Origin of the sequence: Morganella sp. B601, from assembly GCF_051172335.1 — a bacterium.
Classification (GTDB): Bacteria; Pseudomonadota; Gammaproteobacteria; order Enterobacterales; family Enterobacteriaceae; genus Morganella; species Morganella morganii.
Genome location: NZ_JBPIZE010000006.1, coordinates 173015 through 217219, shown reverse-complemented (window position 1 = coordinate 217219; position 44205 = coordinate 173015). Strand labels below are relative to the sequence as shown.

43 protein-coding genes and 1 rRNA gene are annotated in these 44205 nt (G+C 52.3%); 16 read left to right on the top strand and 28 right to left on the bottom strand.

Features of this window, described 5'->3' with window-relative positions:
• Both ACSBQN_RS16290 and gmhB read right to left on the bottom strand, forming a co-directional pair.
• Window positions 1-81, bottom strand: a 16S ribosomal RNA gene (locus ACSBQN_RS16290); the annotation flags it as partial.
• 390 nt (window positions 82-471) lie between these two features.
• Complete coding sequence (gene gmhB, locus ACSBQN_RS16285) at window positions 472-1053, bottom strand: D-glycero-beta-D-manno-heptose 1,7-bisphosphate 7-phosphatase (RefSeq protein WP_024474938.1); 582 nt, start codon at window positions 1051-1053, stop codon at window positions 472-474.
• A gap of 170 nt (window positions 1054-1223) precedes the next feature.
• Here gmhB and metN point away from each other — a divergent pair, with 170 nt between their 5' ends.
• The 6 genes from metN (at window position 1224) to proS (ending at window position 6901) form a co-directional block, all read left to right on the top strand.
• The gene (metN, locus tag ACSBQN_RS16280) at window positions 1224-2258 is read left to right on the top strand and encodes a methionine ABC transporter ATP-binding protein MetN (protein ID WP_004237248.1); all 1035 of its coding nucleotides are present in this window, start codon (window positions 1224-1226) and stop codon (window positions 2256-2258) included.
• Window positions 2251-2904 carry a methionine ABC transporter permease MetI gene (locus tag ACSBQN_RS16275; RefSeq protein ID WP_354632949.1) on the top strand — a complete coding sequence of 218 codons (654 nt, stop codon included), beginning with the start codon at window positions 2251-2253 and terminating at the stop codon, window positions 2902-2904. The genes metN and ACSBQN_RS16275 overlap by 8 nt, the downstream gene beginning before the upstream one ends.
• Window positions 2905-2963: 59 nt before the next feature.
• The gene (locus tag ACSBQN_RS16270; protein WP_434991738.1) at window positions 2964-3779 is read left to right on the top strand and encodes a MetQ/NlpA family lipoprotein; all 816 of its coding nucleotides are present in this window, start codon (window positions 2964-2966) and stop codon (window positions 3777-3779) included.
• A gap of 180 nt (window positions 3780-3959) precedes the next feature.
• Complete coding sequence (gene rcsF, locus ACSBQN_RS16265; RefSeq protein WP_024474940.1) at window positions 3960-4370, top strand: Rcs stress response system protein RcsF; 411 nt, start codon at window positions 3960-3962, stop codon at window positions 4368-4370.
• On the top strand, window positions 4363-5070 hold the full coding sequence (gene tsaA, locus ACSBQN_RS16260; protein WP_152697007.1) for a tRNA (N6-threonylcarbamoyladenosine(37)-N6)-methyltransferase TrmO: 708 nt from the start codon (window positions 4363-4365) through the stop codon (window positions 5068-5070). Before rcsF ends, tsaA begins: the two co-directional genes overlap by 8 nt.
• 109 nt (window positions 5071-5179) lie before the next feature.
• Entirely contained in the window at window positions 5180-6901 is a 1722-nt protein-coding gene (gene proS / locus ACSBQN_RS16255; RefSeq protein ID WP_004237243.1) for a proline--tRNA ligase, read from the top strand.
• Window positions 6902-6974: 73 nt separating this feature from the next.
• Here proS and nlpE read toward each other — a convergent pair whose 3' ends face one another.
• Complete coding sequence (gene nlpE, locus ACSBQN_RS16250) at window positions 6975-7634, bottom strand: envelope stress response activation lipoprotein NlpE (RefSeq protein WP_024474943.1); 660 nt, start codon at window positions 7632-7634, stop codon at window positions 6975-6977.
• Between the two features lie 267 nt (window positions 7635-7901).
• Here nlpE and rof point away from each other — a divergent pair, with 267 nt between their 5' ends.
• Window positions 7902-8168, top strand: a complete 267-nt coding sequence (gene rof / locus ACSBQN_RS16245) for a Rho-binding antiterminator (RefSeq protein ID WP_004237241.1) — start codon at window positions 7902-7904, stop codon at window positions 8166-8168.
• On the opposite strand, the gene tilS is transcribed toward rof, so the two are convergent.
• From tilS to rpsB, 18 genes are all read right to left on the bottom strand, one after another.
• Window positions 8146-9528 (bottom strand): tRNA lysidine(34) synthetase TilS, encoded by a 1383-nt coding sequence (gene tilS / locus ACSBQN_RS16240; RefSeq protein WP_318668594.1) that lies wholly within the window; start codon window positions 9526-9528, stop codon window positions 8146-8148. The genes rof and tilS overlap by 23 nt on opposite strands.
• A 9-nt stretch (window positions 9529-9537) precedes the next feature.
• Complete coding sequence (accA, locus tag ACSBQN_RS16235) at window positions 9538-10497, bottom strand: acetyl-CoA carboxylase carboxyl transferase subunit alpha (protein WP_004237239.1); 960 nt, start codon at window positions 10495-10497, stop codon at window positions 9538-9540.
• Between the two features lie 12 nt (window positions 10498-10509).
• Complete coding sequence (gene dnaE, locus ACSBQN_RS16230) at window positions 10510-13989, bottom strand: DNA polymerase III subunit alpha (RefSeq protein ID WP_024474945.1); 3480 nt, start codon at window positions 13987-13989, stop codon at window positions 10510-10512.
• A 10-nt stretch (window positions 13990-13999) separates the two neighbouring features.
• The gene (gene rnhB, locus ACSBQN_RS16225; protein ID WP_036409195.1) at window positions 14000-14596 is read right to left on the bottom strand and encodes a ribonuclease HII; all 597 of its coding nucleotides are present in this window, start codon (window positions 14594-14596) and stop codon (window positions 14000-14002) included.
• Window positions 14596-15750, bottom strand: coding sequence for a lipid-A-disaccharide synthase (gene lpxB / locus ACSBQN_RS16220; protein ID WP_205501024.1), 1155 nt, complete (start codon window positions 15748-15750; stop codon window positions 14596-14598). Before lpxB ends, rnhB begins: the two co-directional genes overlap by 1 nt.
• A gap of 14 nt (window positions 15751-15764) precedes the next feature.
• Complete coding sequence (gene lpxA / locus ACSBQN_RS16215; protein WP_004237235.1) at window positions 15765-16556, bottom strand: acyl-ACP--UDP-N-acetylglucosamine O-acyltransferase; 792 nt, start codon at window positions 16554-16556, stop codon at window positions 15765-15767.
• A gap of 3 nt (window positions 16557-16559) precedes the next feature.
• Complete coding sequence (gene fabZ, locus ACSBQN_RS16210; RefSeq protein WP_004237234.1) at window positions 16560-17012, bottom strand: 3-hydroxyacyl-ACP dehydratase FabZ; 453 nt, start codon at window positions 17010-17012, stop codon at window positions 16560-16562.
• Window positions 17013-17115: 103 nt separating this feature from the next.
• Complete coding sequence (gene lpxD, locus ACSBQN_RS16205; protein ID WP_015422461.1) at window positions 17116-18144, bottom strand: UDP-3-O-(3-hydroxymyristoyl)glucosamine N-acyltransferase; 1029 nt, start codon at window positions 18142-18144, stop codon at window positions 17116-17118.
• A 3-nt stretch (window positions 18145-18147) separates the two neighbouring features.
• Entirely contained in the window at window positions 18148-18648 is a 501-nt protein-coding gene (locus ACSBQN_RS16200) for an OmpH family outer membrane protein (protein ID WP_004242223.1), read from the bottom strand.
• 110 nt (window positions 18649-18758) lie between these two features.
• Window positions 18759-21155, bottom strand: a complete 2397-nt coding sequence (bamA, locus tag ACSBQN_RS16195) for an outer membrane protein assembly factor BamA (protein ID WP_024474950.1) — start codon at window positions 21153-21155, stop codon at window positions 18759-18761.
• A gap of 41 nt (window positions 21156-21196) precedes the next feature.
• Complete coding sequence (gene rseP, locus ACSBQN_RS16190) at window positions 21197-22552, bottom strand: sigma E protease regulator RseP (RefSeq protein ID WP_004237230.1); 1356 nt, start codon at window positions 22550-22552, stop codon at window positions 21197-21199.
• 26 nt (window positions 22553-22578) lie between these two features.
• Window positions 22579-23436 (bottom strand): phosphatidate cytidylyltransferase, encoded by an 858-nt coding sequence (gene cdsA / locus ACSBQN_RS16185; protein WP_024474952.1) that lies wholly within the window; start codon window positions 23434-23436, stop codon window positions 22579-22581.
• On the bottom strand, window positions 23429-24142 hold the full coding sequence (gene uppS / locus ACSBQN_RS16180) for a polyprenyl diphosphate synthase (RefSeq protein ID WP_052116668.1): 714 nt from the start codon (window positions 24140-24142) through the stop codon (window positions 23429-23431). The genes cdsA and uppS overlap by 8 nt, the downstream gene beginning before the upstream one ends.
• Before the next feature lie 265 nt (window positions 24143-24407).
• Window positions 24408-25604 (bottom strand): 1-deoxy-D-xylulose-5-phosphate reductoisomerase, encoded by a 1197-nt coding sequence (gene ispC, locus ACSBQN_RS16175; RefSeq protein WP_004237227.1) that lies wholly within the window; start codon window positions 25602-25604, stop codon window positions 24408-24410.
• 155 nt (window positions 25605-25759) lie between these two features.
• Window positions 25760-26317, bottom strand: coding sequence for a ribosome recycling factor (gene frr, locus ACSBQN_RS16170; RefSeq protein WP_004242216.1), 558 nt, complete (start codon window positions 26315-26317; stop codon window positions 25760-25762).
• Between the two features lie 118 nt (window positions 26318-26435).
• Window positions 26436-27164, bottom strand: a complete 729-nt coding sequence (gene pyrH / locus ACSBQN_RS16165; RefSeq protein WP_015422460.1) for a UMP kinase — start codon at window positions 27162-27164, stop codon at window positions 26436-26438.
• 120 nt (window positions 27165-27284) lie between these two features.
• Window positions 27285-28136: a translation elongation factor Ts gene (gene tsf / locus ACSBQN_RS16160; protein WP_004242215.1), complete on the bottom strand. Its 852-nt coding sequence runs from the start codon at window positions 28134-28136 to the stop codon at window positions 27285-27287.
• A gap of 140 nt (window positions 28137-28276) precedes the next feature.
• Window positions 28277-28996 (bottom strand): 30S ribosomal protein S2, encoded by a 720-nt coding sequence (gene rpsB, locus ACSBQN_RS16155; RefSeq protein ID WP_004242214.1) that lies wholly within the window; start codon window positions 28994-28996, stop codon window positions 28277-28279.
• 361 nt (window positions 28997-29357) lie between these two features.
• On the opposite strand from rpsB, the gene map reads away from it, so the two are divergent.
• The 5 genes from map to ACSBQN_RS16130 all read left to right on the top strand — a co-directional run bounded on the left by map (window position 29358) and on the right by ACSBQN_RS16130 (window position 35042).
• On the top strand, window positions 29358-30155 hold the full coding sequence (gene map / locus ACSBQN_RS16150; RefSeq protein WP_004237221.1) for a type I methionyl aminopeptidase: 798 nt from the start codon (window positions 29358-29360) through the stop codon (window positions 30153-30155).
• 76 nt (window positions 30156-30231) lie between these two features.
• Window positions 30232-30948: a hypothetical protein gene (locus tag ACSBQN_RS16145; RefSeq protein ID WP_024474955.1), complete on the top strand. Its 717-nt coding sequence runs from the start codon at window positions 30232-30234 to the stop codon at window positions 30946-30948.
• 84 nt (window positions 30949-31032) lie between these two features.
• Complete coding sequence (glnD, locus tag ACSBQN_RS16140) at window positions 31033-33687, top strand: bifunctional uridylyltransferase/uridylyl-removing protein GlnD (protein ID WP_024474956.1); 2655 nt, start codon at window positions 31033-31035, stop codon at window positions 33685-33687.
• A gap of 37 nt (window positions 33688-33724) precedes the next feature.
• On the top strand, window positions 33725-34549 hold the full coding sequence (dapD, locus tag ACSBQN_RS16135; RefSeq protein ID WP_004242209.1) for a 2,3,4,5-tetrahydropyridine-2,6-dicarboxylate N-succinyltransferase: 825 nt from the start codon (window positions 33725-33727) through the stop codon (window positions 34547-34549).
• Window positions 34550-34655: 106 nt separating this feature from the next.
• A complete protein-coding gene (locus ACSBQN_RS16130; protein ID WP_004237217.1) occupies window positions 34656-35042 on the top strand; it encodes a DUF3461 family protein in 387 nt (128 codons plus the stop codon).
• Window positions 35043-35097: 55 nt separating this feature from the next.
• Here ACSBQN_RS16130 and ACSBQN_RS16125 read toward each other — a convergent pair whose 3' ends face one another.
• From ACSBQN_RS16125 to syd, 4 genes are all read right to left on the bottom strand, one after another.
• Window positions 35098-35547, bottom strand: coding sequence for a flavodoxin (locus ACSBQN_RS16125; protein WP_036425441.1), 450 nt, complete (start codon window positions 35545-35547; stop codon window positions 35098-35100).
• A 41-nt stretch (window positions 35548-35588) separates the two neighbouring features.
• Entirely contained in the window at window positions 35589-36347 is a 759-nt protein-coding gene (gene truC, locus ACSBQN_RS16120) for a tRNA pseudouridine(65) synthase TruC (RefSeq protein ID WP_015422459.1), read from the bottom strand.
• The gene (locus ACSBQN_RS16115) at window positions 36344-36667 is read right to left on the bottom strand and encodes a YqcC family protein (RefSeq protein ID WP_004237214.1); all 324 of its coding nucleotides are present in this window, start codon (window positions 36665-36667) and stop codon (window positions 36344-36346) included. Before ACSBQN_RS16115 ends, truC begins: the two co-directional genes overlap by 4 nt.
• A gap of 413 nt (window positions 36668-37080) precedes the next feature.
• Window positions 37081-37632: a SecY-interacting protein gene (gene syd / locus ACSBQN_RS16110; RefSeq protein ID WP_024474958.1), complete on the bottom strand. Its 552-nt coding sequence runs from the start codon at window positions 37630-37632 to the stop codon at window positions 37081-37083.
• A gap of 108 nt (window positions 37633-37740) precedes the next feature.
• Between syd and queF the strand changes: the two genes are divergently transcribed.
• The 4 genes from queF (at window position 37741) to ACSBQN_RS16090 (ending at window position 41685) form a co-directional block, all read left to right on the top strand.
• Window positions 37741-38592 carry an NADPH-dependent 7-cyano-7-deazaguanine reductase QueF gene (gene queF / locus ACSBQN_RS16105; protein ID WP_004242203.1) on the top strand — a complete coding sequence of 284 codons (852 nt, stop codon included), beginning with the start codon at window positions 37741-37743 and terminating at the stop codon, window positions 38590-38592.
• A gap of 60 nt (window positions 38593-38652) precedes the next feature.
• Window positions 38653-40020: a nucleotide 5'-monophosphate nucleosidase PpnN gene (gene ppnN, locus ACSBQN_RS16100; protein WP_024474959.1), complete on the top strand. Its 1368-nt coding sequence runs from the start codon at window positions 38653-38655 to the stop codon at window positions 40018-40020.
• A gap of 56 nt (window positions 40021-40076) precedes the next feature.
• Window positions 40077-40844: a flap endonuclease Xni gene (xni, locus tag ACSBQN_RS16095; RefSeq protein ID WP_062773222.1), complete on the top strand. Its 768-nt coding sequence runs from the start codon at window positions 40077-40079 to the stop codon at window positions 40842-40844.
• 145 nt (window positions 40845-40989) lie between these two features.
• Complete coding sequence (locus ACSBQN_RS16090) at window positions 40990-41685, top strand: DUF3592 domain-containing protein (RefSeq protein ID WP_024474961.1); 696 nt, start codon at window positions 40990-40992, stop codon at window positions 41683-41685.
• A 40-nt stretch (window positions 41686-41725) separates the two neighbouring features.
• Here the strand turns inward: ACSBQN_RS16090 and rlmM are convergent, their stop codons facing one another.
• From rlmM to ACSBQN_RS16075, 3 genes are read right to left on the bottom strand one after another with little or no spacing between them, the layout of a single operon-like run.
• Window positions 41726-42823 carry a 23S rRNA (cytidine(2498)-2'-O)-methyltransferase RlmM gene (rlmM, locus tag ACSBQN_RS16085; protein ID WP_004237207.1) on the bottom strand — a complete coding sequence of 366 codons (1098 nt, stop codon included), beginning with the start codon at window positions 42821-42823 and terminating at the stop codon, window positions 41726-41728.
• Window positions 42816-43211 carry a DUF423 domain-containing protein gene (locus tag ACSBQN_RS16080; protein ID WP_015422457.1) on the bottom strand — a complete coding sequence of 132 codons (396 nt, stop codon included), beginning with the start codon at window positions 43209-43211 and terminating at the stop codon, window positions 42816-42818. The genes rlmM and ACSBQN_RS16080 overlap by 8 nt, the downstream gene beginning before the upstream one ends.
• 26 nt (window positions 43212-43237) lie before the next feature.
• Window positions 43238-44164, bottom strand: coding sequence for a transcriptional regulator GcvA (locus ACSBQN_RS16075; RefSeq protein ID WP_004242201.1), 927 nt, complete (start codon window positions 44162-44164; stop codon window positions 43238-43240).
• Window positions 44165-44205: the final 41 nt, after the last annotated feature.

Genomic DNA, 44205 nt, shown 5'->3' with positions numbered 1-44205 from the left:
TTCTCCCTGTTACCGCCCGACTTGCATGTGTTAGGCCTGCCGCCAGCGTTCAATCTGAGCCATGATCAAACTCTTCAATTAAAAGTGTCTGATGCTCAAAGAATTAAACTGTTTACTGCTGCTTATTACTAAGCTGCTGTATTGGTCACTCTTCAAGACTTCTCAAAAATATATTTTTTGTGATATGTCCTGCGAGTGCCCACACAGATTGTCTGATAAATTGTTAAAGAGCAGTTGCAACATTCGCTGCCGTTACCGGTCTTCTGCGTTGTTGCGAGGCTGCGTATATTACGTTTCCAGCCCCTTTGAGTCAAGCGTTGTTTTTCAACTTTCCGCTTTTTCTCTTTCTGCCGGAACCGCGTGTTATCGCGTTGTTCCGTGTCAGTGGTGGCGCATTATAGACACTCGCTGAGATCACGCAAGTGTTTATTTCAACTTTTTTTCTGTTTGCAGATAAAACACCCAATCGGGTTACTTTTTAGGTGATTTTGCGCTTTTTTGTACGGGTTTCAGCAGTGCAGGTAAATCAGCGATACTGTTAATCACAATATCTGCCGCCGCTTCGGCGTCTTCCGTTACCAGTTTACCGGTGCGTACCAATACGGTTGTACCCACTTCAGCAGCCCGTCCGGCCAGCATATCGTCGAGCTTATCCCCTACCATATAAGAGTTACTCATATCGATCTTCAGGAATTTCTGTGCATCCAGCAACATACCCGGCGCCGGTTTACGGCAGTTACATTCCTGACGAAACTCTTCGACAGTACCTTCAGGATGATGAGGACAATAATAGATGCCATCCAGGTCAACACCGCGATCCGCCAGAGACCAGTCCATCCATTCTGTCAGGCGCATAAACTGATCTTCGGTAAACATACCGCGGGCGATACCCGACTGATTTGTGACTATGATTAAAGCGTAGCCCATCTGCTTGATGGCCTGCATTGCTTCAATCGCGTTCTCTATAAACTGAAAATCATCAATCTCATGGAGATAGCCGGTATCTACGTTAATGGTGCCGTCTCTGTCCAGAAATACTGCGGGGATACCCATGGTTACACTCTTAGTCCGTTATCAATAATGTATTTAGTATCGCCTATTTGATACGGAATGAGAATGCAGCCTGATAACTAAATCCTGTTGACTTAGCCGTCCAGACATCTTAACATCCGAAAATCATCTGGTGAACAACCAGTTTCACGTAACAAGGTAATAATAATTACATGATAAAGCTGACGAATATAAATAAGGTTTTTCAGCAGGGTCATCGCGAAATACAGGCACTTTCTGATATTAACCTGCACGTCCCGCAAGGGCAGATTTACGGTGTGATTGGTGCTTCCGGCGCCGGGAAAAGTACGCTTATCCGCTGTGTGAATATGCTGGAACGGCCGACATCCGGACAGGTACTCGTCGGCGGCCGTGACCTCACTAAGATGAACGATAAAGAGTTAACCCGTGCCCGTCGCGGCATCGGAATGATTTTTCAGCACTTTAACCTGTTGTCTTCCCGTACTGTTTTCGGGAACATCGCTCTGCCGCTGGAACTGGATCGCGTACCGGCGGCAGAAATTGAAAAACGGGTTGTGAAGCTGCTTGACCTGGTCGGTCTGTCTGATAAACGGGATGTTTATCCGGCAAATCTGTCCGGTGGTCAGAAACAGCGTGTGGCTATCGCCCGTGCGCTGGCAAACGAACCGGAGGTATTACTGTGTGATGAGGCCACCAGCGCCCTGGATCCGGCAACGACCCGTTCGATTCTGGAACTGCTGAAAGACATCAACCGCCGGCTGGAGTTAACTATCCTGCTGATCACCCATGAAATGGATGTGGTGAAACGCATCTGTGACCAGGTTGCGGTTATCAGCGGCGGGCAACTGATTGAACAGAATACGGTAAGTGAAGTGTTCTCTCATCCTAAAACACCGGTGGCACAGGCCTTTATTGAGTCCACCCTGCATCTGGATGTGCCGGAAGATTATCTGGCACGTCTGAAACCGGAGCCGGCGGAAGGACTGGGGCCGCTGCTGAAGCTGGAGTTTGGTGGTCAGTCTGTCGATGCCCCGCTGATCTCGATTGCATCACGCAAGTTCAATATTGATATCAGCATCCTGAGTTCTCAGATGGATTATGCGGGTGGTGTGAAATTTGGTGTCATGCTGGCAGAACTGGACGGTAACAGCCCGCAGGATGTTGAAGCGGCGATTAGTTTTCTGAAAGAACACCACGTAAAAACAGAGGTTCTCGGTTATGTCTGAAGGAATGATTTTACTGTTAGTTAAAGGCATCTGGGAAACCCTGGTTATGACATTTGCATCCGGTTTCCTGGGATTTTTAATCGGTCTGCCGGTGGGGGTACTGCTGTATATCACCCGTTCAGGGCAGATTGCGGATAATAAAAGCCTGTACCGGACCCTGTCCGTGCTGGTCAATATCTTCCGCGCGATTCCGTTCATTATCTTACTGGTGTGGATGATTCCGTTTACCCGGTTAGTCGTCGGTACGTCTATCGGGTTACAGGCCGCCATTGTGCCGCTGACTGTCGGCGCTGCACCGTTTATTGCCCGTATGGTGGAAAACGCCCTGCTGGAGATCCCGTCAGGACTGATTGAAGCTTCAAGGGCAATGGGTGCCACACCATTACAGATTGTCAGCAAGATCCTGCTGCCGGAAGCATTACCGGGACTGATCAACGCCGCGACCATTACGCTGATCACCCTCGTGGGTTACTCCGCAATGGGTGGTGCTGTCGGTGCAGGCGGATTAGGTCAGATTGGTTATCAGTATGGTTATGTCGGATATAACGCAGTAGTTATGAATACGGTATTGGCATTGCTGGTTGTTTTGGTCTTTATTATTCAGGTATGTGGTGATCATCTGGTTAAGGCCGTTACCCACAAATAAGACTCTCTCCGCGCCGCACTGACTGCGAACGCGTATTAAACAGAACGAGGAAAGAAAAGATGGCTTTTAAATTAAAATCGCTTGTCGTTGCCGGTGCTTTGCTGGGTTCATTAGTGCTGGCGGGTTGCGGACAGAATGAAAAAGATCCGAAAAGTATCAAAGTCGGCGTGATCGTCGGTGCGGAACAGCAGGTGGCGGAAGTGGCGAAAAAAGTCGCCAAAGACAAATACGGTCTGAATGTGGAACTGGTCACGTTCAACGACTACGTCATGCCGAACGAAGCTCTCAGCCGTGGTGATATCGATCTGAACGCATTCCAGCACAAGCCGTATCTGGATCAGCAGATTAAAGACCGTAACTACAAATTAACTCCGGTGGGCAATACCTTTGTTTATCCGATTGCCGGTTATTCAAAGAAAATCAAATCACTGGATGAGTTACAGGACGGCGCACAGGTCGCTCTGCCGAATGACCCGACTAACCTTGGCCGTTCACTGCTGTTATTACAGAAGCAGGGATTAATCAAACTGAAAGAAGGCACCGGTCTGCTGCCAACAGTTCTTGATGTGGTTGAAAACCCGAAAGGTCTGAAACTGATCGAGCTGGAAGCCCCGCAGCTGCCGCGTTCACTGGATGATAATAAGATCGACCTGGCCGTGATCAACACCACTTACGCAAGCCAGATCAATTTAACCCCGGCTAAAGACGGCTTATTTGTCGAAGATAAAGATTCACCTTACGTCAACATTATTGTCTCCCGTGAAGATAATAAAGACAGCGAAGCGGTGAAAGAGTTTGTTCAGTCATATCAGTCAGATGAAGTCTTTAATGAAGCAGATAAAGTCTTCAACGGCGGTGCGGTGAAAGGCTGGTAAAAGACCGGGAGTTCAGAATAACTGCTAAGTTCTTTTATCTTTAATCAAAGAATATTACACTGAGGGTGAACAATTGTTCACCCTTTTTATTTTGTTATAATCATTAAATGTTCAGCATATAAATAATAATATTTCACCTGCCATTGCTTTCTGTTTTGTGCAGCCAGAGGATCTCTTTTCATGCGAGTGCTTATTATCAGCCTGCTTGCTCTTCTCATCGCGGGATGCTCTTTCCGTCAGAGCCATTCCGAGCAGGAACAAGCGCAATACGCCGATATGCGGCTGAAAAAACCGGCCGGTAAAAAAGCCAAATCAACATCCGCAGCATCACGCGTCAAACTCTATCTCCACCCGGAAGAACTGCTGGGTAAACCTTTCCGTGACCTTGGCGTGGTTTTGGGTCAGAATTGCCGTGAAGCGGCAAACCCTGCACAGTCCGGTATTCCGGCTGCCCGTAAACAGATGCTGTACCGGGCCGGAAAACTGAAAGCAGATGCCGTGTTACTCCACCAGTGTGCCGTGAACCCCGCGCAGGGTTGTAAGCAGTTGGCGGTATGCGAAGGTACTGCGATTAAGGTTGATGATGTCTGAGTTTTCATTTTCACCGGTGGGGTTTATCCGCTCACCATGGCAGGAAAAATTTGCGATTCCGCGCCAGCCGGGGCTGGTTGAGGATGGTATCGGGGAACTGCACTTTGTGGCTCCCTATAATCACGCCGACTGCGTGCGCGGACTGGAACAGTTCAGTCATGTGTGGGTCATCTTTGTTTTCCATGATATTCCGGCCGGCAGCTGGCGTCCGCTGGTACGCCCGCCGCGCCTTGGCGGCAATGCCAAAATGGGCGTGTTCGCCACCCGCTCCACCTTCCGCCCGAATCCGATCGGGATGTCGCTGGTTGAACTGAAAAAAGTCTGTTACGACGGCGATACGGCGTATCTCTCCCTCGGCAGCCTTGATCTGCTTAACGGTACACCGGTGCTGGATATCAAACCCTATCTGCCCTATGCTGAATCCGTCCCCGGAGCTCTGGCCGGTTTTGCACAGGAAGAGCCGCCGGCGGATATGCCGGTCGTGTTCAGCCCTGCGGCGCAGCAATTCATGACAGCTCAGGTCGCCCGATATCCTGATTTGGCGCGTTTTGTCACACAGGTACTGGCGCAGGATCCGCGTCCGGCGTATAAAAAACAACAGGCTGACGATAAAATTTATGCCGTGCACATGCTGGATTTAAATGTCCGCTGGCATATCCGCGACGGCGTGACCGAAGTCATCAGTCTGGAAAAACGCTAAACCCCTTTTGGGGCGCCGCAGTCACTGGTAAACTGTCAGGCTTAACTTCACTTCTGCGCAGAATATTTCTGCGATAAGACATGTTTGTCGTTCTAATGGAACCTAAATAATGCGTACTACCCAATATCTGCTCTCTACTCTGAAAGAGACCCCTGCTGACGCCGAAGTGGTCAGTCATCAGCTGATGCTGCGCGCCGGGATGATCCGTAAACTTGCTTCAGGTCTGTACAACTGGATGCCGACCGGTGTCCGCGTATTACGCAAAGTTGAAAAGATCGTACGTGAAGAGATGGAAAATGCCGGTTCACTGGAAATCTCCATGCCGGTGGTTCAGCCCGCAGATTTATGGCTGGAGAGCGGACGCTGGGAACAGTACGGTCCGGAGCTGCTCCGTATCACTGACCGCGGCGATCGCCAGTTTGTTCTGGGTCCGACGCACGAAGAAGTGGTCACGGACATCATCCGTAACGAAGTGACATCTTACAAACAGCTTCCGCTGAATGTGTTCCAGATCCAGACCAAATTCCGCGATGAAGTCCGTCCGCGTTTTGGTGTGATGCGCTCCCGTGAATTCATCATGAAAGATGCGTACTCTTTCCACCTGACCCAGGATTCACTGCAGGAAACGTACGATACGATGTATCAGGCGTACAGCAAAATCTTCAACCGTATCGGACTGGATTTCCGTGCAGTAATGGCAGATACCGGCTCTATCGGCGGAAGTGCATCCCACGAGTTCCAGGTTCTGGCACAGAGCGGCGAAGATGATGTGATTTTCTCCTCTGAGTCCGATTACGCGGCCAATATCGAACTGGCGGAAGCGGTCTGCAACATTACTGAGCGCCCTGCACCGCAGAAAGCAATGGAACTGGTTGATACACCAAACGCGAAAACTATCGCGGAGCTGGTTGAACAGTTTAATCTGCCGGTTGAGAAAACCGTCAAAACCCTGATTGTTCACGGCAGCAAAGAGAGCGGCCACAAACTGGTTGCGCTGCTGGTGCGCGGTGATCACGAACTCAACGAAGTGAAAGCGGAAAAACATCCGCTGGTTGCTTCTCCGCTGGAGTTCGCGACAGAAGAAGAGATCCGTGCAGCCGTGAATGCGGGCCCGGGTTCACTGGGGCCGGTCAATCTGCCGCTGCCGGTGGTCGCTGACCGTACTGTTGCCATGATGAGTGATTTCGGTGCCGGTGCGAATATCGACGGCAAACACTATTTCGGTATCAACTGGGAGCGTGATGCTGCCCTGCCGGAAGTGGCGGATATCCGTAATGTGGTCGCCGGTGACCCGAGCCCGGACGGCAAAGGTACCCTGATGATCAAGCGAGGGATTGAAGTCGGTCATATCTTCCAGCTCGGTAAAAAATACTCCGAAGCACTGAAAGCGACTGTTCAGAACGAAGCCGGTCACAACGAAGTGGTCTTTATGGGTTGCTACGGTATCGGAGTCACCCGTATTGTTGCGGCCGCGATTGAGCAGAACTTCGATGATCGCGGGATTATCTGGCCGGATGCGATTGCACCATTCCAGGTTGCTCTGCTGCCGATGAATATGCACAAATCTTACCGCGTGAAAGAAGTGGCGGAAAAACTCTACGCTGACCTGACCGCACAGGGCATTGAAGTGATCTTTGATGACCGTAAAGAGCGTCCGGGTGTCATGTTTGCGGATATGGAACTGATGGGTATCCCGCATACCATCGTTATCGGTGATCGCAACCTCGACAGCGGTGTGGTGGAATACAAATACCGCCGCAGCGAAGATAAATCCCTGATCGCGCTGGATGACGTTGTCAGTGTGCTGAAAGAGAAAATCATCACTGCCTGATTATCAGTGCTGTGAATACAAAAAGGCTGAACATCTGTTCAGCCTTTTTTATGCCTGCGGGAGCCGGAAGAATTTACTGACAGCCGCGGGATTTATCCAGTACGGATTTACCGGTCTGGATCAGCGCCTGATCAAACTGGCCGTCTTCCATGGACGGACGGATGGTGTAATATCCTTCCACTTCCAGATAAACAGGTTTGCCGCCTTCAACACCCAGCTTACCGTAACCCTGTTCTAAACCGATATTGCCCGGCACCGCGTAAACCACACCGGTCTGGCAATCTTTAAAGGTTGCCGCATCAGCCATATAACGGTATTCACCTTTCAGCTGTACAGGTTTCACCATTTTCAGGGTGTAATTCATGTCTGATTTAACCGGATTGCCGTCGATATCCAGCATCACCAGCGATTTATCCTGCGGGTCATAATAAGCACGCTGCCCGGCGGTATCGGTCAGGCGCAGTTTTTCGCCGTCTTTCGCCCAGGTCCCGGTTTCAAAGAAGGTCTGGTTGCCGTCGCGGGTTTCCAGATAGGTGCGCTGCATAACATAGGTGCCGTCACCTTCCAGTAAAACGGTCACATCCATGCCGGAGCAATCGGCACACGGAACCACGCCGTTATAGGCACGGTCAAGAACATGGACTTCCGGCGTTGGTGGCACAACCACTGTCGAACTACAGGCAGTAATGCTGAAAATGCCTGCCGCCAATAAGAGTTTTGTCAGATTTTTCATATTTCCCCCTGAACATCAGATGAGGTAATGTTAGCAAAATGATTGTCAGTTTTTGTATATTCACGCGCTTTCAGACAATTACGCATTTTTATTTTTAAATTGGCAATGATTTTCCTCAAAACAGTGATAAACAATATGTTTTGCCGATAATAAAATGTAATCAGTAATAGCCAATATGATAACTATGATATAGTCTGCTGGGAGCGATGAGGCTATTTGAATAACCATCCGCGGATGATACCGCAAGCGAAAGTATGGTGAGGGAATATGTCTGCAGAAAACGAATATCAACCAATTAATTGTGATGACTATGACAACCTCGAACTGGCCTGCCAGCATCATATGGTACTGGAAGTGACCTTACAGGGGGGCGATGTTCTGACAGGAAAAGCGACCGATTTGGTGCTCCGGAAGAAAGTGGAATACCTTGTTGTCACGATTGACAACGAACTGCGGGAGCTTCGTCTGGACTCTATTGTCAGCTTCAGTCATCCCGAACTGGGAACAGTGGTTATTGATCACTCACCGTCCTGAATAACTCTGCAACCCCGTCCGCGGGGTTGTTTTTTTCCTGCATAATCATCAGTTTTGCCTCATCCGCTTCGCCCTCTTTCGTGACAAATACCCCGACCGCTGCTATCAGCGTATCGTTATACCAGAGCAGCGGTGTGCGTTCGCGCAGCCAGGGCGCAACGCCGCATTCCTGCCACAGCTTTTTGGCTGACCGCCCGCGATCACGGCCGCAGATATGATAATGCCCCTGCAAACCAAAACGGACTGTCACCTGTTCATCCGGGCGCGGCGGACGCACCACAGAAATGCTGTCCTGCGGAGTGACCGTTTCCGCCACCCGCAAAATTCCTGCATCATCCGGCAGTTTCAATGCAAAATGCAGATCCCACGGCAGACAATAGTCTGATAACCCGGCGGTTTTTTCTGTCACAAAGAGTTTGTTCTGATAACGGCGGATGGTGACCGGTTTCAGACAATAGCCCGGCTCCGCATCCGGTTTCGCCAGTGCCACTTCCTGCCAGAGCAGTGCCAGCTGGTGCTGTGACGGCATCTGCACACCACAGTGTTTCAGCCAGCGGCGCAGTACAGCATTACGTTTTGCCGTCCCGGCGCTGAGCAGCGGGACAAATGACAACCCGTTATCCGTATCCGTTAACTGCATGAGTTCCGGCAGCAGCAGTTCATCCAGCAGAGCTTCCTGTTCACCGCAAAGCGCGGCACTGCGGGAAACCGCCTGAGCAAAGTGCGGCCAGCGGGCATTCAGTTGCGGTAATACCGCATGGCGCAGAAAATTGCGGTCATAACGGTGATCCTGATTACTGTCATCCTCGACCCAGGAAAGCTGATGGTATTGTGCATACTGTTCGAGCTGAGCACGGCTGAAGGAGAGTAGCGGACGGATCAGCGGATTGGCACCGAATGCCATCTGCTCCGGCATGGCGGAGAGGCCGGCAGGGCCGCTGCCGCGTTTTAAGGCGAGAAAGAAGGTTTCGCTCTGATCATCCAGATGCTGCGCGGTCACCAGCGCCTCATCCGGGGCTATCACTTCACGGAAAGCCTGGTAGCGGGCATCTCTGGCGGCAGCTTCGATCCCTTTTTTGCGGGGATCCACCTGCACGCGGCACACCTGAAACGGAACAGAGAGTGAATCGCAGAATATCCGGCAGTGATCTGCCCAGTCATCCGCCAGCGGGTTTAATCCGTGATGAATATAGACTGCCCGCAACCGCAGCGCCGGGCGCTCAGCGGTCTGCCACTGCCGCAGAGCATGCAGCAGGACAACGGAATCAAGCCCGCCGCTCAGTCCCGCCAGGATTGCCTGCTGAGAGGCAAACACACGGCGGAACACGGCAGACAATGATTCACAAAAGGCAGTATCCACAACCGGTTATCAGCAGTAGCCGTAGCTCATCAGACGCTCATAGCGGCGATTAGCCAGAGACTCGCTGTCCAGTTTATCCAGCTCTTCCAGATCAGACAGGATCTGTGCTTTCAGGGATGCGGCAACCGCTTCATAATCACGGTGCGCGCCGCCCAGCGGCTCAGGGATCACATTGTCGATCAGTTTCAGTTCTTTCAGACGCGGCGCGGTGATACCCATCGCTTCTGCGGCGATCGGCGCTTTATCCGCACTTTTCCACAGAATCGAGGCACAACCTTCCGGTGAAATCACAGAGTAAGTGCTGTATTGCAGCATATTCACTTTGTCGCCGACTGCAATTGCCAGTGCGCCGCCGGAACCGCCTTCACCGACCACGGTACAGACAGTCGGCACTTTCAGACGGGACATTTCACGCAGGTTACGGGCAATCGCCTCAGACTGGCCGCGCTCTTCCGCCCCCACGCCCGGATAAGCCCCCGGGGTGTCGATAAAGGTGATCACCGGCAGATTAAAGCGCTCTGCCAGTTCCATCAGACGCAGGGCTTTGCGATAACCTTCCGGTGCCGGCATGCCGAAGTTACGGCGGATTTTTTCTTTGGTTTCACGGCCTTTCTGATGGCCGATAATCATTACCGGACGACCGTCCAGACGGGCAATCCCGCCGACAATCGCTTTGTCATCCGCATATGCGCGGTCGCCTGCCAGTTCCTGAAAATCAGTAAAGATCAGTTTGACGTAATCCAGGGTATACGGACGACGCGGATGGCGTGCCAGCTGAGCAATCTGCCAGGCACCCAGGTCAGCGAAAATCTTACGTGTCAGTTCCAGACTCTTCGCCCGTAAGCGTTCAACTTCTTCATCAAGATTGATATCGAGTGATTCATCCTGGCGGCTGACCGCGGTCAGCGAATCAATTTTCGCCTCTAACTCGGCAATCGGCTGTTCAAAATCCAGAAAATTAAGACTCATAATGTTCCTATTTTAGTCAAATTCTAATTCTACCTGCTCATTACCCAGCAGAGTCCGCAGATCCGTCAGAAGGGTATCGGTCGGGGTGACCCGCCAGGTGGCACCGAAACGCATCCGCGCTCTGGCATCGTCCTTCTGGTAATAAAGGTGAACCGGTATTGTCCCGGAGCGGTGCGGTTCAAGCGCACCGCGCAGCCGGTGCAGCAGTTGTTCGTCAATTTGCCCGTCCGTGAGCGAGATAGCAAGCCCGCGCGCATATTTTTCGCGTGCTTCGCTGATATCCAGCAGCTCCCTGACCACCATTTTAAGCCCGCCGCTGAAATCATCAAAGCTGACCTGCCCGGAAGCAATCAGAATGCGATCCTGTTCGAGCAGATGCTGGTAACGTTCCAGTGCATCGGAAAATAGCATAATTTCCAGCCGGCCGGAACGATCATCGAGGGTACAGACACCAATCCGGTTTCCCCGTTTGGTGGTGATCACCTTGGAAGCCAGTACCAGACCGACTACCGTGGTCATCTGACCACGCGGTGTCGGGTTAACATCTTTCAGACGTAAACCATGAGTATAGCGTTCAATCTCTTTCAGATAACGGTTTATCGGATGTCCGGTAAGATACAGTCCGAGTGTTTCCCGTTCCCCTTCAAGGATAATTTCATCCTGCCATTTCGGAATATTGGCATAAGAGCGCTCTACCTGCTCTGGTGCTTCCGCCAGTACCCCGAACATATCCGCCTGACCGATTGCTTCCGCTTTGGCGTGCTGATCCGCGGCTTTCAGCGCATCCTCCAGTGAGGACATCAGCGCGGCGCGGTGCGGCCCCAGTCGGTCAAACGCGCCGGACATAATGAGTTTCTCCATTACGCGGCGGTTCAGTTTTTTGGTATCCGTGCGGGCACACAGATCAAAAATATCCTTGAAATACCCGTCCTTACGGGCTTCAAGGATCGCTTCGATCGGGCCTTCACCGACACCTTTAATCGCACCGATACCATAGACTATCTCACCTTCATCATTGACATGGAAGTGATACAGTCCGCTGTTGATATCCGGCGGCAGGACTTTCAGCCCCATCCGCCAGCATTCATCCACCAGCCCGACGACTTTTTCGGTGTTATCCATATCCGCCGTCATCACGGCAGCCATAAATTCCGCCGGATAGTGTGCTTTCAGCCACAGTGTCTGATAAGAAACCAGCGCGTAAGCAGCAGAGTGGGATTTGTTAAACCCGTAACCGGCGAATTTCTCCACCAGGTCAAAGATTTTCATGGACAGCTCGGCATCGATGCCGTTTTTCACCGCGCCCTCTTCAAATACCGAGCGCTGTTTTGCCATCTCTTCCGGCTTTTTCTTACCCATTGCACGACGCAGCATATCCGCGCCGCCCAGGGTATAGCCCGCCAGCACCTGGGCAATCTGCATCACCTGTTCCTGATAGAGGATGATGCCGTACGTCGGTTCCAGTACCGGCTGCAGGGATTCATGCTGCCATTCCACATCCGGGTAAGAGATGGCCTCACGTCCGTGTTTACGGTCGATAAAGTTATCCACCATGCCCGACTGCAGCGGGCCGGGACGGAACAGCGCCACCAGGGCTATCATGTCTTCAAAGCTGTCCGGGCGCAGACGTTTGATCAAATCTTTCATGCCGCGGGATTCAAGCTGGAAAACCGCTGTGGTTTCCGAGCGCTGCAGCATATCAAAGCTTTTCTGGTCGTCGAGCGGGATAGCCGCGATATCCACCGGCGGCTTACCTTTTTTCTCATTGCGCGGGTTAATCATGCCCAGCGCCCAGTCGATAATCGTCAGTGTGCGCAGACCGAGGAAGTCGAACTTCACCAGACCGGCATATTCCACGTCGTTTTTATCAAACTGCGTGACCGGGTTATTCCCTTCCGGGTCACAGTAAAGCGGCGCGAAATCGGTAATTTTTGTCGGCGCGATCACCACACCACCGGCGTGTTTACCGGCGTTACGTGTCACCCCTTCCAGGATCCGTGCCATATCGATCAGCGCCCTGACTTCCTCATCGGCCTCATACACCTCGCCGAGCTGCGGCTCTGCCGCAAAGGCTTTTTCCAGTGTCATACCGGGATCCGGCGGCACCAGTTTGGAAATTCTGTCAACAAACCCGTACGGATGCCCCAGTACACGGCCGACATCGCGGATAACTGCTTTTGCCGCCATGGTACCGAAGGTAATAATCTGGGAAACGGCATCACGCCCGTACATTTCGGCTACGTGATCAATCACGCGGTCACGTTTTTCCATGCAGAAGTCGACGTCAAAGTCGGGCATGGAGACACGTTCCGGGTTCAGGAAGCGTTCGAACAGAAGATCGAACTCCAGCGGATCCAGATCGGTGATTTTCAGGGAGTACGCCACCAGTGAACCGGCACCGGAACCACGTCCCGGCCCTACCGGCACATTGTTATCCTTCGACCACTGGATAAACTCCATCACGATCAGGAAGTAGCCGGGGAAGCCCATCTGGTTAATCACTTTCAGTTCAACATCCAGACGCTCGTCATATTCCGGACGACGCTGCGCACGCACTTCCGGATCCGGGAACAGGAACGCCAGGCGCTCCTCCAGTCCCTCTTTCGAGCGTTTGATCAGATAATCTTCCGTGCTCATATTCCCGGTCGGGAACTGCGGCAGGAAATACTCGCCGAGACGGATGGTGACGTTACAACGCTTAGCAATTTCGACGCTGTTCTGCAGTGCTTCCGGGATGTCGGCGAACAGCTCGCACATCTCGTCCTCACTGCGCAGATATTGCTGAGGGCTGTAGAGTTTCGGACGTTTCGGATCCGCTAACGTATAACCATCATGAATGGCTACGCGGATTTCATGGGCGTCAAAATCTTCACTGCTGATAAAGCGGACATCATTGGTCGCCACCACCGGCAGGGATTTCTCTGTCGCCAGCTGTACCGCAGCATGCAGATAGCTTTCCTCATCCTGGCGGCCGGTACGGATAAGCTCCAGATAGAAGCTGTCTGGGAAGTGGGTCTGCCAGAATTCCAGCGCTTGCTCCACCAGGGCGCTGTTACCGCGCAGCAGAAACTTACCCACATCACCCTTGCGCCCGCCGGAGAGAATAATCAGCCCTTCTTTGTGATTAACCAGCCAGTCGCGCTGGATGGTCGGCCCCTGTGCACCATAGCCTTTCTGATAGGCTTCGGAGATAAGCAGGGTCAGGTTCTGATAACCGGTATTATTGCGTGCCAGGATCGTGAGTGACGCCAGTTCATCACCCAGCAGCTCGCTTTCCATCAGGAAATCCGCGCCGACAATCGGTTTCACCCCGGCGCCGTGCGCACTGCCGTAAAATTTCACCAGCCCGCACAGGTTAGTGAAGTCCGTAATCGCCATCGCCGGCATATTCATCGACGCCACTTTCTTGACCAGCGGGCCGGTTTTAGCCAGTCCGTCAATCATGGAATAATCGCTGTGAATATTAAGATGAATAAAACGCGGTTCCGCCATTACGCCATCCTCACTTACTGATACCGGCCAGCGCGCGGCGGACCGGGCCAAAACTGGTGCGGTGATGCTCTGTCACCCCATACTGTGCCAGCATCTCAAGATGCAGCGCTGTCGGGTAACCTTTGTGTTTTGCAAATCCGTACTGCGGGAATTGTTTATCCAGCTCCGCCATTTCGCGATCCCGCGTGACTTTTGCCAGTATCGACGCCGCACTGATCTCCGGCACCAGCCCGTCACCCTTGATCACTGCCTGAGCAGGGACACCAAAATCCGGCGCTTTGTTGCCGTCCACCAGCACAAAACCCGGACGCACCGGTAACCCGGCAACCGCCCGCCGCATCGCCAGAAATGTGGCCTGCAAAATATTGATTTGATCAATTTCCGCCGCTTCCGCGCGGCCGATGCTCCAGTACAGTGCCTTTTCCTGAATTTCAGCAAACAGGCGCTCACGTTTTTTCTCCGTGAGCTTTTTGGAGTCCGCCAGACCGTCGATCGGGTTCTGCGGATCAAGAATAACGGCGGCGGTTACCACCGCACCGACCAGCGGCCCGCGGCCGACTTCATCGACACCGGCAATCAGTGCCGCGTCCGGATAAACAAAATCCATTAATTACTCGCTATATCTGATACGGCCTGTGCCGCCTGATTATCCGCATCAAGACGGATTTTCTGATGGAGTTCCAGGAAGGTTTCTCTGAGTTTATCCACGGCTTCACCGCCCTGCAACAGCGGCAGCAGTGCATTCGCCAGCAGATCACTGCGGCACTCATCCTGTAACAGTTCCGGCACGATCTCGCGCCCTGCCAGCAGGTTCGGCAGTGACACATACGGAGTTTTGACCAGCCGTTTCGCCAGCCAGAATGTGAACGGCTTCATGCGGTAGCCCACGACCATCGGGCATTTCGCCAGCATGCACTCCAGTGCTGCCGTACCTGACGCCAGCAGCGCGGCATCTGAGGCAATCATGGCATCACGGGCGCGGCCGTCAAGCATATGCACATCCAGCTCCGGGGCGATTTCCTGTTTGATAGCTTCAAATTCAGCACGGCGTTTCGCATTCACCAGCGGCACCACAATCTGTAAATCCGGCAGTGATTGCCGCAGCAGTTGCGCGGTTTTCAGGAAGTCGCCGCTGAGCATCGAGACTTCCGCGTGACGGCTGCCCGGCAGTATTGCCAGACACGGCGCGGATGGATCCAGCTCCAGTGCGTCACGGGCAGCGGTTTTATCCGGCTGCAACGGCAGTGCATCCGCCATGGTATGGCCGATAAAGCGGCACGGCACATTGTATTTGTCGTAAAACGCTTTTTCGAACGGCAGGAAAGCCAGCACCAGATTGGTCGCTTTGGCGATTTTAAAGACCCGGTTCTGCCGCCACGCCCAGACAGACGGGCTGACATAGTGGATCGTTTTTATCCCGGAAGATTTTAACCGTCCTTCCAGGGTGATATTGAAATCCGGCGCATCAATGCCGACAAAAACATCCGGCTGCAGTTCACGGAAACGGCGGGTGAGATCACGGCGGATGGAGAGCAGACGCGGCAGGCGCCCCAGCACTTCCACAATGCCCATCACCGCCAGTTCTTCCATTTCATACCAGGTTTCACAGCCTTCCGCCTGCATCAGCGGACCAGCGACCCCGAAGAAACGAACATCCGGATATTTTTCTTTCAGTGCGCGCATTAAACCTGCGCCGAGAATATCGCCGGAGGTTTCTCCGGCGACAATACCTATCGTGAGCGGACGAGGTGATACCGACATGGCAGCCCCCGCAATTACGGACGGATGATCCCGCGTTCAGCGGTATCCAGGAAGTCAGCGAAGGTTTTTACATGGACATTTTCTTTCGCCAGTTCAGCCAACTGCACTTTGGCTTCTGCCAGCGTCAGATTACTGCGGTACAGGACTTTATAGGCATTCTGTAACGCACTGATATCGTCTTTATCAAAACCACGGCGTTTGAGGCCGATAGCATTGAGGCCGAAGGCGGTCACATGGTTACCCTGCGCGATTAAGAACGGCGGGATATCCTGCGCCACACCTGAACAGCCGCCGACCATCACGTGCTCACCGATACGGCAGAACTGATGAACAGCCGATAAGCCACCCAGGATGACATAATCATCCAGCGTGACATGACCCGCCAGGGTTCCGTTGTTGGCAATGATGCAATGGTTGCCGATCACACAGTCGTGAGCAACATGGGCATTGATCATCAGCAGGTTGTCGTTACCGATACGGGTAACGCCGGTGTCCTGCGCGGTGCCGCGATGAATAGTCACACTTTCGCGGATACGGTTACGATCACCGATCTCTACGCGGGTCGGTTCACCTTTGTATTTCAGATCCTGGTTTATCTCACCAATGGAGGCAAACTGGAAAATCTGGTTATCACGACCAATTTTGGTATGACCATTAATCACAACATGGGACTTGATTTCAGTCCCCTCACCGATCTCAACATCCGCACCAATACAGCAGAAAGGACCGATGGTGACATTGGCACCAATAACGGCGCCGTCTTCGATAATGGAAGACGGGTGGATCCGGGCGGTTTTATCGATCATTTATTACCCCTCACGGCGGCGTGCACACATCATGGTAGCTTCGCAGGCAACTTCTCCGTCAACTTTCGCAACACCCGTGAAACGGGCAACGCCGCGGCGTTCCTTATGGAAAGTCACTTCGAGGATCATCTGGTCTCCCGGCAGTACCGGGCGTTTAAAGCGACAGTCATCGATGGCGGCAAAATAATACAGTTCGCCCGGCTCTAATTTACCCAGGCTTTTGAACGCCAGAATGCCGGTGGCCTGAGCCATCGCTTCCAGAATAAGAACGCCCGGAAAAATCGGTTTGCCCGGGAAGTGCCCCTGGAAGAACGGCTCATTGAATGATACGTTTTTCACAGCACGTAAAAATTTACCTTCTTCAAAATCCAGCACGCGATCCACTAATAAAAACGGATACCGGTGCGGAAGAAGCTCTAAAATTTCATCAATTTTGAGAGTATGGTTGTCACTCATCAGAATACTCTTCCTGTCTCATTGTCATATGTCTTATTAATAACACGGCCTGCTATACCCGTCACGCGGTTAGCAGGCCGCAAAAATACCGCAAAATGCGTTGTTATTTATCGTCGTTATCCAGCTGCCGCTCGACCGCCTTCAGGCGTTTATTCATTTCGCTGATGTTCATCACCAGCGCGGCAGTTTTACGCCATGTTTTATTTGGCTGTAACGGAATACCGGAGGAGTATACACCCGGTTCGGTGATAGGCCGCATTACCATGCCCATGCCTGTCACAACGACGCGATCGCAGATTTCCATATGACCATTAATGACGCTTGCTCCGCCAATCATACAGTTGCGGCCGATTTTCAGGCTCCCGGCCATAATCACACCACCGGCTACTGCGGTGTTGTCGCCGATTATGACGTTATGGGCAATCTGGCACTGGTTATCAATGATAACACCATTACCGATTACCGTATTTTCTAATGCACCACGATCGATAGTGGTACAGGAGCCGATTTCAACCCGGTCACCGATAATGACGGAACCCAGCTGAGGGATTTTAACCCACTGACCGCGATCGTTGGCATAACCGAATCCGTCTGCACCGATAACGGTGTTGGAATGAACCAGGCAGCCTTCGCCAATCACAATCCCGTGGTACACGGTGACATTTGCCCAGATACGGGTTTTGGCACCGATGGTGGTATTTTTGCCGACAAACGATCCTGCGCCGATGATAACATCGTCACCCAGAACCACGCCGGACTCAATGACAGCATTCGCACCGACCGACACATTCGCCCCGAGAGAGGCTGACGGGTCAATCACCGCAGACGGATGGATATTCTCAGCCGGAGCCGGTGTGGTATCCATAATCTGCGCCATATGCGCATACGCCAGGTACGGGTCTTTCACCACAAGGGCAGCGACCTGACAAAACGGTAAATCGTCTTCACGCAATACCACAGCACCCGCCTGACAACCGGCCAGTTTTTCCCGGTAACGGGCATCAGACAGAAAGGTAATTTGCCCGCTGTTTGCTGAATGCATAGGTGCGATACCGGTGATGACGAGATCGCCATCACCGTGTAACGTTGCATTCAACTGCTGAGCGAGATCAGCTAATCGAATGGAAGACATTAATTATTTAACCTGTTTCAGAACGTCAGCAGTGATATCAATGCCGGAAACAGAGTAAGCAACTGCGTTAGCATCGATCACAACGTCATATCCGCCTTTTGAAGCAACAGATTTCACTGCATCTTCAACACGCTTCATGACTTTGTTGCGTTCTTCCATCTGACGCTTCTGGAAATCCTGGTCAAATGCCTGGGCTTTTTTCGCGAAGTCAGCACGTTTGGTGTCGAATTCACCTGCCAGTTTCTGACGCTCGCTGTCTTTCATGGTCGCGCCGTCTTTCTGCAGTTTCTGAGCACGGGTCTGCAGATCTTTTTCTAAACTCTGCAGTTCAGTACCACGGCTTTTGAATTCGCTTTCCAGTTGTTTTGCTGCCGCTTCACGGCCCGGCATTTTCTGGACAACTTCACCGATATTGACAACCGCGATCTTGTCAGCAGCCTGAGCAGCTCCGGCAGACATCGCTAATACCATACCCACGCTGGCAGCAGTTAATAACTTTTTCACAATAAAACCCCTTAAACACCATTTACTGGTTGGATATTAAACCCAATGGTAAAGATTCCCTTTGCACACTGAGCGTACTGGTTATTACGTATGGTAACTCTGTACTGCAATTACCAGGTCTTACCGATATTAAACTGGAACTGTTCTGTCCGGTCACCCTGGTAGTCTTTGATTGGCTTCGCATAAGAGAAGACCAATGGTCCGAGCGGAGAAATCCACTGGAACGCGACACCGGTGGAAACACGGATGTTCCCTGCTTTACTGTAATCAGGAATACCATACTTCTGCATAAGCTCAGTATTGTCCCAATTGGTATCCCACACTGTACCGGCATCCACAAAGAGTGATGTGCGGACAGAATTCGTGTATTTTTCGTCGATAAACGGTGTCGGAGTGATCAGTTCCATACTGGCCACCGCCATCGCGTTACCCCCGATAGCATCACGGGACGGGCTGTCGCTGCGTAACTTATCGGATGCCCCGTCATAGTAGACTGCTTTCGGACCGATGGTATTCGAGCGGAAACCACGGACGGTACCGGAACCACCGGCATAGAAGTTCTCATAGAACGGCAATTCTTTGCCGCCGAGACCATCACCGAAGCCTAAACGACCGCGTCCCATCACGACCCAGCTGCCGTTTTCGTCAATAGGGTAGTAACCGGTGGTATCGGCGATCAGTTTATAGTATTCGTTATCAGAACCCGGAACTGTGACTTTCGCACTCACGGTGGATTTCACACCGGAAGTCGGGAAATAACCACGGTCGAGGTTGTTATAAACCCAGGCAGTCGTCAGCGTGAAGTCATCGGCACGGAATTCTGCGCGATCTTTATAGTTCGGATCTTCACCCATTGAGTGCAGATAACGCCACATATTAACCTGTGGTTCCATACGTGACAGGGTGTTATGCACATAACCCAGACCTAAACGGATAGAGTTGTTTTCGTTGATCGGGAAGCCGAGCGTTCCGTCCACACCATAGGTTTTGTTGGTGTAACCGGACAAGTCCGCATCATCCGCACGGAAGTCGTTGTAGAAAATACGGCCGCCGAGGCTCACACCATCAACCGTGAAGAACGGGTCAGTCAGTGACAGTTCTGCGTACGTTGAGTAGTCGTTCTTACTGGCGTTCGCACCAACCTGATAACCGGTACCTAACCAGTTATCCTGGGTGACACCCACCTGGAAGCTGACGCCGCTCTCTGTACCGAAGCCCACACCAAAGTTCAGGGAACCGGTGTTACGCTCTTTGACTTTATAGACGACATCGACCTGATCCGGCACACCCGGCACACGCTGGGTTTCCACCTCAACGGTTTCAAAGTAACCGGTACGGTTCAGACGCTCTTTACCGGCTTCAACCAGATCGTTACCTAACCATGCCCCTTCCATCTGACGCATTTCACGGCGCAGAACGGAGTCTTTACTCACGTCATTACCGGCGAAACGGATCTGGCGGACATAGAAACGGTTACCGGCATCCACATTCACATGCAGAATCACGGTTTTATCGGCTTCATTAATTTCCGGCTGGGTCATGACGCGCGGATACGCATAGCCGTAACGACCGAGCATATTTTTGACATCATTCTCCATTTTGGTGACCTGAGCACCATTATAGAGTGAACCCGGCTCAATGGCGGTCAGCTCGGTGATTTCAGCGGAGTGGCCGGCCGTTTCACCTGCAACCTGAACCCCGGCAATCTGATACTGATCGCCCTCGGTCACGTTAATGGTGATATAGATACCTTTTTTGTCCGGCGTCAGGCTGACCTGAGTCGAATCAATATTGAATTTCGCGTAACCGCGATCCAGATAGAAGCTGCGCAGGGTTTCAAGGTCACCGGCCAGTTTCTGTTTCTGGTATTTTTGGTCAGCCGCCAGGTTCCACCACGGTACATCATCACGCAGCTGGAAACGGTTAACCAGTTCAGCCGTGGTAAACTGAGTGTTACCGACGATATTGATCTGCTGAATAGTCGCGGATACACCTTCCGCAAAGACGAATTTCACATCAATACGGTTGCGCGGCAGTGGTGTGACAACGGCTTTTACCGTCGCGTTATACTTACCGACACTGTGATAGAAATCTTCCAGCCCCTTTTCAATGTTTGACAGCATCGTCCGGTCAAGGGCTTCCCCGACGCGGATACGGGATGCTTCCAGGTTCTGTTTGAGCATGTCGTCCTTCACGGATTTGTTACCCGAGAAGGTGATATTTGCAATGGTCGGACGTTCCTTCACCTGAACCAGCAGTACATTACCTTCACGCAGGACGCGGACATCTTCAAAGTTACCTGTCGCGAACAGAGCGCGAATGGTACGTCCGATATCCTCATCACTGGCCGTGTCTCCGACACGGACAGGCATGTTCAGTAATGCAGCACCAACGGCGACGCGCTGAAGACCTTCAAACTGAATGTCCTGAACCACGAATCCGTCTGAACCGTATGCAGTGAAGCTGCCAAGCAGCAGCGACGCTATGAGCAACTTTTTCATCGCCATCGTTGTTATGCGTTTTCCTTACCGGTCCCGGTCTTCCTTAATCAGAAGCGGGAGAAATCATTGAAAAGTGCAAGCCCCATCAACAGTACCAGTGCCATTACACCAATACGATAACTGAAGTCTTGTACACGCTCAGACACCGGCCCGCCTTTTATCTTCTCGATAAGCAGGAATAACAGGTGTCCACCATCTAAAACTGGCAGCGGGAACAGATTTATGATCCCTAAATTGACGCTGATGAGCGCCAGAAACATCAGATAATACACTAAGCCGGAATCGGCGGAAATACCGGCACCTTTCGCAATCGATACCGGACCACTGAGATTATTCAGTTTTACATCACCGGTCACCAGCTTGCCGATCATTTTCACGGTCAGATTCATTAACTGCCAGGTTTTCCCGGTCGCCTCGGCAACCGCTTCCACCGGCCCGTACTGATGTTCCGTAATATACTGCGGGTCGAGCGGAATAACCTTTAATTCGACACCGGCAAAACCAATTTGTTTACTGCCGCCGCTGTTTTTTATCTCCGGTGTGAGAGGCACATTAATATGTTCTCCGCCCCGCTCAATCAGTAAATCGAGCGTTTTACCGGGACTATTACGTACAAAGAGCGTAAACGGCTGCCAGACCGTAAGCGGCTCCCCGCTTACTTTAACGATCCTGTCCCCCGGTTGTAAACCGGCTTTTTCAGCAGGCCCCCCGGGCGTCAGTGCATTAATCTCATTACTGACCTTTGCGGACACCGGCATGATCCCCAGAGACAGGACAGCATCCTGTTTTTCCGGATCAAATTTCCAGCGGGTGAGATCCAGGCGTTTTTCCGCCGGGGCTGACCCCGGTTCCGGAATCACATTCAGAACAGTAAAATCATCACCGATTTTACTGATCATCGCCATCCGCACACTATTCCAGTCAGGCGTTTCGATGCCGTCAACGGCATTTAGTTCCATCCCGGGCAAAATATTTGCCTGTTCTGCGACCGACCCCGCGCGGATATCCGCCACGACCGGACGAACCGCCGGCACACCGATCATAAACACAATCCAGTACGCCACGATGGCTAACAAAAAGTTAGCGATCGGCCCGGCGCTGACCACCGCCGCCCGCTGGCCGACGGTTTTGTTATTAAACGCCTGATGGCGACGCTCCGGTGCTACCGGTGCCACGCGCTCATCCAGCATTTTGACATAGCCGCCGAGCGGAATCATTGCGATGACAAATTCTGTCCCGTGTTTGTCTGTACGCCGCCAGAGTGCTTTGCCGAAACCGACGGAGAACCGTTCGACAAAAATACCGCAGCGCCGGGCCACCCAAAAGTGCCCGAACTCATGTACGGTAACCAAAATCCCCAGCGCGATAACAAACGCGGCTGAGTTCCAGATAAAAGTCATCATGCGTTTTCTGTCTGCTCCCGGTGTGCTTAAAAGCCGGAGAATACTAACAGGATCAGACCGGCAAATACCGGTACTGCCGCGGTCAGGCTGTCAATGCGATCCATCACGCCGCCATGCCCCGGGATCAGCTGACTGCTGTCCTTCACGCCGGACTGACGTTTAAACATGCTTTCGGTCAGATCACCGAACACAGAAATCAGAACCACAATCACTGACACGATAATCAGGTTTTCCGGCAGTGTCTGTAACGGCGAATAGTGACTGAACAGCCAGGACACCAGACCGGCGGTAATCAGGCCACCGGCCAGACCTTCCAGGGTTTTGCCCGGCGAGACACGCGGTGCCATTTTGTGTTTGCCCAGCAGGCGGCCGAAGGCATACGCCCCGGAATCCGCCGCCCAGACCAGCAGCATGACATACAGCAGCCACCAGGCCCCCTGATACACATCACCGCCCGCATATCCCTGGTTGCGCAGTACCATCATGCCGCTGTAAAACGGAACAATGGTCACCACACCGAAGATCAGGCGGATAATCACAGAATCTTTCCACAGCGCGGCGGATTTCGGGAAACTGATCACCAGCAGCACCGCGCAGACCCACCAGACCAGCGCCGCCCACAGGCTGACCTGTACAGCAGCATCCGCCATCAGGTTATTCATATCCAGTGTCAGCTGCCACGCAGCCAGACCGGCGGCAAACAGCACACCGGTGACAATACGCTGTCCGGCACCTTTCAGACCGGCAAACTGCGCCCATTCCCAGCCGGCCAGACCACACACGGCAATCACCACCCAGCCGAAATGTGCCGGTGCGAGCATAAACATCGCCAGCAGTACCAGCGGAATTAAAATAATGGCAGTAATTAGACGGTACTTAAGCAACATTTCCTCCCGGAGCCTGCTCAGACTGATCATCAGGTGTGGTTCCGCCGAAACGGCGCTCACGCTGTGTAAAAGAAGTCACCGCATCGCTGAATGCGTTCTCATCAAAGTCAGGCCACAGCACTTCTGTAAAATAAAATTCGGCGTACGCAACCTGCCAGAGCAGGAAGTTACTGATACGATGCTCACCGCCGGTCCGGATCACGAGATCAATCGGCGGCTGGTCATGAAGCGAGATATGACGGCTGATATCCTGTTCGCTGACATCCTCAGCCGACAATTCGCCGCGCTGCACCTGTGCTATCACCTGTTTCACACTGTGGGTGATATCCCAGCGTCCGCCGTAGTTGGCGGCGATATTCAGCTGTAAACCGGTGTTACCGGCGGTCAGCACCTGACCACGGCGGATACGCTCCTGCAGACGCGGGCTGAACCGGCTGATATCACCGATGACGGATAATCTGACATTGTGTTTGTGCAGACTTTTGACTTCGTTGTCCAGCGCAAAGACAAACAACTCCATCAGTGAGTGGACTTCCTGTTCAGGACGGTTCCAGTTTTCACTGCTGAAGGCATAAAGTGTCAGGGATTTTATCTGGTTTTTGATGGCAAAACTGACCGAGCTGCGGACCGATTTGATCCCTGCGCGATGGCCGGAAACCCGCAATTTTCCGCGTTTTTTTGCCCAGCGGCCGTTGCCGTCCATAATAATGGCGACATGCTGAGGTCCCGGCTTTTCTGAGGCATTTTCACTGGATACTGTCACGCAAGTTAATCCTTTGAGGTATCGGTTAATACATGGCGTCAGACACAAAAACACCGTGCAGGTTCACGGTGTTGTCTCTGTTTGTCAGTGATAACGTCATAGTGTTATTAACCGGTCATTAAAAATCTGATTTACAGAAATCGCAACGCTGAACTATATCACTTGCGCTATTCACCGACAAACGCAACCCGTTAATATAAATTAATTACTTCGCGATTTTTCCGATTGATTTACGGGTCAGTTCCCGCGCCTGTTTATCAATAATAAGGACATCATCAATTGACTGAGGTTCCGTGAACCGGTGATTTTCCACTACCATACGGTTTATTTGCGCGATATCTGTGAAACGGATTCTGTTTTGTAAAAATGCCTGCACAGTTTCTTCATTCGCCGCATTCATTGCCGTGGTTGCCGCCTGCCCGTCATCACAGGCTTCGATCGCCAGTTTCAGGCACGGGTAACGGTTATAATCCGGCTCAGTGAATGTCAGGCCGCCCATACGGGTAAAATCAAGGCGTTCAGCTCCGGCGGTAATACGGCCCGGATAACTCATGGAATAACTGATCGGGGTGCGCATATCCGGTGTGCCCAGCTGCGCGATGATGCTGCCGTCAGTATAGCGGACCATGGAGTGGATAACCGACTGCGGATGCACAATCACTTCCATTTGTTTTGCTGATGCATTAAAGAAATAACGTGCCTCAATATATTCAAGGCCCTTATTCATCATCGTGGCGGAATCCACGGAAATTTTACGTCCCATTGACCAGTTCGGATGTGCACAGGCCTGATCCGGGGTCATATTGGCCAGCTCAGATAAGGTGGTCTCACGGAACGGGCCGCCGGAGCCGGTCAGGATAATGGAATCAATGCCTGCGGCAGTCAGGTCAGCATGCCCGAGAGATAACTGTACGCCGGCCGGCAGGGACTGGAAAATCGCGTTGTGTTCGCTGTCGATAGGAAACAATTCAGCGCGGCTGGTGCTCATGGCGGCAAAAAACAGACGCCCGCTGGTGATCAGCGCTTCTTTGTTCGCCAGCAGAATACGCTTGTCAGCGCGGATAGCCGCGAGAGTCGGCAGCAGCCCGGCCACCCCGGTAATAGCGGCCATCACCTGATCCACTTCATCAAGCTGAACCACTTCACAGATAGCGGCACTGCCGCTGAGTACTTCGGTTGCACTGCCGTGGAGTTTCAGCTGAATGCGCAATTCACCGGCAGCCACTTCGTCGGATAACACCGCATAGCGGGGTTTAAATTCCAGACACTGTTCAAACATCGTCTGAACATTTTTCCCGGCTGCCAGAACCACCGCACGGAACAGATCCGGGTGCTGACGAATAACCGAGAGTGTGTTTTTACCGATAGATCCTGTGGATCCGAGAATTGCCAAACCTTTCATGATAAATACTCAATGTTACTTTATCGTTATTTCGAATCGCAAAAGTATAGCACTTTGGTCAACAGAGAGTGAGAAGTCATTTCCGCAACTGATAAGTAAAAAAATAGTGCCGTCAGGCACTATTTTTATATGTTCTGTTCAGCACAGCATCCGGGTCAGAATTCCATCAGCTCTTTTTCTTTTGCTGCCAGTGCATCATCGATTTTTTTGATAAACAGGTCAGTCATTTTCTGAACGTCGTCCTGGGAACGGCGATCATCATCTTCACTGATTTCTTTGTCTTTCAGCAGTGCTTTGACTTTATCGTTCGCGTCACGGCGGACGTTACGCACAGCAATACGACCCTGCTCAGCATCACCGCGGACGACTTTGATCAGGTCTTTACGGCGTTCTTCAGTCAGTGCAGGAAGCGGAACACGGATAACCGTACCGGCAGATGACGGGTTTAAACCGAGGTCAGAGGCCATAATCGCTTTTTCGATAGCCGGTGACATTGAACGGTCAAACACAGTGATAGCCAGGGTGCGTGAATCTTCCGCAACCACGTTAGCTAACTGACGCAGCGGAGTCGGTGTACCGTAATATTCAACAACGATACCGTCCAGCAGGCTCGGGGAAGCACGGCCGGTGCGCACTTTACTGATTTGGGATTTCAGCGACTCGACGCATTTTTCCATGCGTTCCTGCGCGTCTTTCTGGATTTCATTAATCACGTTATGAGTCCTTGGAAACGGGTAATTTTTCAGACCGTGCCTGTCGCGCGGCCCGCATTATAATTTTGGCGAATCGATTTATAAATGATACCGTCAAATTCCGCCGGTGTCCCGGCGTTTAGTCACGCGAAATCAAGGTACCTTCGTTCTCGCCCATCACGACACGGCGTAATGCGCCGGGTTTGTTCATGTTGAAAACACGGATTGGCAGGTTATGGTCACGGGCCAGGGTAAAGGCCGCCAGATCCATCACTTTCAGTTCGCGTTCCAGCACATCCTGATAGTTGAGTTTTTCATACAGCACTGCATCCGGGTCTTTGGCCGGATCGGCTGAGTAAACACCATCCACTTTTGTGGCTTTCAGCACCACATCCGCTTCAATTTCGATCCCGCGCAGACAGGCCGCAGAATCCGTGGTAAAGAATGGGTTGCCTGTTCCGGCAGAAAAAATAACCACACGGCCGTGACGTAAAAGACTGATTGCCTCAGCCCAGCTGTAGTTGTCACAAACGCCGTTGAGCGGAATCGCAGACATCAGCCGCGCATTCACATAAGCGCGATGAAGTGCATCACGCATTGCCAGACCGTTCATCACGGTTGCCAGCATCCCCATATGGTCACCGACAACGCGGTTCATACCGGCTTCGGCCAGCCCTGCGCCGCGAAACAGATTGCCCCCGCCAATAACGACACCGACCTGAATCTGCAGTTCAACCAGTTCCTTAATTTCCTGCGCCATACGGTCAAGTACAGTCGCATCAATTCCGAAACCTTCATTCCCTTGTAAAGCCTCGCCACTGAGCTTCAGCAGAATACGTTGATAAACAGGTTTTGCATTGGTAGCCATGGTGTTCTGTCCTAAACAGATGAATTTATTGCCAGAGATACCCGGACGGATGCCCGGATGATAAACAGGGGTACTGCAGATAAAACAGAACCGCCTTCCGGCGGCTCTGATATGCAATGATTATTTGCTCATTGCCGCGACTTCTGCAGCGAAGTCAGCTTCAGCTTTCTCGATACCTTCACCCACTTCGAAACGGATGAATGCAGTCACGTCTGCTTTGTTTTCTTTCAGCAGGTCGCCGACAGATTTGCTTGGTTCCATAACGAACGGCTGACCGGTCAGAGAGATTTCGCCGGTGAATTTGTTCATACGGCCGATAACCATTTTCTCTGCGATTTCCTGAGGTTTACCGGACTGCATTGCGATATCCAGCTGGATTTGTTTCTCGTGAGCAACAACATCAGCAGGAACATCTTCAGGTTTGGTATATTCAGGTTTGCTTGCCGCAACGTGCATAGCAATGTGTTTAACCAGTTCTTCGTTTGCGCCGGTTGCCGCAACCAGAACACCGATACGTGCGCCGTGCATGTAAGAACCGACCATGTCGCCTTCTAAGATAGCAGCGCGACGGAAGCTGATGTTTTCACCGATTTTGGCAACCAGTGCAACACGCTGTTCTTCGAATTTCGCAACGATAGCTTCTGCATCAGCAGTTTTCTCAGCCATAACGAAATTCAGGATGTCCTGTGCGAATGCCAGGAAACCGGTATCTTTTGCAACGAAGTCTGTTTCACAGTTAACTTCGATCAGTGCGCCGAATTTAGCATCTGCGCTGACAGCAGATAAGATAACGCCTTCAGCAGCAACGCGGCCTGCTTTTTTCGCTGCTTTAGCCTGGCCGGATTTACGCATGTTATCGATAGCTAATTCGATATCACCGTTTGCTTCAACCAGTGCTTTTTTACATTCCATCATACCTGCGCCAGTACGTTCACGCAGTTCTTTTACCAATGCAGCGGTAATTCCAGACATGTTATTTCCTCGATGAGCTCGCAGAAACTGTTTCTGCGGGGAGTTGTTCGTATATCAGATGCGTATAGGGAGCCATGACGGCTCCCTAACCATTTGCAGCAATACCTGGTTAATAAGAGCGCTCAGAGAGCGGACTCAGATTATTCAGCGGCTAATTCTTCAGCCTGAACAGCCAGATCCTGTGAACGGCCTTCGCGGACAGAAGTAGCGACTGCGCCCAGGTACAGCTTGATTGCACGGATTGCATCGTCGTTACCCGGGATGATGAAATCAACACCGTCCGGATCAGAGTTAGTATCAACGATAGCAAATACAGGGATACCCAGGTTGTTTGCTTCTTTGATTGCAATGTGCTCGTGCTCAGCATCGATAACAAACAGAGCGTCAGGTAAACCGCCCATGTCTTTGATACCGCCCAGGCTATTTTCTAACTTACCAAGTTCACGGGTACGCATCAGCGCTTCTTTCTTGGTCAGTTTGTCAAAAGTACCGTCCTGAGACTGTGCTTCCAAATCTTTCAGGCGTTTGATTGACTGACGGACTGTTTTCCAGTTAGTCAGCATACCGCCTAACCAGCGGTGGTTCACGAAGAACTGGTCACAGCTGATTGCAGCTTCCTGTACCGCTTCGCTTGCAGCACGCTTGGTACCTACGAACAGGATTTTACCTTTGCGTGAAGCGATTTTGTTCAGTTCAGCTAATGCATCATTGAACATCGGAACAGTTTTTTCCAGGTTGATGATATGCACTTTGTTACGGGCACCAAAGATGAATGGTTTCATTTTCGGGTTCCAGTAACGAGTCTGGTGACCGAAGTGAACGCCCGCCTGAAGCATATCGCGCATGGAAACAGTAGCCATTTTAAACCTCTGTAAATAATAAGTTGGGGTTATGCCTCCACGAATCCCATGCTTCCGACTCCCTGTCAGCGTTAAGCTTCGGAGCACCCCGGCGCACGTGCCGATTCGTGTGTGTTATAACAGTTGAGTTAGTTAAATTTTCCGGCAACCGGGCAAAATACACGGAATGCCGGCGCGCTTTATACCATAAAAGCAGCAGCGATACCACATTTTCTTCAGTTTTCATGCCGGCGGTTATCCGTTGTCCGCCGGGTTTCCGCGCAATGATTGGCATCCTTTTCTCCGGCTGATAACATATCGCGTCTCAGTACCAGTTTCCTAAGTAAAGTAACGGGCATTCCCGGTTCGGATATCAATAATTATGGCAATCACAATCAAAACAGAAGACGACATCGCGAAGATGCGTGTCGCCGGTCGTCTTGCGGCCGAAGTGCTCGAAATTATCGCCCCGCATGTTGTGCCGGGTGTCAGTACCGGTGAGCTCGACCGCATCTGCCACGAGCATATTACAGTAAAGCAGCAGGCCATTTCCGCCTGTCTCGGTTACCACGGCTTCCCGAAATCTGTCTGTATCTCCGTCAATGATGTGGTCTGCCACGGCATTCCGAGCGAAGATAAGATCCTGAAAAACGGCGATATTGTGAATATCGATGTCACTGTTATCAAAGACGGGTTCCACGGCGACACCTCCGCCATGTTTATCGCCGGGAAACCGACGATTCAGGGCGAGCGTCTGTGCCGAGTGACACAGGAAAGTCTCTATCTGGCATTGCGTATGGTTAAACCGGGCATCCGTCTGCGGACTATCGGCGCGGCTATCCAGAAATTCGCGGAAGGACATGATTACTCTGTCGTGCGCGACTACTGCGGCCACGGTATCGGTGAAGGCTTCCACGAGGAACCGCAGGTGCTGCATTATGACGGCGATGACGGCGGCGTGGTGCTGAAAAAAGGCATGGCATTTACCATCGAACCGATGCTCAATACCGGCGATTACCGCATCCGTACCATGAAAGACGGCTGGACTGTCAAAACCAAAGATCGCGGCTTATCCGCACAATATGAGCACACGCTGGTTGTCACCGATGACGGCTGTGAAATCATGACCCTGCGTAAAGACGAGGAAGGTGCGCTTTCCCGTATTCTCGTTGCGCAGTAACCGCCCTGTATTCATGTCCGGCGCACATGCCGGGCATGATACCTCCCCGCCGTCAGGACGCTGAGGAATAACCGGAATGACAACTTCCCCCCGGAAATCTGCCTGTATCATTATTGGTATTGTCACACTGATCCTGCTTGTCATGCTGGTACCGTTTTATTTCCTGACCAAGTCATCCGGCTGGTGGCAGAAAGAGTTTGTCGCACGCGGGTATGCTGTCGGTGTGCAGATCCACCAGAATGTTTACGAACTGAATCTGTTTGATCTGGCCTTTACCAAACCGGTGTTTGATCACCAGTCAGTGTATGTCCCGGCAAGCAGCCTCGGCTCCTATTTCACACTGGTTGCGTTGTCACAACAGTCGTTTCCGACGCGGAAAAACATCCTGTTGCCGACGGAAAATCCCTATTTCAACGGCCGGATCAGCATCACTGCCCTGAATATTGATACCGCCGCGCTGGCAAGCGAGAGCAGACAGTACCTGAATGCCGGGGAGAGCTACCGCATCACCCGTCTGACCGCTTCACCGGACCGCTCTCTGTTCAGTTTCAGTACCGATGATAATGCGCCGGAAATACTGCAATCCTCCCCGTACCTGAAGGATATCGTCAATCAGGGTATGTGCCGCACAGACGGACAGAGCAACGGCTGCGGGATCGCTGAAGATACCTATATTAACCTCAGTGATGTCCTGCATAACTACTTCCGCAGCTGCCTGATTTACCGCGTGGATGATGAAAACAAACGCATTATTCTGCAGTTTATCCCGATGCCCGGCCCGGTACTGATATAACCCCGGCGAACCGGCAAAAAACTGGTTATTTCCCTGCTGACGCAGTAACCTTGCAGCAGAACACCTCTGCCACAAGGATCCCGCATGGACAACGCCCGGAGTACCGCATCAGCCCTGAAACCCGCCTCGCCGTTATCCTTTACTGATGATGATTTGCAGCTGCCTGTGCTGCGGGAGCACCTGGAGCATTACCGCCGCTGGCAGGCAGAGGCTTTCCGCGAAGGCCAGCCGGTTCATACCCTGCTGCTGACCCGCAGTGATTATATCGATCAGCTGCTGATCCGCCTGTGGCAATTTTTCAGTTTTGATGAGGTGGCGGATTTCGCTCTGGTGGCGGTCGGTGGTTACGGTCGCCGGGAACTGCACCCGTTGTCGGATATCGATATCCTGCTGCTGAGCAGAGCCCCGCTGCCGGAAGCACTCACACCGAAAATCGGTGAGTTTATTGCCGTGCTGTGGGATCTGAAACTGACGGTCGGCCACAGTGTCCGTACCCTGGATGAGTGTATCCGCGAAGGACTCGGCGACCTGACTGTCGCCACCAACCTGATTGAATCGCGTCTTATCTGCGGCACTCTGCCGCTGTTCCTGCAGTTACAGCGGCAGATATTTAATGACAGCTTCTGGCCGTCACCGCGCTTTTTTGCCGCCAAACTGGCAGAGCAGAAAGAGCGCCACGCCCGCTATCACAGCACCAGTTATAACCTGGAACCGGATATCAAAAGCAGTCCGGGCGGGCTGCGTGATATCCATACCCTGCTCTGGGTGGCGCGCCGTCATTTCGGCGCGACGTCGCTGTATGAAATGGCCGGTTCCGGCTTCCTGACCGATGCCGAGCGGGAAGAGCTGAATGAATGTCTGGATATGCTCTGGCGCATCCGCTTTGCCCTGCATCTGTCCCTCAGCCGCTACGATAACCGCCTGCTGTTTGACCGCCAGCTCAGTGTCGCGGAGCAGCTCGGGTATGACGGCGAGCACAACCAGCCGGTCGAGCGGATGATGAAAGCCTATTACCGCGTCACCCGCCGCGTGTCCGAACTCAATGAGATGCTGCTGCAACTGTTCGACGAAGCCATTCTGCACGCAGGGCACCACGATACCCCCAAGCCACTTGATAAGGATTTTCAGCTGTACGGCCACCGTATCGGACTTATCCGTGATTCGCTGTTCAGTGAGGATCCCGCTGCCATTATGCGGATGTTTTACCGCATGGCCTGCGATGACACCATCACCGGCATTCATTCCGGCACACTGCGTCAGTTGCGCCATGCCCGGCGGCACCTCAGCCGTCCGCTGATGGAGTATCCGGAAGCCAGAGAGCTGTTTATCGCAATCCTGCGCCATCCGCGCGGTGTGAGCGCCGCGTTTGTTCCGATGCACCGCCACGGCGTGCTGGGCGCCTATATGCCGCTGTGGGGCAATATTGTCGGGCAGATGCAGTTCGATCTGTTTCATGCCTATACCGTGGATGAACACACACTGCGGGTGCTGGGAAAAATCGATACTTTCAGGCTGGAATCCGAGCGGGTGAATCATCCGGTGTGTGTGGATGTCTGGCCGAAACTGCCGCAACCGGAACTGCTGCGCCTCGCGGCTCTGTTCCACGATATCGCCAAGGGCAGACAGGGCGATCATGCCGTTCTTGGTGCGGCTGATGCACGGGAATTCTGTGAATATCACGGCCTGAATGAAGCAGACACAGATCTGGTCAGCTGGCTGGTGGAAAAACATCTGCTGATGTCGGTAACCGCGCAGCGCCGGGATATTCAGGATCCGGAAGTGATCCGCACCTTTGCCGGTGAAGTACAGAGCACAGAGCGGCTCCGTTACCTTATCTGCCTGACCGTTGCCGATATATGGGCGACCAATGCCTCGCTCTGGAACGGCTGGCGGCGCAGCCTGCTGCGCGAGCTGTTTATCAGTACCGAAAACCAGTTATTACGCGGAGTGCATAACAAACCGAATCTGCGCCAGCGGATCCGCCACCACCGCGATCGCGCGCTGGCTCTGCTGCGTCAGGATGGTGCCGATGAACAGAAACTGAACCGGTTCTGGTCGCGCTGTCATGCGGATTATTTTCTGCGCCATACTCCGGAACAGCTTGCCTGGCACGCCGGAGCTCTGCTGAAAAATGACATGGCATCACCGCTGATCCTTATCAGTAACCAGCGCAGCCACGGCGGCAGTGAAATTTTTATCTGGTGCAACGACCGCCCTTCTCTGTTTGCTTCGGTGGTCAGCGAGCTGGATCGCCGCAATCTCAGTGTCCAGAACGCCCAGATTTTCACCAACCGCGACAATATGGCAATGGATTCCTTTGTGGTACTGGAGCCGGACGGCAAGCCTCTCGCCGCCGACCGCCATGACACCATCCGCAAAGCACTGGCTCGTGCGGTCACCACAGATTATGTGCCGAACCACCGCACCCGGACCGCGCCCGCCAAATTGCGCCATTTTGATGTGCCGACGCGGGTGAAGTTTATTCACAATAAACGCGGCCTGCGCAGCTACATGGAATTATATGCGCTGGATAAACCCGGACTGCTGGCACAGGTCGGTCAGATTTTTGCCGGGCTCGGCCTTCAGCTGCACGGCGCGCGCATCACCACAACCGGCGAAAAAGTCGAGGATATTTTTATTCTGACGGATAAGGATAATAAAGCGCTGGATAAAAATATTCAGGAAGAACTGACTGAACGGTTGACAAAAGCCCTCAATTCAAAGGATAAAACAGAGTAAATTCATCAAAGCACCAGATAAAAGGAAACGAACACCGATGCAGCAATTACAGGCCATTATTGAATCCGCCTTTGAAGATCGCGCCGCTGTAACACCGGCAACTGCCACCCCTGCACTGCGTGATGCAGTCAATCAGGTGATTGAGTTACTGGACAGCGGAAAACTGCGGGTCGCTGAAAAAATCGGCGGCACCTGGGTGACACATCAGTGGCTGAAAAAAGCAGTGCTGCTCTCTTTCCGCATCAGTGACAATCAGGTGATGGACGGGGCTGAATCCCGCTACTTTGATAAAGTCCCGATGAAATTCGCGGATTACGACCAGGCACGTTTTGAGCGCGAAGGGTTCCGTGTGGTACCGCCTGCGGCAGCCCGCCGTGGTGCGTTTATCGCCCGCAATACTGTGCTGATGCCGTCTTACGTCAATATCGGTGCCTATGTGGATGAAGGCACGATGGTGGATACCTGGGCGACGGTCGGCTCCTGTGCGCAGATCGGTAAAAACGTGCATCTCTCCGGCGGTGTCGGTATCGGCGGGGTATTAGAGCCGTTACAGGCCAATCCGACCATTATCGAGGACAACTGCTTTATCGGCGCACGTTCCGAAGTGGTGGAAGGGGTGATTGTGGAAACCGGCTCCGTGATTTCCATGGGCGTGTATATCGGCCAGAGCACCAAAATTTATGATCGCGAAACCGGCGAAATCCATTACGGCCGGGTCCCGGCGGGCTCTGTGGTTGTCTCCGGCAATCTGCCGTCAAAAGATGGCCGTTACAGCCTCTATTGTGCGGTGATTGTCAAAAAAGTGGATGAAAAAACGCGCGGCAAAGTCGGAATTAATGAATTGTTGCGCACCATAGACTAATCTCAGAAATAGCGGATAATAACTCCGCTATTTTTTTATCCGTGCATCTTATCTTCCGCCTTTTGCGGCGGGAACAGGACAGAATAACAATCAATAGGTGGCGCACATGTACGACAATTTAAAAAGTCTGGGAATTACGCATCCTGAAGATATTGATCGCTATACTCTTCGTCAGGAAGCGAACAACGACATTCTGAAAATCTATTTCCGCAAGGATAAAGGCGAGTTTTTTGCCAAGAGCGTGAAGTTCAAGTACCCGCGTCAGCGCAAGACTATCCAGGATGCACAGGGTTTCAAAGAGATTAATGAGATCAACAGCAACCTGCGTTATGTCATCGAAGAGCTGGATACCATCTGCCAGCAGACCGAAAGCGCAATGCCGGAAATCGATCTGAAACGTAAGATCCTCGACGATCTCCGCCATCTGGAGCATGTGGTGTCCAATAAGATCGCTGAAATTGAAAGCGATCTGGAAAAACTGACCCGCAAGTAACCGGATGACACACTGCCGCAGTGCTGCAAAGCCGCTGCGGCGTTGTTTTCCGTGATCAGCTGACCAGTGCCGCCCAGGTTTTCAGCCACGGCTGTGCAAACTCTTCCGGTGCAGCGACTTCCGCGCCGTCAATCACCAGCATCTCGCCGATGCGCTGCGCATGCTGTTCCTGCAGTAACTCATTGAACTGACGGCCGCCACCGCCAAAATTATCATAACTGCTGTCGCCCAGCGCGATAATACCGTAGCGCAGTGACGGCTGATAACCGATGTCATCCCGCAGACCGGCAAACAGTTCGCGGATATTATCCGGCAGATCGCCCTGTCCGGTGGTGGAAGTGATCACCAGTGCCACATCCGTAAGGTAATCTTTCCACTGTGACAGTTCCGGTTCATCAAACAACACCACTTCATGACCGGCCTGCTCCAGAATGGTCTGCGCCTCTTCACCCACAGCCAGCGAGTTGCCGTAAACTGTGCCGATAAAAATACCGATACGTGCCATTATCCGTCCTTTTTCATCAGTAAAATCAAATTATTAATAAATCAGGGTAATGTCCAGCCAAGCTGTTCCGCCACCCGCTGCCAGGTTTCGTCGAAACCGGCATGCAGTACCAGCGGCTCTCCGCTGACCGGATGTGTCAGTGCCAGTTCAGATGCATGCAGCATCAGCCGGCGGCTGCCGAAATGTTCTGTGAATCCCCGGTTCTGACGCAGATCGCCGTGGGCGGTATCACCGATAATCGGATGCCGCAGATGCTGCATATGGCGGCGCAACTGGTGTTTGCGTCCGGTTTCCGGTTTCAGTTCCGTCAGGGTAAAACGGGATGTCGGGTAACGCCCGATAGCCACCGGACACTCCACTTTCGCCAGCGGGCGGTAGTGTGTCACCGCCGGTTGCGCCGGTTTTTCCGCCGCAAATTTATCAGCGATTTTATCCAGTTCTTCCACCAGCGGGTAATCCAGTGTCGCCGTTTCCTCTATCCAGCCGCGCACCACCGCATGATAGGTTTTCTGCATTTCATGCCGTTCAAGCTGTTGTGACAGCAGCCGCGCTACCTCTGATGACAGCCCCATCAGCAGCACGCCAGAGGTCGGTCTGTCGAGACGGTGAACCGGAAAAACATGCTGACCTATCTGGTCGCGCAGTGTCTGCATCACAAATACCGTTTCATGACGGTCAAGCCAGCTGCGGTGTACCAGCCATCCGGCGGGTTTATTCACCGCGACGATATGTTCATCCTGATAACAGATTTCCAGTAATGGTTTTTCCGGTAATGGCGTGTCCTGCAATGGTTGTGTCACGCGAAAAGCCCGTCCAGTGCCCGTAAATGGTCAAGCAGCACCAGATAGCGTGCAGCCTGTTCGTCCCCTCTGTAGTGCTCTTCAAAATACGGGGCTATCTGAAAGGCGGACGGCAGTGCCGCGCCCTGTTCAATCATGGCATACAGACGCGGGATAAGGATCCACTGTAACCATTCATGGGCATTCATGGTATCCACCGCAAACGGCAGTTCGCTTTCAAATGCTTCTGCTGCCGGAGGCTGCCCCTGCCACAGCTCGACGGCGCGCATCTCATTCTCGATGTCCGTCAGGATCGCAGTAATCTGCTGATGTTTTGTCATAACTGAAACCTGTTTACGCTGTAAAATTCATTTTCCGCAGCCAATGCCGCTGATATCTGTAGCGTAACATTGAGGTCAGATAAGTAAAAATCAATTCCTTTCCGGAAGACATAAAAAGGCATAACGGGGAGTTGCGGGGGGATTAAAAACGAGGGGGAAAAATCCCCCTCGTTTTTAATAAAATAACATCCTGTCTCTGCTGAAAATACATCCGTGTATTTCCGTCCACTTCCTTATGGGCACAGACAGCATGCCGCAGCACGGCGTGACAAACAATAATACCGGCGGGAAATCACAGTGACACAGAAATATTAACCACATGAATTTATTGGTTATTTTCAGAAAATCATCACTTTGCGGCAGACCGTATTACAGCCATCACCGGTAAAATCCCACACCGCTGTCAGTGATATTTATGCTGTGCATACCGCCGTCAGCTGTGACAGAAATGATGCCGTATCCGCCGCCAGCACCCGGCGCTTTGTGGTACCGAACGTTTCGAGGATCACTTCACCGTTCAGGTTACAGACAGAAATCATGTCAAATTCTGATTCCAGTGTGGCGATAAACTGTGTCGGCGGCAGTTTCAGACGGCGCTGCGTGACCAGATGACCAATCAGGTTTTCCTGTAAGCGGATAAAATCATCCTCACTCCAGACCTGCACCAGACTGAGCTGAATATCCTCAAAAACAGCCTGCATATCCCCCGCAAACTGCTGCGTGTAGAATTCACTGATATCCGGGTGCAGCTGAATATCCAGCGCTTTCTCAACCGGCTGCAAATGCTTGTCTGCGGTGAATTCCGCCGGCTCCCAGTACACACATTCATCACCGGTGCGGATAATACACGGGGAAGGAATACCATAAAGATCGTGACTGATCGGCGGTAAACCTGTTTTTTCCTGCCATAAACCGACATAATGCCGGGTAAACTGATGTAACGCCTGAGAAACTGTGCGGGTCATATCGCAAAACCTGTTAAACATAAAAGTATCATGCCGCTATAGTAACGTATGACAGACTGTATTGGCGACAGGCGGTACTATTTTTCACCTGAGGTAAAAGGGTTATTTATGTCTCTGTATGAAGGAAAGGCGGAACTGGCGTCACTGACGCTCGGTAAAAAAACCGGTTATGAGCAGCATTACAATCCCGCACTGTTACAGGGCGTGCCGCGCAGCCTCAACCGGGATGCCCTGCATCTGCATGCGGATAATCTGCCTTTTCGCGGTGCGGATCTGTGGACACTCTATGAGCTTTCCTGGTTGCAGCCGAATGGCGTGCCCTGCATTGCACTCGGCTATGTTTCCCTCGATGCCGCCGGGCTGAATCTGATCGAATCCAAGAGCTTCAAGCTCTATCTCAACAGCTTTAACCAGACGGTATTTGCCTCTGCGGATGATGTCCGCCGCACACTGGAGCAGGATTTAAGCGCCTGTGCACAGGGAAAGGTGACAGTGGAACTGCTGCGCCCGGATCAGTTCACGGAACAAAAAATCATTGATTTTACCGGCGAGTGTATCGATTATCAGGATATTACGATTACTGATTATCAGTTCAGCAGTGATTATCTTATTGATGCCGTCAATGAAAATGACGATGTCGTTGAAGAAACGTTAGTCAGCCACCTGCTAAAATCAAACTGCCTGATTACACAGCAGCCTGACTGGGGCTCCGTCGCAATACAGTATCGCGGCCCCAAAATTGATCGTGAAAAACTGCTGCGGTATCTGGTGTCATTCCGCAACCATAACGAGTTCCATGAGCAGTGCGTTGAGCGGATTTTTACCGATCTGAACACACACTGCCGCCCGGTTGCCCTGACTGTCTATGCCCGTTATACACGGCGCGGCGGGCTGGATATCAATCCGTGGCGCACCAATACGGACTTTACACCGTCTGCGGACCGTCTCGCCCGTCAGTAAGGCAGACAGCGCGCAACCTGTACGACTACAATTTATCCACGGGATAACAAGGAGTTTTACTTGATCACACATATCAGCCCGTTAGGCTCTATGGATCTGCTTTCCCAGCTTGAAGTTGATGTTCTGAAACGGACAGCAAGCAGCCACCTGTACCGTCTGTACCGCAACTGTTCGCTGGCGGTACTGAATTCCGGCAGCCAGATGGATAACAGTCATGAATTACTGTCCCGTTTCCCGGATTTTGATATTAACGTGCTGCGCCGTGAGCGCGGGGTAAAACTCGAACTGGTGAACCCGCCGCAGAATGCATTTGTTGACGGCAAAATTATCCGTTCACTCCAGGCTAACCTGTTTGCCGTGCTGCGCGATATTCTGTTCGTACAGACCCAGATCACCGATGCCGAGCGCTGCCGCGGCCTGAATCTGGACAACAGCGCACATATCACCAACCTGATTTTCTTTATCCTGCGTAACGCCCGCGCCCTGCATATTGATGAAGATCCGAATATGATTGTCTGCTGGGGCGGTCACTCCATCAATGAAACCGAATACCTGTACGGACGTAAAGTCGGGAACGAGCTGGGGCTGCGCGAGCTGAATATCTGTACCGGCTGCGGACCGGGTGCCATGGAAGCGCCGATGAAAGGCGCGGCTGTCGGCCATGCCCAGCAGGGTTACAAAAACAGCCGTTTTATCGGTCTGACCGAGCCGTCCATTATTGCTGCCGAGCCGCCTAACCCGCTGGTGAACGAACTTATCATCATGCCGGATATCGAAAAACGGCTGGAGAGCTTTGTCCGTCTGGCACACGGAATCATCATCTTCCCGGGCGGGGTCGGCACAGCTGAAGAGCTGCTCTACCTGCTGGGGATCCTGATGCATCCGGAAAACAAAGATCAGGTACTGCCGCTGGTACTGACCGGGCCGAAAGAGAGCGCCGACTATTTCCGTGTGCTCAATGACTTCGTGATCAACACCCTGGGCGAAGAAGCCACCCGCCATTATCAGATCATTATTGATGATCCGGTGGAAGTTGCCCGCGTAATGAAACGCGCCATGCCGGAAGTGAAAGATAACCGCCGCAGCACCGGGGATGCTTACAGCTTCAACTGGTCGATTAAAATTGCCGGTGATCTGCAGCATCCGTTTGAGCCGACACATGAAAATATGGCTGCACTGAATCTGTACCGCAATCAGGAGCCGGAAAAACTGGCGGCAGATCTGCGCCGTGCGTTCTCCGGTATTGTCGCCGGTAACGTGAAAGAAAACGGTATGCAGGCCATCGCACAGCACGGGCCGTTCAAAATCCGCGGCGAGGAAGCCATTATGCAGCGGATGGATGTCATGCTGCGCGGATTTGTTGAACAGCACCGGATGAAATTACCGGGCGGCACGGCTTACGAGCCATGCTACGAAATCATCCGCTGATACTTTTTATCTGAACTGTTTCCCCGCCGCCGGCGGGGAAATTATATATAGCGACTATGATCCATTTACTGATTATCGATGCAATGAATCTGATCCGCCGGATCTACGCCGTGCAGAGCCAGTCCGGCCTGCTGGTCTGTGAGCAGGCACTGATGCAGATCCTGAATCATGCACAACCGACACACGCGGTCACCGTCTTTGATGAGGACGACCGCAGTCACAGCTGGCGTCATCAGCTGTTGCCGGGTTACAAAGCCGGACGCAGTGAGATGCCGGAAGTTGTCCGGCAGGAACTGCCGCTGCTGCGGGAGATGTTTGCCCGTCACGGCATCCGGGCATGGCATTCCGAAGGGGATGAGGCGGATGATCTCGCCGCCACACTGGCGCACAAAGTCGGTCAGGCGGGACACAGAGTGACGATTGTCTCCACCGACAAAGGCTATTGCCAGCTGCTCTCCCCGCAGATTCAGATCCGCGACTATTTTCAGAAACGCTGGCTCGATATGCCGTTTATTGCCGCCGAATTTGGTGTTACCGCACAGCAACTGCCGGACTTCTGGGGCTTAAGCGGAATCAGCAGCAGTAAAATCCCCGGCATCACCGGTATCGGCCCGAAAGCAGCGGCCACACTGCTCAGCACCTTTGCTGACCTGGATTCACTTTACAGCCACATTGACCGGGTACCGGAGAAATGGCGCCAGAAACTGATCGACGGAAAAGCCATGGCTTACAGCTGTCGTGACGTCGCCACCCTGAAACGGGATCTGCATTTACAGGGCAATCTCAGCCAGTTGCGCTTACCGGCGGGAAACAGCAGCTCTTAAACCAGACAACAGAGTGCCTGTGTTTACTCAGCTTCGTTCGGAATAATCCCGGTCAAATTTAACTTAAGTTAAAATCGTTAGGCAAACCGGCAGCCATCCTCTACACTCGGTTTTATTAATATATTAACCAGCTAGCGGATGGCCTATGTTTACGAAAGCACGCATTATTTTAGGAATTTTTGCAGTTATTGGTTTGCTGATGCTGATGGGCGGCAGTTACTTTTACCTTTCCGGTTATTCACAGGAAAAAAGCGGGATAGTGGTCACCGGACAAATTATCGATCTGTCTGTTCACCGCCCGGATGACAGTGCTTCTTATTGCCCTGTGGTGAGATACACTGACGGGCAGGAAGAGTATGTCATGGAGTCCTCTTATTGCAGCAGCGGTTACCGCAATGCTCTGGGTGACGATATTGATGTTATTTACCAGCCGGGCAGCCCGGATAACGCGGTTATTCACTCTTTCGGCGGTCTGTACGGCGGAGCCGTGATTCTTCTCGGAATGGGGGCGGTATTTGCACTGGTCGGTACGCTGCCACTGATTATCATGTATCTGCGGAATAAATCCGGTCAGCGCCTGCTGCGGGAAGGAATGCCGGTCAAAGCCCGGTTCAGTGAAGTGATCCTGAATACCACGATCAATATCAACGGCCGCAGCCCGTTTCAGATTGTGGCACAGATGCATGACACCGCGGCAAACACGGTGAAACTGTATTACAGCCACAATATTGCGTTTGACCCGTCACCGTTTATTAATCAGGAGTTTGTCACCGTTTATGTGGACAAGAAAAATCCTGATAAATACTACATGGATATCTCTTTCCTGCCGAAGGTGAAGTGATACCTAAAAAAATCCCGGCAACAATTGCCGGGATTATTCATCAGAATACCCGATCCGGGTTATATGCACCCCACACCCGCTGGACATGCACCGTAATTTCCTCACGGTCATGGTACAGATGTTTCGCGTGGATCAGCGCATTCACGCCCTGCTCTTTCATTTCAGCAGCCATTTTTTCGAGGATATGGGATACCTCTTCATAGCGCTTTTTCATCGGCAGTTTGAGGTTGAAAATCGTCTCGCGGCACCAGCCGTTAACCATCCAGGTGGTCATCAGTGCGGCCACTTTCGCCGGTTTTTCCACCATATCGCAGACCAGCCAGGTAATATTTTTGGATGTCGGCACGAACTTAAAGCCGTCCTCACGGAGATGGCGCACCTGACCGGTTTCCATCAGACTTTCGGCCATCGGGCCGTTATCCACGGCCTGAACGCGCATACTGTGTTTCACCAGCTGATACGTCCAGCCGCCCGGGCATGCACCCAGATCCACCGCCTGTAGCCCGCCTTCCAGACGCTCTTCCCACTCGTCATACGGAATAAACATATGGAATGCTTCTTCCAGTTTGAGGGTAGAGCGGCTCGGTGCATCTGACGGGAACTTCAGACGCGGGATCCCCATGTAGAACGCGGAGTTATTATTCGAGTAAGAATAACCAACATAGCAACAGCCCGGCGCGATAAAGAAAACGTGAATGACCGGACGGCCCCGGTTCTCTTTTGCCAGCAGCAGTTTTTCCTGACGCAGTGCCGAACGCAGCGGCACCGTGAATTTACGGCAGAACTTCATCAGCTCTTTGGCTTCGTTGGTGTCAGGCACTTCGACACGCAGATCACCCGCACGCTCCACCACGCCGGTCAGCATCCCCATGATCGGCGAAATCCGGTCATTTTCGGGTAAGTTTTTCAGCAGTTCGCCGACAACTATCATCTGACGGGCAAAAATAAGTTCTTTAAACGGGATCTCTTTTGCAATGCGATCGGCATCATCCGGCTGATAGCATTCAAAAATGACATAACCGCTGTTCTCTTTAACCCGCGGGAAACCAAAAATCTCAAGACGCCCGGCTTTATCCGTGATCTCAGCTGCACACTCTTTTTCAAAACCCGGACGGCAATATAATGCTATTTTATTCATGGCCGGAAGCCACTTTCCTTAGACGCAGCGCGCCAATCAATACACAAAACCAGCCTAACAGGAAACTTACCCCGCCAACCGGCGTAAAATAGGCAAAATATTTCATCTGTAACAGCGCCATACAATACAGGCTGCCGGAAAACAGCAGAATGCCGATCCCGAAAAACAGTCCGCTCCAGTAAAACCACAATACCACTTTGCGCATCAGCACAGCGGCCAACCCCATCAGGGCGAGTGTATGTGAGATCTGGTACTGGAGACCCAGATTAATCCAGTCCATCTGGTGCTTTGCCAGAACCGGTGTTAAAAGGTGCGATCCGATTGCGCCGAATGCAACATAAAAAAAGCCGCTGAAACCGGCAAAAATTAACATCAACCGACTATTCATTTGCCATACCTTATGTGAAGTTCAGGTTAATCCTGCTCACTTGTCATCCAACCTAGTTTTTCCTGTTCACTCGCCGCCTGCGCCATAATCCACTGACGGAATGCTGCGATTTTACCGGAATCAGCCTGACTGTCCTGACACACCAGATAAAACGCATTCTTACTGACCAGAATATCTTTAAACGGGCACACCAGGCGACCGGCATCCAGTTCATTTTTTGCCATAACATTATTGACCAGTGCCACGCCCTGCCCGTGCACTGCCGCCTGAATCACCATCGCACTGTGGCTGAAAATCGGCCCGTGCTGCACATTGACCTGCTGCTGCAAATCCGCCTGGCGGATATACGCCTGCCAGTCACGGCGGGATGAATCATGCAGAAGTGTATGATACGACAAATCGGTCAGCGTTTTGAGCGGCCGTTCACCGGTCATCAGTGACGGCGCGCACACCGGGATCAGATATTCCGCATACAGCCGGTCTGTACGCAGACCCGGCCAGTTGCCCCTGCCGTAAAAAATCGCCACATCCACATCATCGGCCAGTTTATCTTCTTCGCGGTCAACCGCCTGGATCCTCACATCAATGCCCGGATAGGCCTGATGAAAGCCGGACAGACGCGGCACCAGCCACTGGATCGCGAAACTCGGTGACAGACTGACTGTCAGCGCCCCTTTGGCACTGCGTGCCTGGAGTTTGCGTGTGGCGTCATTTATCGCTGAGAAGATTTCCTTAATATCGAGATAATAACTCTGCCCCTCTTCCGTCAGCAACAACGAACGGTTCCGGCGGCGGAATAATTTCAGCCCGAGGAAATCTTCCAGGCTTTTCATCTGATGGCTCACTGCGGCCTGGGTCACAAAAAGCTCTTCCGCCGCCTTAGTAAAACTTAAATGGCGGGCGGCAGCATCGAAGACACGCAAAGCATTGAGCGGAGGCAATCGTTTGGACATTTTCTGGTTTTTCTGTCAGATCCGGATACCGGTAACGTAAG

Excerpts from the sequence above, each read along its gene's own strand:
- gmhB (WP_024474938.1), bottom strand. The coding sequence starts at position 1,053 with ATGGGTATCCCCGCAGTATTTCTGGACAGAGACGGCACCATTAACGTA.
- metN (WP_004237248.1), top strand. The coding sequence starts at position 1,224 with ATGATAAAGCTGACGAATATAAATAAGGTTTTTCAGCAGGGTCATCGC.
- ACSBQN_RS16275 (WP_354632949.1), top strand. The coding sequence starts at position 2,251 with ATGTCTGAAGGAATGATTTTACTGTTAGTTAAAGGCATCTGGGAAACC.
- ACSBQN_RS16270 (WP_434991738.1), top strand. The coding sequence starts at position 2,964 with ATGGCTTTTAAATTAAAATCGCTTGTCGTTGCCGGTGCTTTGCTGGGT.
- rcsF (WP_024474940.1), top strand. The coding sequence starts at position 3,960 with ATGCGAGTGCTTATTATCAGCCTGCTTGCTCTTCTCATCGCGGGATGC.
- tsaA (WP_152697007.1), top strand. The coding sequence starts at position 4,363 with ATGTCTGAGTTTTCATTTTCACCGGTGGGGTTTATCCGCTCACCATGG.
- proS (WP_004237243.1), top strand. The coding sequence starts at position 5,180 with ATGCGTACTACCCAATATCTGCTCTCTACTCTGAAAGAGACCCCTGCT.
- nlpE (WP_024474943.1), bottom strand. The coding sequence starts at position 7,634 with ATGAAAAATCTGACAAAACTCTTATTGGCGGCAGGCATTTTCAGCATT.
- rof (WP_004237241.1), top strand. The coding sequence starts at position 7,902 with ATGTCTGCAGAAAACGAATATCAACCAATTAATTGTGATGACTATGAC.
- accA (WP_004237239.1), bottom strand. The coding sequence starts at position 10,497 with ATGAGTCTTAATTTTCTGGATTTTGAACAGCCGATTGCCGAGTTAGAG.
- dnaE (WP_024474945.1), bottom strand. The coding sequence starts at position 13,989 with ATGGCGGAACCGCGTTTTATTCATCTTAATATTCACAGCGATTATTCC.
- rnhB (WP_036409195.1), bottom strand. The coding sequence starts at position 14,596 with ATGGATTTTGTTTATCCGGACGCGGCACTGATTGCCGGTGTCGATGAA.
- lpxB (WP_205501024.1), bottom strand. The coding sequence starts at position 15,750 with ATGTCGGTATCACCTCGTCCGCTCACGATAGGTATTGTCGCCGGAGAA.
- lpxA (WP_004237235.1), bottom strand. The coding sequence starts at position 16,556 with ATGATCGATAAAACCGCCCGGATCCACCCGTCTTCCATTATCGAAGAC.
- fabZ (WP_004237234.1), bottom strand. The coding sequence starts at position 17,012 with ATGAGTGACAACCATACTCTCAAAATTGATGAAATTTTAGAGCTTCTT.
- lpxD (WP_015422461.1), bottom strand. The coding sequence starts at position 18,144 with ATGTCTTCCATTCGATTAGCTGATCTCGCTCAGCAGTTGAATGCAACG.
- bamA (WP_024474950.1), bottom strand. The coding sequence starts at position 21,155 with ATGGCGATGAAAAAGTTGCTCATAGCGTCGCTGCTGCTTGGCAGCTTC.
- rseP (WP_004237230.1), bottom strand. The coding sequence starts at position 22,552 with ATGATGACTTTTATCTGGAACTCAGCCGCGTTTGTTATCGCGCTGGGG.
- uppS (WP_052116668.1), bottom strand. The coding sequence starts at position 24,142 with ATGGACGGCAACGGCCGCTGGGCAAAAAAACGCGGAAAATTGCGGGTT.
- ispC (WP_004237227.1), bottom strand. The coding sequence starts at position 25,604 with ATGAAAGGTTTGGCAATTCTCGGATCCACAGGATCTATCGGTAAAAAC.
- pyrH (WP_015422460.1), bottom strand. The coding sequence starts at position 27,164 with ATGGCTACCAATGCAAAACCTGTTTATCAACGTATTCTGCTGAAGCTC.
- tsf (WP_004242215.1), bottom strand. The coding sequence starts at position 28,136 with ATGTCTGGAATTACCGCTGCATTGGTAAAAGAACTGCGTGAACGTACT.
- rpsB (WP_004242214.1), bottom strand. The coding sequence starts at position 28,996 with ATGGCTACTGTTTCCATGCGCGATATGCTTCAGGCGGGCGTTCACTTC.
- map (WP_004237221.1), top strand. The coding sequence starts at position 29,358 with ATGGCAATCACAATCAAAACAGAAGACGACATCGCGAAGATGCGTGTC.
- ACSBQN_RS16145 (WP_024474955.1), top strand. The coding sequence starts at position 30,232 with ATGACAACTTCCCCCCGGAAATCTGCCTGTATCATTATTGGTATTGTC.
- glnD (WP_024474956.1), top strand. The coding sequence starts at position 31,033 with ATGGACAACGCCCGGAGTACCGCATCAGCCCTGAAACCCGCCTCGCCG.
- dapD (WP_004242209.1), top strand. The coding sequence starts at position 33,725 with ATGCAGCAATTACAGGCCATTATTGAATCCGCCTTTGAAGATCGCGCC.
- ACSBQN_RS16130 (WP_004237217.1), top strand. The coding sequence starts at position 34,656 with ATGTACGACAATTTAAAAAGTCTGGGAATTACGCATCCTGAAGATATT.
- ACSBQN_RS16125 (WP_036425441.1), bottom strand. The coding sequence starts at position 35,547 with ATGGCACGTATCGGTATTTTTATCGGCACAGTTTACGGCAACTCGCTG.
- ACSBQN_RS16115 (WP_004237214.1), bottom strand. The coding sequence starts at position 36,667 with ATGACAAAACATCAGCAGATTACTGCGATCCTGACGGACATCGAGAAT.
- syd (WP_024474958.1), bottom strand. The coding sequence starts at position 37,632 with ATGACCCGCACAGTTTCTCAGGCGTTACATCAGTTTACCCGGCATTAT.
- queF (WP_004242203.1), top strand. The coding sequence starts at position 37,741 with ATGTCTCTGTATGAAGGAAAGGCGGAACTGGCGTCACTGACGCTCGGT.
- xni (WP_062773222.1), top strand. The coding sequence starts at position 40,077 with ATGATCCATTTACTGATTATCGATGCAATGAATCTGATCCGCCGGATC.
- ACSBQN_RS16090 (WP_024474961.1), top strand. The coding sequence starts at position 40,990 with ATGTTTACGAAAGCACGCATTATTTTAGGAATTTTTGCAGTTATTGGT.
- rlmM (WP_004237207.1), bottom strand. The coding sequence starts at position 42,823 with ATGAATAAAATAGCATTATATTGCCGTCCGGGTTTTGAAAAAGAGTGT.
- ACSBQN_RS16080 (WP_015422457.1), bottom strand. The coding sequence starts at position 43,211 with ATGAATAGTCGGTTGATGTTAATTTTTGCCGGTTTCAGCGGCTTTTTT.
- ACSBQN_RS16075 (WP_004242201.1), bottom strand. The coding sequence starts at position 44,164 with ATGTCCAAACGATTGCCTCCGCTCAATGCTTTGCGTGTCTTCGATGCT.